The sequence below is a fragment of the Amorphus sp. 3PC139-8 genome (genome assembly GCF_040750475.1).
GTDB lineage: Bacteria > Pseudomonadota > Alphaproteobacteria > Rhizobiales > Amorphaceae > Amorphus.
The window spans coordinates 56,318-113,553 of the sequence record NZ_JABJVY010000014.1 but is presented as its reverse complement, the minus strand read 5'-3'; the positions used below and the strand labels follow the sequence as shown (position 1 = coordinate 113,553).

The 57,236-nt window shown below is 64.6% G+C and carries 52 protein-coding genes (2 of these 52 running past the window's edge); 32 read left to right on the top strand and 20 right to left on the bottom strand.

From position 1 onward, the window contains the following. A protein-coding gene (locus tag HNS03_RS14580; RefSeq protein ID WP_367196232.1) for an O-acetylhomoserine aminocarboxypropyltransferase crosses the window boundary here: on the bottom strand, positions 1-1,242 show its 5' portion. The gene continues 42 nt to the left of window position 1, outside the view; only the first 1,242 of its 1,284 coding nucleotides appear in the window; it begins with the start codon at positions 1,240-1,242; the stop codon falls past the left edge of the window. A 243-nt stretch (positions 1,243-1,485) separates the two neighbouring features. Between HNS03_RS14580 and HNS03_RS14575 the strand changes: the two genes are divergently transcribed. Continuing rightward, positions 1,486-2,661, top strand: a complete 1,176-nt coding sequence (locus HNS03_RS14575) for a glycerophosphodiester phosphodiesterase family protein (protein WP_367196252.1) — start codon at positions 1,486-1,488, stop codon at positions 2,659-2,661. Between the two features lie 86 nt (positions 2,662-2,747). On the opposite strand, the gene HNS03_RS14570 is transcribed toward HNS03_RS14575, so the two are convergent. Both HNS03_RS14570 and HNS03_RS14565 read right to left on the bottom strand, forming a co-directional pair. Continuing rightward, positions 2,748-3,275 carry a CoA-binding protein gene (locus HNS03_RS14570; RefSeq protein ID WP_367196231.1) on the bottom strand — a complete coding sequence of 176 codons (528 nt, stop codon included), beginning with the start codon at positions 3,273-3,275 and terminating at the stop codon, positions 2,748-2,750. A 41-nt stretch (positions 3,276-3,316) separates the two neighbouring features. After that, positions 3,317-4,144: an enoyl-CoA hydratase gene (locus HNS03_RS14565; protein WP_367196230.1), complete on the bottom strand. Its 828-nt coding sequence runs from the start codon at positions 4,142-4,144 to the stop codon at positions 3,317-3,319. Positions 4,145-4,357: 213 nt separating this feature from the next. Here HNS03_RS14565 and HNS03_RS14560 point away from each other — a divergent pair, with 213 nt between their 5' ends. From HNS03_RS14560 to rpsI, 3 genes are all read left to right on the top strand, one after another. Beyond that, positions 4,358-4,798, top strand: coding sequence for a PaaI family thioesterase (locus tag HNS03_RS14560; RefSeq protein WP_367196229.1), 441 nt, complete (start codon positions 4,358-4,360; stop codon positions 4,796-4,798). Positions 4,799-5,070: 272 nt separating this feature from the next. Next, entirely contained in the window at positions 5,071-5,535 is a 465-nt protein-coding gene (gene rplM / locus HNS03_RS14555) for a 50S ribosomal protein L13 (protein ID WP_367196228.1), read from the top strand. Next, entirely contained in the window at positions 5,535-6,026 is a 492-nt protein-coding gene (gene rpsI, locus HNS03_RS14550; RefSeq protein ID WP_367196227.1) for a 30S ribosomal protein S9, read from the top strand. Before rplM ends, rpsI begins: the two co-directional genes overlap by 1 nt. A gap of 336 nt (positions 6,027-6,362) precedes the next feature. On the opposite strand, the gene HNS03_RS14545 is transcribed toward rpsI, so the two are convergent. After that, positions 6,363-7,976 carry an APC family permease gene (locus HNS03_RS14545; protein ID WP_367196226.1) on the bottom strand — a complete coding sequence of 538 codons (1,614 nt, stop codon included), beginning with the start codon at positions 7,974-7,976 and terminating at the stop codon, positions 6,363-6,365. 334 nt (positions 7,977-8,310) lie between these two features. On the opposite strand from HNS03_RS14545, the gene speB reads away from it, so the two are divergent. Continuing rightward, the gene (speB, locus tag HNS03_RS14540; protein ID WP_367196225.1) at positions 8,311-9,282 is read left to right on the top strand and encodes an agmatinase; all 972 of its coding nucleotides are present in this window, start codon (positions 8,311-8,313) and stop codon (positions 9,280-9,282) included. Positions 9,283-9,389: 107 nt separating this feature from the next. After that, positions 9,390-10,442 carry an N-acetyl-gamma-glutamyl-phosphate reductase gene (gene argC, locus HNS03_RS14535; RefSeq protein ID WP_367196224.1) on the top strand — a complete coding sequence of 351 codons (1,053 nt, stop codon included), beginning with the start codon at positions 9,390-9,392 and terminating at the stop codon, positions 10,440-10,442. 96 nt (positions 10,443-10,538) lie between these two features. Here the strand turns inward: argC and HNS03_RS14530 are convergent, their stop codons facing one another. Together HNS03_RS14530 and phaC are read right to left on the bottom strand one after the other, a co-directional pair. Further along, complete coding sequence (locus HNS03_RS14530; protein WP_367196223.1) at positions 10,539-11,048, bottom strand: DUF2165 family protein; 510 nt, start codon at positions 11,046-11,048, stop codon at positions 10,539-10,541. A gap of 35 nt (positions 11,049-11,083) precedes the next feature. Next, entirely contained in the window at positions 11,084-12,892 is a 1,809-nt protein-coding gene (gene phaC / locus HNS03_RS14525; RefSeq protein ID WP_367196222.1) for a class I poly(R)-hydroxyalkanoic acid synthase, read from the bottom strand. A gap of 197 nt (positions 12,893-13,089) precedes the next feature. Here phaC and HNS03_RS14520 point away from each other — a divergent pair, with 197 nt between their 5' ends. From HNS03_RS14520 to HNS03_RS14485, 8 genes are all read left to right on the top strand, one after another. After that, complete coding sequence (locus HNS03_RS14520) at positions 13,090-13,392, top strand: hypothetical protein (protein ID WP_367196221.1); 303 nt, start codon at positions 13,090-13,092, stop codon at positions 13,390-13,392. 144 nt (positions 13,393-13,536) lie between these two features. Beyond that, positions 13,537-14,754, top strand: coding sequence for an LL-diaminopimelate aminotransferase (locus HNS03_RS14515; protein ID WP_367196251.1), 1,218 nt, complete (start codon positions 13,537-13,539; stop codon positions 14,752-14,754). Positions 14,755-14,785: 31 nt separating this feature from the next. Further along, positions 14,786-16,141 carry a homoserine dehydrogenase gene (locus HNS03_RS14510; protein WP_367196220.1) on the top strand — a complete coding sequence of 452 codons (1,356 nt, stop codon included), beginning with the start codon at positions 14,786-14,788 and terminating at the stop codon, positions 16,139-16,141. 2 nt (positions 16,142-16,143) lie between these two features. Beyond that, the gene (gene glpX, locus HNS03_RS14505) at positions 16,144-17,145 is read left to right on the top strand and encodes a class II fructose-bisphosphatase (protein WP_367196219.1); all 1,002 of its coding nucleotides are present in this window, start codon (positions 16,144-16,146) and stop codon (positions 17,143-17,145) included. A 31-nt stretch (positions 17,146-17,176) separates the two neighbouring features. After that, complete coding sequence (recJ, locus tag HNS03_RS14500; RefSeq protein ID WP_367196218.1) at positions 17,177-19,003, top strand: single-stranded-DNA-specific exonuclease RecJ; 1,827 nt, start codon at positions 17,177-17,179, stop codon at positions 19,001-19,003. A gap of 109 nt (positions 19,004-19,112) precedes the next feature. Next, a complete protein-coding gene (locus HNS03_RS14495) occupies positions 19,113-19,331 on the top strand; it encodes a BrnA antitoxin family protein (protein ID WP_367196217.1) in 219 nt (72 codons plus the stop codon). Positions 19,332-19,377: 46 nt separating this feature from the next. After that, positions 19,378-20,136: a YrhK family protein gene (locus tag HNS03_RS14490; RefSeq protein ID WP_367196216.1), complete on the top strand. Its 759-nt coding sequence runs from the start codon at positions 19,378-19,380 to the stop codon at positions 20,134-20,136. Between the two features lie 185 nt (positions 20,137-20,321). Beyond that, the gene (locus HNS03_RS14485) at positions 20,322-21,887 is read left to right on the top strand and encodes a putative bifunctional diguanylate cyclase/phosphodiesterase (RefSeq protein ID WP_367196215.1); all 1,566 of its coding nucleotides are present in this window, start codon (positions 20,322-20,324) and stop codon (positions 21,885-21,887) included. Between the two features lie 54 nt (positions 21,888-21,941). On the opposite strand, the gene HNS03_RS14480 is transcribed toward HNS03_RS14485, so the two are convergent. The 4 genes from HNS03_RS14480 to uvrA all read right to left on the bottom strand — a co-directional run bounded on the left by HNS03_RS14480 (position 21,942) and on the right by uvrA (position 28,605). Beyond that, positions 21,942-23,582, bottom strand: a complete 1,641-nt coding sequence (locus HNS03_RS14480) for a putative bifunctional diguanylate cyclase/phosphodiesterase (protein ID WP_367196214.1) — start codon at positions 23,580-23,582, stop codon at positions 21,942-21,944. Between the two features lie 245 nt (positions 23,583-23,827). After that, positions 23,828-24,925, bottom strand: coding sequence for a serine/threonine protein kinase (locus tag HNS03_RS14475; protein WP_367196213.1), 1,098 nt, complete (start codon positions 24,923-24,925; stop codon positions 23,828-23,830). A gap of 227 nt (positions 24,926-25,152) precedes the next feature. Continuing rightward, the gene (locus tag HNS03_RS14470) at positions 25,153-25,311 is read right to left on the bottom strand and encodes a hypothetical protein (protein WP_367196212.1); all 159 of its coding nucleotides are present in this window, start codon (positions 25,309-25,311) and stop codon (positions 25,153-25,155) included. Between the two features lie 411 nt (positions 25,312-25,722). Next, positions 25,723-28,605, bottom strand: coding sequence for an excinuclease ABC subunit UvrA (gene uvrA / locus HNS03_RS14465; protein ID WP_367196250.1), 2,883 nt, complete (start codon positions 28,603-28,605; stop codon positions 25,723-25,725). 442 nt (positions 28,606-29,047) lie between these two features. Here uvrA and HNS03_RS14460 point away from each other — a divergent pair, with 442 nt between their 5' ends. Continuing rightward, entirely contained in the window at positions 29,048-29,566 is a 519-nt protein-coding gene (locus HNS03_RS14460; protein ID WP_367196211.1) for a single-stranded DNA-binding protein, read from the top strand. Positions 29,567-29,679: 113 nt separating this feature from the next. Further along, positions 29,680-30,552, top strand: a complete 873-nt coding sequence (locus HNS03_RS14455) for a protein phosphatase 2C domain-containing protein (protein WP_367196210.1) — start codon at positions 29,680-29,682, stop codon at positions 30,550-30,552. A gap of 231 nt (positions 30,553-30,783) precedes the next feature. On the opposite strand, the gene HNS03_RS14450 is transcribed toward HNS03_RS14455, so the two are convergent. Then, positions 30,784-31,419, bottom strand: coding sequence for a MarC family protein (locus HNS03_RS14450; RefSeq protein ID WP_367196209.1), 636 nt, complete (start codon positions 31,417-31,419; stop codon positions 30,784-30,786). 272 nt (positions 31,420-31,691) lie between these two features. On the opposite strand from HNS03_RS14450, the gene gyrA reads away from it, so the two are divergent. Continuing rightward, entirely contained in the window at positions 31,692-34,448 is a 2,757-nt protein-coding gene (gyrA, locus tag HNS03_RS14445; protein WP_367196208.1) for a DNA gyrase subunit A, read from the top strand. A 229-nt stretch (positions 34,449-34,677) separates the two neighbouring features. Here gyrA and HNS03_RS14440 read toward each other — a convergent pair whose 3' ends face one another. After that, on the bottom strand, positions 34,678-35,205 hold the full coding sequence (locus tag HNS03_RS14440) for a hypothetical protein (RefSeq protein WP_367196207.1): 528 nt from the start codon (positions 35,203-35,205) through the stop codon (positions 34,678-34,680). A gap of 236 nt (positions 35,206-35,441) precedes the next feature. On the opposite strand from HNS03_RS14440, the gene coaD reads away from it, so the two are divergent. The 5 genes from coaD to tgt all read left to right on the top strand — a co-directional run bounded on the left by coaD (position 35,442) and on the right by tgt (position 39,668). Beyond that, the gene (coaD, locus tag HNS03_RS14435) at positions 35,442-35,951 is read left to right on the top strand and encodes a pantetheine-phosphate adenylyltransferase (RefSeq protein ID WP_367196206.1); all 510 of its coding nucleotides are present in this window, start codon (positions 35,442-35,444) and stop codon (positions 35,949-35,951) included. A gap of 35 nt (positions 35,952-35,986) precedes the next feature. Beyond that, on the top strand, positions 35,987-36,538 hold the full coding sequence (locus tag HNS03_RS14430; RefSeq protein WP_367196205.1) for a peptidylprolyl isomerase: 552 nt from the start codon (positions 35,987-35,989) through the stop codon (positions 36,536-36,538). Positions 36,539-36,592: 54 nt separating this feature from the next. Then, positions 36,593-37,060, top strand: coding sequence for a peptidylprolyl isomerase (locus tag HNS03_RS14425; protein WP_367196204.1), 468 nt, complete (start codon positions 36,593-36,595; stop codon positions 37,058-37,060). A 341-nt stretch (positions 37,061-37,401) separates the two neighbouring features. Then, positions 37,402-38,526 (top strand): tRNA preQ1(34) S-adenosylmethionine ribosyltransferase-isomerase QueA, encoded by a 1,125-nt coding sequence (gene queA / locus HNS03_RS14420; RefSeq protein ID WP_367196203.1) that lies wholly within the window; start codon positions 37,402-37,404, stop codon positions 38,524-38,526. Further along, complete coding sequence (gene tgt / locus HNS03_RS14415; RefSeq protein WP_367196202.1) at positions 38,523-39,668, top strand: tRNA guanosine(34) transglycosylase Tgt; 1,146 nt, start codon at positions 38,523-38,525, stop codon at positions 39,666-39,668. Before queA ends, tgt begins: the two co-directional genes overlap by 4 nt. A gap of 28 nt (positions 39,669-39,696) precedes the next feature. Here the strand turns inward: tgt and HNS03_RS14410 are convergent, their stop codons facing one another. Together HNS03_RS14410 and rsmI are read right to left on the bottom strand one after the other, a co-directional pair. Continuing rightward, positions 39,697-40,065, bottom strand: coding sequence for a YraN family protein (locus tag HNS03_RS14410; protein ID WP_367196201.1), 369 nt, complete (start codon positions 40,063-40,065; stop codon positions 39,697-39,699). Continuing rightward, positions 40,062-40,979, bottom strand: coding sequence for a 16S rRNA (cytidine(1402)-2'-O)-methyltransferase (rsmI, locus tag HNS03_RS14405; protein WP_367196200.1), 918 nt, complete (start codon positions 40,977-40,979; stop codon positions 40,062-40,064). Before rsmI ends, HNS03_RS14410 begins: the two co-directional genes overlap by 4 nt. A gap of 134 nt (positions 40,980-41,113) precedes the next feature. Between rsmI and HNS03_RS14400 the strand changes: the two genes are divergently transcribed. From HNS03_RS14400 to HNS03_RS14355, 10 genes are all read left to right on the top strand, one after another. Next, a complete protein-coding gene (locus HNS03_RS14400; protein ID WP_367196199.1) occupies positions 41,114-42,316 on the top strand; it encodes a penicillin-binding protein activator in 1,203 nt (400 codons plus the stop codon). Positions 42,317-42,337: 21 nt separating this feature from the next. After that, on the top strand, positions 42,338-43,576 hold the full coding sequence (coaBC, locus tag HNS03_RS14395) for a bifunctional phosphopantothenoylcysteine decarboxylase/phosphopantothenate--cysteine ligase CoaBC (RefSeq protein ID WP_367196198.1): 1,239 nt from the start codon (positions 42,338-42,340) through the stop codon (positions 43,574-43,576). Next, the gene (dut, locus tag HNS03_RS14390; RefSeq protein ID WP_367196197.1) at positions 43,573-44,031 is read left to right on the top strand and encodes a dUTP diphosphatase; all 459 of its coding nucleotides are present in this window, start codon (positions 43,573-43,575) and stop codon (positions 44,029-44,031) included. Before coaBC ends, dut begins: the two co-directional genes overlap by 4 nt. 66 nt (positions 44,032-44,097) lie before the next feature. Beyond that, a complete protein-coding gene (locus tag HNS03_RS14385; RefSeq protein ID WP_367196196.1) occupies positions 44,098-44,892 on the top strand; it encodes a ThiF family adenylyltransferase in 795 nt (264 codons plus the stop codon). A 109-nt stretch (positions 44,893-45,001) separates the two neighbouring features. Beyond that, entirely contained in the window at positions 45,002-46,273 is a 1,272-nt protein-coding gene (locus tag HNS03_RS14380; protein WP_367196195.1) for a multidrug effflux MFS transporter, read from the top strand. A 293-nt stretch (positions 46,274-46,566) separates the two neighbouring features. Further along, positions 46,567-48,021, top strand: a complete 1,455-nt coding sequence (ccoG, locus tag HNS03_RS14375) for a cytochrome c oxidase accessory protein CcoG (RefSeq protein WP_367196194.1) — start codon at positions 46,567-46,569, stop codon at positions 48,019-48,021. A 92-nt stretch (positions 48,022-48,113) separates the two neighbouring features. Continuing rightward, a complete protein-coding gene (locus HNS03_RS14370) occupies positions 48,114-48,647 on the top strand; it encodes a FixH family protein (protein ID WP_367196193.1) in 534 nt (177 codons plus the stop codon). Beyond that, a complete protein-coding gene (locus HNS03_RS14365) occupies positions 48,644-50,899 on the top strand; it encodes a heavy metal translocating P-type ATPase (protein WP_367196192.1) in 2,256 nt (751 codons plus the stop codon). Before HNS03_RS14370 ends, HNS03_RS14365 begins: the two co-directional genes overlap by 4 nt. Beyond that, on the top strand, positions 50,896-51,105 hold the full coding sequence (gene ccoS / locus HNS03_RS14360; protein WP_367196191.1) for a cbb3-type cytochrome oxidase assembly protein CcoS: 210 nt from the start codon (positions 50,896-50,898) through the stop codon (positions 51,103-51,105). The genes HNS03_RS14365 and ccoS overlap by 4 nt, the downstream gene beginning before the upstream one ends. A gap of 48 nt (positions 51,106-51,153) precedes the next feature. Further along, complete coding sequence (locus HNS03_RS14355) at positions 51,154-51,528, top strand: DUF427 domain-containing protein (protein WP_367196190.1); 375 nt, start codon at positions 51,154-51,156, stop codon at positions 51,526-51,528. 19 nt (positions 51,529-51,547) lie between these two features. Here the strand turns inward: HNS03_RS14355 and HNS03_RS14350 are convergent, their stop codons facing one another. The 6 genes from HNS03_RS14350 to ileS form a co-directional block, all read right to left on the bottom strand. Further along, a complete protein-coding gene (locus tag HNS03_RS14350) occupies positions 51,548-52,237 on the bottom strand; it encodes an SDR family NAD(P)-dependent oxidoreductase (protein WP_367196189.1) in 690 nt (229 codons plus the stop codon). A gap of 28 nt (positions 52,238-52,265) precedes the next feature. Continuing rightward, entirely contained in the window at positions 52,266-53,600 is a 1,335-nt protein-coding gene (locus HNS03_RS14345) for a M16 family metallopeptidase (RefSeq protein ID WP_367196188.1), read from the bottom strand. Between the two features lie 66 nt (positions 53,601-53,666). Beyond that, a complete protein-coding gene (locus tag HNS03_RS14340) occupies positions 53,667-55,037 on the bottom strand; it encodes a M16 family metallopeptidase (protein WP_367196187.1) in 1,371 nt (456 codons plus the stop codon). A 366-nt stretch (positions 55,038-55,403) separates the two neighbouring features. Next, positions 55,404-56,102, bottom strand: coding sequence for a hypothetical protein (locus HNS03_RS14335; protein WP_367196186.1), 699 nt, complete (start codon positions 56,100-56,102; stop codon positions 55,404-55,406). 145 nt (positions 56,103-56,247) lie between these two features. After that, positions 56,248-56,787, bottom strand: coding sequence for a signal peptidase II (lspA, locus tag HNS03_RS14330; RefSeq protein ID WP_367196185.1), 540 nt, complete (start codon positions 56,785-56,787; stop codon positions 56,248-56,250). A gap of 6 nt (positions 56,788-56,793) precedes the next feature. Continuing rightward, on the bottom strand, positions 56,794-57,236 hold the end of the coding sequence (gene ileS / locus HNS03_RS14325; RefSeq protein WP_367196184.1) for an isoleucine--tRNA ligase. 2,542 nt of this gene lie beyond the right edge of the window; only the last 443 of its 2,985 coding nucleotides appear in the window; the start codon falls outside the window, past its right edge; its stop codon occupies positions 56,794-56,796.

The following is a 57,236-nucleotide window of genomic DNA, read 5'->3' as shown; positions in this document are numbered from 1 at the left end:
GACGTCTTCGATGCCGATGGAGACCCGCACCACGTCCGGCCCGGCGCCTGCGGCCACCTTCTGCTCGTCGGAGAGTTGGCGGTGGGTGGTGGAGGCCGGATGGATGATCAGCGAACGCGTGTCGCCGATATTGGCCAAGTGGGAGAACATCTTCACGTTGGACACCAGCGCAACGCCGGCGTCGTAGCCGCCCTTCAGGCCGAACGTAAAGACCGCGCCGGCGCCTTTCGGGCAATAGCGGTCCGCGAGCGCATGATATTTGTCGCCCGGCAGGCCCGGATAGCTGACCCAGTCGATCGCCGGATGACCGGCCAGGAATTCCGCCACCTTCTGGGCGTTGTCGGAATGGCGCTGCATGCGCAGCGGCAGGGTTTCGATGCCGGTGACGATCAGGAAGGCGTTGAACGGCGACAGCGCCGGACCGATGTCGCGCAGGCCCAGCACCCGACAGGCGATGGCGAAGGCGAAATTGCCGAAGGTCTCGTGCAGCACCATGCCCTGATATTCCGGGCGCGGCTCGGACAGCATCGGATAGCGGTCGTCCTTCGACCAGTTGAAGGTGCCGCCGTCGACGATGACGCCGCCGATGGAGTTGCCGTGGCCGCCGAGGAACTTGGTTGCCGAGTGCACCACGATGTCGGCGCCGTGCTCGAACGGCCGAATGAGGTAGGGGGTCGCCATGGTGTTGTCGACGATCAGCGGCACGCCGGCGCGCTTGGCGATGTCGGCGATCGCCGCGATGTCGACGATGACGCCACCGGGGTTGGCGATCGATTCGATGAAGATCGCCTTGGTCTTCGGCGTAATCGCGGCCTCGAACGAGGAGACGTCATCGGGATCGGCCCAGACCACGTTCCAGCCGAAATTCTTATAGGAATGGGTGAACTGGTTGATCGAGCCGCCATAGAGCTTGCGCGACGCGACGAACTCGTCGCCCGGCTGCATCAGCGTGTGGAACGCCACCACCTGGGCGGCGTGGCCGGAGGCGACCGCCAGGCCCGCCGTGCCGCCTTCCAGCGCGGCGACGCGCTCTTCCAGGACGGCCACGGTCGGGTTGGTGATGCGGCTGTAGATGTTGCCGAACGCCTGGAGCCCGAACAGGGAGGCGGCGTGGTCGACGTCGTCGAACACGAACGAAGTGGTCTGGTAGATCGGGGTTGCCCGAGCCCCGGTGGTGGGGTCGGGTTGGGCGCCCGCGTGGATCGCAAGGGTCGAAAATCCGGGGTGATGGTCCTCGGTCATGGTCGTTCTCCCTGGTAGCGGCCTGTTCTCTCCGATCGTGCTTAGCGGCTGTCGAAACCGACCGCCAGAGGAGATTCGCAGGCGATGAGGGGCGGTGGAACGCGCTGAGATCGAAAATTCATAAAACCTTTGAGCGGGCGTTGTGGTTCGGCCCGATTGGATTGGTCTGTTGCCCCCCTTCGATAGTGGAGACTTGATATGACCAAGTCCGTTCTCGCCGCCGCAACGCTGGCCGCTTTGCTGATGCCGGCCGCCGTGCAGGCCCAGCAGATGCCGGAGCAGCCGCTCAGCTATGGTGCCCGGCCATTCTATCTGATCGACAAACTGCCGGATGGCGAGCTGAAGGAAAAGCTCTCCGCCTGCATGGACCAGACCCCGGCCCGCACCACGTTCTCCATCGGCCACCGTGGCGCGCCGCTGCAGTTTCCGGAGCACACCGTCCAGTCGAACCTCGCCGCCGCGCGCCAGGGCGCGGGCATCCTCGAGTGCGACGTGGCCTTCACCAAGGATAAGGAGCTGGTCTGCCGCCACGCGCAGAACGACCTCCACACCACGACCAACATCGTCGTCACCGACCTTGGCGAAAAGTGCACCACGCCGTTCTCGCCGGCCTCGGACGGTGGCAAAGCGACTGCGGAATGCCGCACCTCTGACCTCACGCTTGCCGAGTTCAAGACGCTGACGCCGAAGATGGACGCTTCCGATCCGTCGGCGACCACGGCCGAGGCGTTCCTCGGCGGCGTGCCGTCCTTCCGCACCACGGAATATGCCGACGGCGCGGAGCTGATGACCCACAAGGAGTCGATCGCGCTGTTCAAGAGCCTCGGCGCCAAATTCACGCCGGAGCTCAAGGATCCGGCGGTGGAGATGCCGTTCGACGGCTTTTCCATGGACGACTACGCCCAGAAGATGATCGACGAGTACAAGGACGCCGGCATTCCTGCCTCGGACGTGTTCGCCCAGTCCTTCAATCTCGACGTCATCAAATATTGGATCGCGAACGAGCCGGAATTCGGCGCGCAAGCGGTGTACCTGGTCGAGCCCGATGACAGCTGGGACGGCGCCGATCCGTCGACCTGGGAGCACAGCCCGGCTGAGATCGCCGAGCTGGGGGTGAACTATCTCGCTCCGTCGCTCAACATGCTGGTTGACCTCGACGACAGCGGCAACATCGTCGCCTCCGACTATGCCAAGGCCGCGAAGGATGCGGGCCTGAAGCTGATTAGCTGGTCGCTGGAGCGCTCCGGCCCGCTGGCCAATGGCGGCGGCTGGTACTTCAACTCCGTGACCGACGCGATCAACTCCGATGCCGACTACTATGTCGTGCTCGACGTGCTGGCGCAGGATGTCGGCGTGGTCGGCGTCTTCTCCGATTGGCCGGCGACCGTGACCTACTACGGCAACTGCTTCGGTCTATAATTCCAAGCGACACGAACCGGCGAGGGCGGGCCAGCGGCGCGCCCCCGCTGCACGTCGCATCGCGCGACGGCCGAGTGCAACGAAGGTCACGTGTCCGGCTTGTCGAGCCCCAGATGCTGCACCCCGGCCTGCCGCTTGGGCCGGCGCGCGGAGATCGTGCGCGAGTTGACGCCGGACCAGGAGATCTCGCCGCACAGCCGCGCATACTCAATCTTCGGGCAGCGGTTCATGATCACAGTCATCCCGGCTTCCTCAGCATCGGCGGCGGCGGCATCGTTGCGCACGCCGAGCTGCATCCAGATCACCTTCGGGCGAGGGGAGAGGGCGATCGCCTCTGCCACGATCTCCGGGACGGCTTCCGATTTGCGGAAGATATCGACCATGTCGATCGGCTCGGGCACGTCGGCAAGCCGGGCATAGGCAGGCTGATCCAGGATCGTACCGCCGGCCTGGCCGGGATTGATCGGGATGACCCGGTAGCCCTTCTGCATCAGATATTTCATGACGAAGAAGGACGGTCGCACCGGGTTTGCGCTCGCCCCCACGACGGCCACCGTGGAAACGGAGCGCAGAACGCCGCGGATGTGGTCGTCGGTGTAGCTGTCGTGGGCCATGGTGTCCTTGCAGGGGCAAATGGGTGGGGAAAGCCTCTGGGTCAGCGGCCCTGCCAGTCTGGGTCCCGCTTGCCGACGAAGGCCGTCAGTCCCTCCTGACCGTCGTGGGTCATGAGGTTCTCCACCATCACGGTGGAACAGTGGGCGTAGGCGTCCTTCAGGCCTTTCTCAATCTGGGCGTAATAGGCTTCCTTGCCCATCTGCAGAACGAGAGGCGATTTGGTCGCAATCTTCTCCGCCAGCGCCATCGTCTCTTCCGTGACCTTGTCGTCGGGCACGACGTGATTGACCAGGCCGATCTTCTCGGCGCGCTCGGCGGAGATCAGGTCGCCGGTCATCAGCATTTCCAGCGCCGCCTTACGGTCGACGACCCGCGACAGCGGCACCATCGGCGTGGAACAGAATAGGCCGAAGGTGACCCCCGTGGTGCCGAACCGGGCGCTTTGCGCCGCCACCGCCATGTCGCAGGCAGCGACGAGCTGGCAACCCGCCGCGGCCGCCACCGTCTGCACCTCAGCGATGATTGGGCGCGGGTTGCGCGCAATACCGTACATCAGCGCGGAGCACTGATCGAAGAGCTGTTCGAAATAGGCACGCCCCCCGTCGGGATCGCCATAGTGCTGGGTCATGGCCTTCAGGTTATGGCCGGCGGAGAAGGCCGGTCCTTCCGCCGCGATCACCACGCAGCGGACGTCGGAGGCCCTGGCAGCCCGTTCCAACGCCTCGTCGAGGGCCGCCATCATCTCCGAGGTGAGAAGATTGCGTCGCTTCACATCCACGAGGGTGAGCCGGCGCACCCGCCCGATGGTCTCCTCGCGGACGAGATCCGCAGCCTCGGGGGTGGTTTCGGACGGTGCGTGCGCGTCCATGACAGTTTCCTCCGAAAAGTGTCGAACCCTGCCGGTTCTTCAACCGAACGGTGCCTCGAAAGTCGAACGGTCGCAACTGGTCGCAACTTCCGCCAAGAGCGCGTTGACTGCCCAGGCGGCTTGTTCGAGGCAAACGAGCTGGTCCAGGATCTGGTTCGCCGACAAGAGGAAATCCGCCAGCGAAATGGCAAGGGGGCGGCAGGGAGGACAGGCATGCAGACCAAGGGCGAGATCGCCGCATTTCTAGCGCGGGAGTTTCCCGCCGTTTTCGGCCCGGAACGGGGCTGCTCGGTCGATCTCGCCGAAAACGGACGCGCGATCTGTCGGCTGGTGCCGACCCGCGACCATCTGCGGCCGGGCGATATTATCTCCGGCCCGACCATGATGATGCTGGCGGATGCGACCGCCTATGCCGCGCTCCTGTCGGTCTATCAGGGCGCAATCCATGCGGTCACGACCAGCCTCACGATCAACTTCCTGCGCGCCGTCACGGCGGAAGCGCCGCTCCTTGCCGAATGCGAGATCATCAAGCCCGGCAAGCGCTTGGCTGTGATCACCTGCGAGGTGCGCGGCGCCGGCGCGGACGCGGTTGCCGCCCATGTCGTGATGACCTATTCCGTGCCGCCCGAGCGGACGGTCGCAACAGACAGGTAACATAATACCTTATTTGCAAGATCCTGTTTTAAAGGCGGTTTTTGCGACGATTGTCGCTTGACTGCGCGAGCCGGGCCGCCTATGTCAGGCGCCATTCGCGAAAGTCGCCGTCGATCCGGACGGCTGGCGCTTTAGCCGGCCGGGTCTGATCGTTTTGGCGTCGACCGAACAGGAATTCGGATCGATCCGCGCGGGCGCTGCTTCGGCGCGGATCGGATCGAGACAAAAGGGACGCTCTCCGGGTAGGGGACGGCTCGAACAAGGGTGAAGCCATGAAGACGCCATCGGTCAAACCGGCCGAAGTCGAAAAGAAGTGGATCGTCATCGACGCCACCGACCTGGTCGTGGGTCGGCTCGCGTCGATCGTCGCCAACCGTCTGCGCGGGAAGCACAAGGCGATCTACACGCCGCACGTCGACTGCGGCGACAACGTGATCGTCGTGAACGCCGACAAGGTCCGCCTGACCGGCCGGAAGTACGAGAACAAGAAGTACTACTGGCACACGGGCTATCCGGGCGGCATCAAGGAGCGCACCGCGCGTGCGCTCTTGGAAGGCCGCTTTCCGGAGCGTGTGGTCGAGGCGGCGGTGCGTCGGATGATCCCGCGCGGCCCGCTCGGTCGCCAGCAGTTCAAGAACCTCCACGTCTATGCCGGTCCGGATCATCCGCACGAGGCTCAGAAGCCGGACACGCTCGACGTCGCCGCGATGAATCGTAAGAATAAGAGGGAAGCCTAATGTCCGACCAGCTTCAGTCCCTCGAAGAGCTCGGCTCGGCACTGGGCGGTGGCGAAGGCGTCGCCGAGACCGCTGCTCCGGTCCATGTCCAGAAGCTCGATGCCCAGGGCCGCGCCTACGCGACCGGCAAGCGCAAGGACGCCGTTGCCCGCGTGTGGGTTCGCCCGGGAACCGGCAAGATCCAGATCAACAAGAAGGACTACACGGACTATTTCGCCCGTCCGGTCCTGCAGATGGTGATCCGCCAGCCCATCCTGGCCGCTGATCGTGACGGCCAGTTCGACATCGTCGCGACGGTGTCGGGTGGTGGTCTTTCCGGCCAGGCCGGTGCCGTCCGCCACGGCATCGCGAAGGCGCTGACCCACTACGAGCCGGAGTTGCGCAGCGTGCTCAAGCGCGGTGGCTTCCTCACCCGCGACTCCCGCGTGGTGGAGCGCAAGAAGTACGGTCGCGCCAAGGCTCGCCGCAGCTTCCAGTTCTCCAAGCGCTAAGCGTTTCCAGGCGCAGTGGGAGCCGGTTCACCGTTCGCAAACACGGGACCGATCTGATTGCGCTGCGAGCCGGTTTGGCCGACTTGCGACCACCGAAAAAGTCAACGCCCGGGCGGCAGACCGCCCGGGCGTTTTTGTTTGGGGGGATTTGAAGCTACCAAGGATAACGATTTTGCCGGAGCGCGGGCTGCAACGTTACCTGCGTGGCTCGACCGCGCTCAGATCTGCTTGGCGCGCGCCGCGCCGATGGTCGGCGACTGACGGCCTTTGCCTCGATAGCCGCTCACTCCCGCGTTTCCAGGAATGAGCGGTGGGCGAGATGCCACACGCCGCCCGTTAGACCTCTTCGTGACCGTATTCGGCGCGTTCGAAAATCCGCTCTTCCTCCATGTAGCGGTCGAATTTTTTCTGGGGGAGTTTGGATTTCAGCGCATAGGTGAACGTGCCGATAGCCAACAGGGCGATCAGGAGCTGGTCCCATCCGAACGGAATGATGCCGAGGCCATCGCCGAAATGGCCGAGCATGGAGATCAGGCCGATTCCGACGAAGTAGGGGATCAGCCAGATCGCCTCGCGCAGATCGAGTTCTTGTGGACCATGGTTGCCACGGAACCACATCCGGCTGATCAGGAACCAGACGAAGCCGACGATGAGCGCGATGCCGAGGCGCCAGATCGTGTCCCAACCGCTCCAGTAAACCACCAGCGTGGCGATGACGAAGGCGACGCCGGCGGTGATGCGGACGGCCGGCACCTTGAAGGCGCGCGGACGGTCCGGCAACAGCGTGCGCAGTGCGACCACGGAGATCGGCCCGACCACGAAGGACAAGACGATCGCCGCGCCGTTGAGCGCCACGACTTCGCTAAACGGCATCGCCACGAAGAACAGCGCCGACACGACGAAGTTCAGGAACAGGGCGTGAAGCGGCACGCCCCGCTCGGAGATTTCCAGGAAGAAGCGGGAAAAGAGGCCGTTCTGGGCAAGCGCGAGCGCGAGACGCCCGTTGGAGCCGGAGGACACCAACCCGGCCGCAAAGGTGGATGCGACGGCGCCGACATTCAGAAGGCTGACCAGCCAGAGGATGCCGAGCGCGCTCGCGATCGCGGCCATCGGCCCCATCTGATGGCCGAGCGAAAGCGACTTCCAACCGTTGGTCATCTCGCCGGGCTCCACCGCGCCGATGAAGGCGATCTGCAACAGCCCGTAGATCACGAAAGCGATCAGGACGGCGAGAATCAACGCGGCCGGAATCGTGAATTTTGGGTTCTTGGTTTCGCCGGCCATGTCGATGGCATGTCGGAAGCCGATGAAGGCGAAGATGATGCCGCCGCTCGAGACGGCCGCGAGGATGCCTTGCAGGCCGTAGGGGGCGAAGCCGCCGGTTTGCTCGTTCGTGAAATTCCCGCCGTTGAAGATCGAGAAGATGATCATCAGCGCGAGCAGGAGCGGAATCCCGATCTTTGCCCACGTCAGCGTGGAGTTGATATAGGCGAAAAACTTAACGCCGACGGCGTTGATGATGGTGAAGACCAGAAGCAGAAGCGTGCAAATCACCACGCCCCAGACCGAGAGGGTGCTGGTGCCGGTTCCGACGTAGAGCCACGGCGTGTGCGGGGCGAGATAGTGCAGCATCGCCTCCACCTCGATCGGGGCGGTGGTGTTGTAGCCGACCCAGGCGGACCAGCCCATCGCCATGGCGACCACGTTGCCGTGGCTGAATTGGGGGACGCGGGCGATGCCGCCGGCGACCGGCAGCATGGCCGAAATTTCGGCGAATGTGATGGCGAGCAACAGCATGGCAATGGCACCGATCGCCCAAGAGATCAACGACGCCGGGCCGGCATACTGGCTGGCCTCCAGCGGGGCGAACAGCCATCCCGAGCCGATCATTCCGCTGATTGCGACGAAGGTCAGCCCGATCAGGCCGATTTCGCGCTTCATATGATGCATCGATAGTCCCCCTCGTGGATCCCGCCTACGCTCGACGGTTCCGGCGTCGGGTCGTGAGACGGGGGTCGTGCTTTTGTTTGTCGAAACGGGATCCGGGCAGATGTCTGCGAGGCCCGCTTGTTTCTTTGTCCGTCTCCGCTCCCGCCGTCCGGCGGTCACAGCATCGCCTCATTTCGCAAACTACGCGACTTTTGACCGAGTTGTCAGCGTCGGCCGATTGGCCGCGTTGGAAAATCCGCTATTTTTCAAGGTCTTTGTCGCCACCGTTGTGGCCCGACTGCAAAGCCGGTATTGGAGGGCGCGTTTCGACAGCCCATCCACCGAGGCTCAAGCCATGGCCGATGCTCCGCTGCCGCGGCCGACGGACAACGCATTTCTCGGTCCGTCCGTCTACGGCGGTTCCCATGAGGCGACTTATGCCGGCGTGACGTCGTTCATGCGCCGGCGGCTTTCGCGTGACCTGACCGGTGTCGACCTGGTTGTCTGGGGCATTCCGTTCGACGCCGCCGTGTCCAACCGGCCCGGCGCGCGCTTCGGTCCCCAGGCGGTCCGCCGCGCTTCGGCTATCTTCGATGGCGATCCGCAATATCCGTTCGGCTTCGACCCGTTCGAGAGCCTTGCTGTCGTCGACTACGGCGATTGCGCGTTCGACTATGGCCGGCATGCGGAAATCCCCGGGGCGATCGGCCAGCAGGCGGGTGCCATTCTGGATGCCGGCTGCCATCTGTTTTCCATCGGCGGGGACCATTTCGTCACCTGGCCGCTCTTGAAGGCGCATGCGGAGCGGCACGGTCCGCTTGCGCTGGTTCAGTTCGATGCGCATCAAGATACCTGGCCGGATCAGGATGGCCGGATCGATCACGGCAGTTTCGTCAGACGCGCCGTGCGCGATGGCGTCGTGGATCCGGAGCGCTCCATCCAGATCGGGATTCGCACGCATGCGCCGGAAACGTGCGGCTTCGAGATCATCGATGGCGACGAGGTTGCGCGGCTGGGCTGCGCCGGCGTGATTTCGCGCATTCTGGCGCGGGTCGGGCCCGCCCCGGCCTATATGACGTTCGACATCGACTGCCTCGATCCGGCGTTCGCGCCGGGAACGGGCACCCCGGTTGCCGGCGGTCTCTCAAGCCGCGAGGCGCTGATGATCCTGCGGGGCCTCGGGGAGGTCGATTTCGTGGGCGGCGATGTGGTGGAGGTTGCACCTCCCTATGACCACGCCGACATCACGGCGATCGCCGGATCGACTGTCGCGATGACCTATGTCGCGATGGTCGCACAGCGACGACGAGGGACCTCACACGCCTAATGCCGCCGGTGCGCCGTTGCCGGTGCCGAGGCAGTGCCGATGCGCTGCCTGCCGATCCCCATTTCCGAAACCGTTATTGAATTGTCTGCCTCAAGGAGGCTTGCCAGATGTCCAAGTCGTTCAAGGTCGCCGTCTTCGGTGCTTCGGGCTACACCGGGTCCGAGCTCGTCAGGCTGCTTCTGCGCCACCCGAATTTCGAGATCGCCGCTTTGTCTGCCGACAGCAAGGCGGGGCGGCCGATGGCAGAAGTGTTTCCGCAGTTCTCCGGCGTCGCGCTGCCCGATCTGCAGAAGATCGAGGATATCGATCTCACCGGCCTCGACGGTGTCTTCACCGCGCTGCCCCACGGCACCACCCAGTCGGTGATCGCCGACACGCTGGCGAAGCGCGCGGATCTGAAGATCGTCGATCTTTCGGCCGATTTCCGGCTCGCCGATCTGGATGCGTACGCCGAATGGTACGGCCATCCCCACAAGGCGCCGGAGCTCCAGTCGGAGGCCGTCTACGGCTTGGTCGAAATCCATCGCGACAAGATCCGTTCGGCCCGGTTGGTGGCCAATCCCGGTTGCTACACCACAACGGCGGAGCTGCCGCTGATTGCGCTTCTGGAGACCGATGCGATCGATGCCGACGAGATCGTGATCGATGCCAAGACCGGCATGACCGGGGCGGGGCGGGCGGCCAAGGAGGGCATGCTGTTCTCCGAAGTATCGGAAGGCATCCACGCCTACGGCGTCGGCCGGCATCGGCATATGGCTGAGCTTGACCAGGAATTCTCCGTAGCGGCCGGTCGCGAGGTGCGGGCGAGCTTTACCCCGCACCTGGCGCCCATGAATCGCGGCATTTACGCGACAATCTATGTGAAGGGCAGGGGCTCGATCGCGGCCGAGCAGATGCATCGTATCCTGATGGAGCGGTTTGCCAGCGAGCCGTTCGTTACCGTGCTGCCATTCGGCCAGGTGCCGCAGTCGCGGCACGTGCGTGGCTCCAACATGGTCCAGCTCGGCGTGGTCGCCGATCGCCGGCCCGGCCGGGCAATCGTGATCTCTACCCTCGACAATCTGGTGAAGGGGGCGTCAGGCCAAGCGGTTCAAAATATGAACCTAGTGCTCGGTTTGCCCGAGACGGCCGGCCTGCAGCAGATCGCTCTGTTCCCATAGAACGAGGTCACGAGACGGGGGAGCCGGTGCCGGCTTCCTCCTTTCTCAGGCTTTGAAGCTAGCGCGGCCGCGCTAGCTTCGCACTTCGGCATTGTGTCACAAATGCTGGGTGCGTTCGCCGTCGTTGTCGAGGAAGATATAGATCCCCGCCGCGAGCATGGTCATGTAGAAGCGGAACGCGCCCTCCTGGCCATTCCAGGTGTCTGACTGCCACATGGCGAACCACTCGCCGCCGACGGCCATGAAGCCGATGAACCAGACCACGAAGCCGAGCGTCACGCCCACGGCGGTAAACGACTTGGCGCGCTGGAACGCCGATTTGGAGGCCGTCACCCGGCGCGCCATCAAAAGCGTGGCGATGGCGAAAGCGAGACAGGTCAGGCCTTCGGCCAGGATGATCAGCGCATAGGCGGTGCGCTGAACCTCCTCGCTACGGATCGCGCGCCATTTCAGCGTGGAGTCGGGAAAGATCGTGTCCATGGCAAGCACATGGTGCACGAACTGCCAGTTCGATCCGTAGTCGGTCAGATTGCCGAACGTCACCAGAAAGCAGAAGAACGTGAGTCCGGCGGTCATGATGATCTTGGAAACGCGGACGGCGATCATCTCAAACGGCCCTCAAGAACGGTCGGTGGTATCGGTCAGTAGCGGACTTTGACGTAGCGCCCCGGTGCATCCTCGATCGGGTTTAGCACGCCGCAGCCGGGCTCGCGCGCCGGCACGTCCTCTTCGCGCGCATGGGCGCGCATCCACGCCTCCCAGTCCGGCCACCAGGATCCGGGGCGTTCTTCGGCCCTTTCCAGCCAGGTCTCGAAATCACCCTCGACCGGCGCACCGACCCAATATTGATATTTGTTTTTCGCCGGCGGATTGACCACGCCTGCGATGTGGCCGGAGCCGGACACGGTGAACCGGACATCGCCGCCGAAATGGCGCGAGCCTTCGAACACCGAGCGCGCCGGGGCGATGTGATCCTCACGGGTGGCCAGATTGTAGACCGGAATCTTCACGTCGGAGAGGCTGAGGCGTTTGCCGCCGAGGTCCAACGTTCCCTTGGTAAAGCGATTCTCCAGATAGAAGTTGCGCAGATAGAAGGAGTGGTTCGCCGCCGGCATGCGCGTGGAATCGGAGTTCCAGTAGAGCAGGTCGAACGGGAACGGCTCCTCGCCCTTGACGTAGTTGTTGACCACGTAGGGCCAGATCAGGTCGTTTGAGCGTAGCATGTTGAAGGCTGACGCCATGCGCTCGCCTTCCAGAAAGCCCTTTTCGCGCATGTGCGCTTCCAGGCTCATGAGCTGCTCGGGATCGACGAACACCTTCAGATCGCCGGCGTGGGTGAAATCCACCTGGGTTGCGAGGAAGGTGACGGTGTCGGCGCGGGTGTCGCCGGTCGCCGCCATGTAGGCGAGTGTGACGCCTGTCAGCGTGCCGCCGACGCAGTAGCCGATCAGGTCGATCTTATCTTCGCCGGTGGCCTTCTGGACCAGATCGAGGCTGTCGAGGATCCCCTCGCGCATATAGTCCTCGAAGCTCTTCTCCGCGAGCCGTGCGTCGGGGTTCACCCAGGAGACGACAAACACGGTGTAGCCCTGGTCCAGCATCCACTTGATGAAGGATTTTTCCGGGTTGAGGTCGAGGATGTAGAACTTGTTGATCCAGGGCGGCACCACCAGGATCGGCTTCTTCTTCACCGTTTCGGTGGTGGGGGAATATTGAATGAGCTGGCGGACATCGTTTTCCGCCACGACCTTGCCGGGGGTGGTGGCAAGCGTTTCGCCGACCTCGAAGCCCTCCAGCGCGGTCTGCCGGATGCGCAGCGTGCCGCCGCCGCGCTCGATGTCCTCCGCCAGCATCTTCATGCCACGCACAAGGTTCTCGCCATTGGAGATGGCGGTGGCGCGTAACAGCTCCGGATTGGTCAGGATGAAGTTCGACGGCGACATCGCGTTGGCGAGTTGGCGCACATAGAACTCCGCCTTGTGGCGGGTGTGATCGTCAATGTCCTCGGCTTCCTCCACCAGGTTCTCCGCCCAGCGCGAAGTGATGAGGTAAACCTGCTTCAGGAAGTCGAAGAACTGATTCTCCGACCATTCCGGATCCTTGAAGCGCTTATCGCCGGGGGCGGGGGCGACGGCGGGATCGGCTTCATCGCCGGCCATCCGTTTCAACGTCGTGTTCCAAACCGACATGTAGCCGGCCCAGAGCCGACTTTGGGCCTCGAGCGCGCGGTTGGGATCGGACATCCAATATTGGCCGACCTGGGATAGGGTTTTGACCCAGTCGTTGATCTCTTCGCCGTAGCGCGGGGCCGCTTCGCCTTTCTCGATCGGTCCGAGATAGGCGGCCAGCGCTTTGCCGCCTTGCTCGATCACCCGGGCGAGGTTCTCGGCGAAGGCTTCCGGGTTATTCACGATATACTGCAGGATCGGGTCAGGTCGCTTCTCGTCCATGGCCGCCTCATCCCCCGGGTTCGTCTGCGCAGGAAACCAACCGATAGAACTCCGGTATGGCCTGTCGGTGACATCTATCCTACGGAGTGCGGTCGATGAAAGCGACCGGGGCGACGAATTCGCGCGGCACAATTGCGCCGTCAGCCCATTCGGGCCATTGATGGCCCCAGTCAACGATGGAGGCGGGAAGCCGGACGATGCCGAGCCGAGTAAAATCGATCCGCGTGCGCGCTGGTGCCGCCGTGTCGGCGACCGTTTTGGCGGCAGCGCTGCTGTCGGCCTGTTCCAGTACGCCCGGCGCTCCACTGCTTGGCCCGAAGTCCGATCCGCCCGTGCCCCAGGCGACGACCGGAAACGCGACCCGGCCCGACGGTTATCCCAATCCCCTGGTCGATCCCGTAGAGGTTCCCGGCACGCCGTTGACTGCCGCCGAACAGGCCGATCTCCAGGCCGATCTGGAGCGTCAGCGCGATGCCACCCAGGCCCAACGGAATTTCTAGGCATCGAAAGCGATTGCCGAACGAACTTAGTGCGGATTTGGCGTGCGCGCCGGCCATTCCCGCTCTATAGTGCGCGCCCCCAAGGGAAACATTAACCAACGCCATTTTAGCGTCGGCGACGACGTGACGGCAGGGCATGCGATGATGGACGATTTTCACAAAATTCGGCGGCTTCCACCTTATGTGTTCGAGCAGGTCAACCGGCTGAAGGCCGCCGCCCGAGCCGAGGGTGCCGACATCATCGATCTCGGCATGGGCAATCCGGACCTGCCGACGCCGCAGCTCGTCATCGACAAGCTGGTGGAAACGGTCAACAAGCCGCGCACGAATCGCTATTCCGCGTCGCGCGGCATCGGCGGCCTGCGCCGGGCCCAGGCAGCTTATTATGACCGCCGCTTCGGTGTGCGGCTCGATCCGGAGACCCAGGTCGTGGCGACACTGGGCTCCAAGGAAGGCTTCGCCAACATGGCCCAGGCGATCACCGCGCCGGGCGACGTGGTACTGACGCCGAACCCGAGCTATCCGATTCACGCCTTCGGCTTCCTGATGGCGGGCGGCGCGATCCGCTCCGTGCCGGCGGAGCCGGGGCCTGAGTTCTTCCATGCGCTCGAGCGGGCGGTGATCCACTCGATCCCGAAGCCGATCGCCGTGGTGCTGTGCTACCCGTCCAACCCGACGGCCTGCACCGCCACGCTCGACTTCTATAAGGACGTGGTCGCGTTCGCGAAGAAGCACGAGATCTTCGTCCTGTCGGATCTCGCCTACGCGGAAATCTATTTCGACAGCCCGCCGCCGCCTTCCGTACTGCAGGTGCCGGGCGCGATGGACGTGACGGTTGAGTTCACCTCCATGTCGAAGACATTTTCCATGCCAGGCTGGCGGATGGGATTTGCCGTCGGCAACGAGCGGCTGATCGCCGCGCTCGCCCGTGTGAAATCCTATCTGGACTATGGTGCGTTTACGCCGATCCAGGTGGCGGCGGCTGCGGCGCTCAACGGCGGCGAAGAGCCAATCGTCGAGATCCGGGAGATTTATCGCAAGCGGCGCGATGCGCTGGTGGACAGCTTCGGACGCGCCGGCTGGGAGGTTCCGCCGCCCCAGGCCTCCATGTTCGCCTGGGCCAAGGTGCCGGAGCCGTTCCGCGATCTCGGCAGCCTTGGCTTCGCGAAACTGCTCCTGGAAAAGGCCGAGGTTGCCGTGGCGCCGGGCGTGGGCTTCGGCGAACACGGCGACGAGTATGTCCGCATCGCGCTGGTGGAGAACGAGCAGCGAATTCGCCAGGCGGCACGGAACGTGCGTCGCTTTCTTGAAACGGCCGAGCAAACGTTGCACAACGTCGTCCCTATCGGCGCGCGCCGATAGGTAGCTGCAACTTCCCAGACTTCGGTCGTTCATGAAATCTTCCCTGAAAGTCGGCCTTGCCGGCCTCGGTACGGTGGGTGCGTCGGTCGTGCGCCTTTTGGAGCGCCGGCGCGACGAGCTCGCGGCCGCGTGCGGCCGGCCGATCGAGGTTGTCGCCGTTTGCGCGCGCGACCGGAACAAGGATCGCGGCATCGATCTCTCGACGATGCGCTGGTACGACGATCCCGCCGAACTCGCCCGAGACGAGGAGATCGACGTTTTCGTCGAGCTGATCGGGGGCGAGGACGATCCGGCCGCGGCGTCGGTCCGCGCCGCTCTCAGCGGCAGGCGCGCAGTGGTGACCGCCAATAAAGCCTTGCTCGCCAAGCACGGCACCGAGCTTGCGCGTCTTGCGGAGGCAAACGCGGTATCGCTGTCGTTCGAGGCGGCGGTGGCCGGTGGCATCCCCGTGGTCAAGACCATGCGGGAGGCTCTGCTCGCCAACCGGATCGGCCGCGTCTATGGCATCCTCAACGGTACCTGCAACTACATCCTCACCCGGATGGAGGCGGAGGGGCTCGACTTTGCGACCTGTCTGCGCGAGGCGCAGCGGCTCGGCTATGCCGAGGCCGATCCGACCTTCGATATCGACGGTTTCGATTCCGCCCACAAGCTGGCCATCCTGACGAGCCTGGCGTTCGGCACCGAGGTCGACGGCGAGGCGGTCTATGTGGAAGGCATCCGCTCGATCGAACCGGCGGACTTGCAGGCGGCCGACGAGCTGGGCTTCCGCATCAAGCTTCTGGGCGTGGCGCTGCAAGCCGGTGACGGCATCGAATGCCGCGTGCATCCGACCATGGTGCCCAAGGCTTCTGCAATCGCCCGCATCGACGGCGTTCTGAATGCGGTCGCGATCGACGGCGACGCGCTCGGTGAGATCATCCTGGTTGGGCCAGGGGCGGGCGGCGATGCCACGGCATCGGCCGTGATCGCGGATCTTGCCGACGTTGCGCGCGGCGATCTGGTTCCGCCCATGGGCCGCGCGGCCCATCGTCTGAAGCCGTTCCCGCGAGCGCGGATGCGCCGGCATGCGGGCAGCTACTATATCCGCCTCTCCGTTGCCGATCGGCCCGGCGCATTTGCCGCGATTGCGGGTCGCATGGCGGAGAAGGGGATTTCCCTGGAGTCCATCGTCCAACGCCGCCGCGCTCCCGGCCAGAGCGATGCGGGGGATGCGTCCGAGGGGTCGGTGAAGCCGGTCTTCCTCGTCACGCACGATACGACCGAGGAAGCTGTGAGGGAAGCGCTTGCGGCGATTGCAGCGGACTCGGTAATTGCTTCCGAGCCGCAGGTCATTCGAATCGAGCGCCTGGACGACACGACACCTTCGGCGCGACGGGAGAATTGAGGATGTCTGAGAAGACGGGTGCCTATACGAGCGAAGCGGTCCTCGACCGGATCCTGACGCTGGAGGTCGTGCGCGTGACGGAGCGCGCGGCCGTGGCGGCTGCGCGGTTGCGCGGGCGCGGAGACGAGAAAGCCGCCGACCAGGCCGCTGTGGACGCCATGCGTCGTGAGCTCAACCGATTGCCGATCGACGGCACGGTGGTGATCGGCGAGGGCGAGCGCGACGAGGCGCCGATGCTTTATATCGGCGAGGAGGTCGGTACCAAGCAGGGGCCGAAGGTAGACATCGCGCTCGATCCGCTCGAAGGCACGACGATCTGTGCCAAGAATCTGCCGAACTCGCTTGCCGTGCTGGCACTGGCCGAAGGTGGCAGCCTTCTGAATGCGCCGGACGTCTATATGGAGAAGATCGCCGTGGGCCCGGGTTATCCGCCCGGCCTGGTCGATCTCGATACGCCGCCGGCTGAGATGATGGCCGCGGTCGCCAAGGCCAAAGGATGCGCGATCCGCGAGGTGACGGCCTGCATTCTCGATCGGCCGCGTCACGCCAAGCTGATCGAGGAAGTGCGTGCCACCGGCGCCGCCATCCGTCTGATTGGTGACGGCGACATCGCAGGCGTTATCCACACCACCAATCCGGAAGAGACCGGGATCGACATCTACATGGGCATCGGCGGTGCGCCGGAAGGTGTGCTGGCGGCGGCCGCGCTGCGCTGCATCGGCGGCCAGATGCAGGGCCGGCTGGTCATCAACAAGGAAGAGCAGCGGGTACGCGCCGAGAAGATGGGCGTGACCGACGTCAACAAGAAGTACGCGATGGAGGAAATGGCCTCCGGAGACGTGTATTTCGCGGCGACCGGCGTGACCGACGGCAACCTTCTGCAGGGCGTGCGCTTCGGGCGCGAGACCATCGGTACCCACACGGTCGTGATGCGCTCCTCCACCAAGACGGTCCGCTGGATCAAGGCGACCCACGCCAACCTTGAAAAGTTCCGGCTCGATTGACCGAATCGCCCCCGTTTGCGATCCAAGCTGGATGGCGAACGCAACGGGTACGGGCAAACGACGGGAAGCCGGCGGCAGCGATGCTGCTCCGCTTCTCGGCGTGCGCGCGTCGGCGACCGGTCGGTCCTGGCGAGCGCGGCTGTGCGCGGCCGAGGAAATCGAAGCACGCACGATCGCCCAGCGCCACGGCCTGCCGGAAATTCTAGGCCGGGTGCTGGCCGGCCGCGGTGTCGACTGCGACGGCACCGAAGCCTTCCTGTCGCCCAGCCTGAAGGCGCTGCTTCCCGATCCCTCCACGCTGACCGACAGCGAGGTCGCCGCGGAGCGACTGGCCGATTCCGTTCAGCGCGGCGAGCGAGTGACCGTCTTTGCCGACTACGATGTGGACGGCGCGACCTCCGCCGCTCTGGTCGTCAGGGCGCTGCGCGCCTACGGGCTCGATCCGGTGATCTATGTTCCCGACCGAGTCACGGAGGGCTACGGTCCGTCGGTGGACGCCGTCAAACGGCTTGCGGCCGCCTGCGACCTGCTGGTCACGGTCGATTGCGGGAGCGCCGCTCACGAGCCGCTGGAGGCGGCGCGCGCAGCGGGTGCAGATGTGGTGGTGATCGACCACCATCCGGTCGGCGAAGCGTTGGCGCCGGCGCGGGCCGTGGTCAATCCGAACCGCCAGGACGATTTGTCGGGGCAGGGCCACCTGGCCGCGGTCGGGGTGACGTTCCTGGTGCTGATCGCGCTCAATCGGGCGGTTCGTCGACGCGGAGGCGCGGCTGCCGCCCGCGCGCCGGATCTTCTCGGCCTTCTCGATCTGGTCGCGCTTGGCACCGTTTGCGACGTGGTGCCGCTTGCCGGCCTCAACCGTGCGTTCGTGACCAAGGGCCTGAAGCTGATGCGCAGCCGGGTCAATCCGGGACTGACGGCGCTCAGCGATCAGGCCCGGCTCTCCGGTCCGCCGGAAGCCTATCACCTGGGATTCCTGTTGGGCCCGCGGATCAATGCTGGTGGGCGAATCGGTGATGCTGGCCTGGGCGCACGACTTTTGACCAGCGACGATCCGGCGACCGTCGCTCAAATCGCGGCGGACCTCGATCGGCTCAATCGCGAACGCCAGACGGTGGAACAGGCCGCGGTGAAAGAGGCCGAAGCGATGCTTCTGCCCTTGGAGACCGCGGACGCGCTGCCGCCGGTGATCGTGGTGTCCTCGCCGGGGTGGCACATCGGTGTGGTTGGCTTGGTGGCCTCCAGGCTCAAGGAGCGCTATCGCCGGCCGGCGGTGGCGATCGCCATCGACGAGACCGGGCGCGGGGTGGGGTCGGCTCGTTCGGTGCCCGGCGTCGATCTGGGTGCGGCTATCCGTGCGGCCTTCGAGAACGGCTTGATCGTAAAGGGCGGCGGGCATGCCATGGCGGCCGGCATGACGGTCGAGAGCGACCGGATCGCGGCGTTGACCACCTGGCTTTCCGACCGGCTGGCCGACGAGGTCGCCATGGCGTCGGCGAGCGACGGCTTGTCGATCGACGGCCTTCTGGTCGCAGGCGCTGCCACCGAGGATCTGATCGCGCTTTTGGAGAAAGCCGGTCCGTTCGGGGCGAAGCATCCCGAGCCGGTGTTCGCGTTCGCCAACCTGCTGGTCGACACAGTGGGCGAAGTGGGTGAGTCCCATCTTCGTATTGGCTTCAAGGCCGACGACGGCGCCCGGCTGGACGCCATGGCGTTCCGCGCCCGTGGCGGCGCGCTCGGCGATGCCATTGCTGCCGCGCGGGGATCGTCGCTGCATGTCGCGGGTTCGTTGATGCTCGATACCTTCCGCGGTGTGCCGAAGGTGCGTCTGCGTCTGCTCGACGTTGCGTCCGGGTGACGTTGCTTCCGGTTCGCTCGCATGCGCGGACCGGCGAAGGTAAATGGTTTGTCACGGCCGGAAGCCGTGCAAGAGTGGACTTTCACACTGCAACCTGGAGGAGGGGCCAATGGCCCGACGTCCAACCGATTACCGCGCGGCCGCTGAAGCGGTGTTTAAGCGGCCTGCGCCCAAGGTCGAGGCCCCGAAGGCCCCGGCAGCCGTGCCTCAGGGCAAGGAAACGGTGACGTTGAAGATCGACCGCGATGTGCTGGCCGCTTTTCAGGAGGATGGACCCGGCTGGCAAGATCGGATCAACGCTGCGCTCCGGCAGTCCGCTGGGCTTTAATGCGGGCTCGTCGAGCTGACGTTCTGCTTCCAGGGAAGGCCGTTTCATGCCCCACCTGTTCGTCAATCGGCCTCGGCTTCACGATCTTGTCGGGGACGACCCGGATCTGAGATCCAATTTCCGATGGGAGACCGTTAACGCGGTCACCTACGAGGTCGGCGGTCTGGTCTTCATCGCCGGAAGCATCTGCTTTTTTCCCGCTTTGTCGGCGTATGCCGATGCCGGTGCTTGGATCTTTTTTGCCGGTTCGTTGCTCTATCTTCTGGTTACCGCCCACGACATGATCGAAGTGGTGCGGCACATCTGGCGCAAGCCCGCAGACGTCGATCTGTGGGAGCGGTTTGAGTTCTGGGCCGCCTTTTCCTATCTTTTCGGAACGCTGCTGTTCGTCGTCGGCAGCGTTTTCTTCCTGTCCTATGTCGGCCTTTTCACCGCCGGCGCGTGGTGCTTCGTCATCGGTAGCCTGCTGTTCGTCCTGGGTGCGGTGATCAACGTCCTCCAGATCGTCCAAGCCGACGATCTGATCACCTTGCAGCTCATGAACCTGACGGCGCTGACCTTCGTGGTCGGCTCGGTGCTCTTCGCCGTGGCCTCGATTCCCTATCTCTGGAAGTTCGGCGATAAGGCGGATGAGCTGATCCTCGATGGCTTCCTTGCCTGGCAATATCTGGTCGGCAGCTTCCTGTTCTTCGCCGGCGGGCTGTTCAACTACCGCCGCGCCGACCGGGTGGTGGCACGCGCCATCGGCGCGACGTCGATTGTCGGTCACGTTGCCGTGCCGCCGCTCCGGCGCCTCTCAGAGTAAAACCCGCCTCGCGCAAGCCTGATCCCGCAAAGCTGTCGGACGAGAGCGGGATCCGATCTTCCAGGCCGTTCCCGATCTGACAATCAGTAGACGATGGTCGCGCTCCTCGCCGGAGGAGCCATGGCGATCGTTTGGGCAGGGCCTCTGCAGCGACCTTCTACGGGCCTTGCGTTCCGACGGGGACTATGACCGTGGAGGTGAAGACCAGCCGAGGTGTTTGGGCGCTCTATCTCGTCATTGTGACGCTGGCGTTGCTCGCCTTCGCGGGGCTGATCCGCAGCGACATTCTGCCGGCGATCTATCGGGCGCAGCACACTCCCGCGATTTGGACCGCGCTTCAGCTTATCCAAGTCTTCGTGGTCGCCATCTCCGCCTTGATTGCCATTCTCGTCGTCTATCTCATCAATCTGCGTCAGGCGATCGCGCGGCGCGAGAAGGCGGAGGAGGCCGCGCGCAAGCTTGCGCTCTATGATCCGCTGACCGGCCTGCCAAACCGTCACAATTTCGAGCAATCGTTCGAGAAAGCACTGACCGAGGCGGGCGAGATGCACCGCTCCGTCGGCCTCGTCTTCATGGATCTGGACCGCTTCCGGGCGGTCAACGACCTGCATGGCCATGGCGGTGGCGATCGGGTGCTTCAGGGCATAGCCCAGCGCATCAAGACGATCGTGGGCTCGTGCTGTCTGGTGGCGCGGCTCGGCGCCGACGAGTTCGCCGTTGCGGTCCTGAGCGAGGGCAACGACGGCCGGATCGTTAGAACCGTGCAGCAGTTGCTGCGGGAAGTGCGCGAGCCCATCGCGCTTGGGGGAAGCGAGGTTACCGTAACCGCGAGCATCGGCATTGCCGTCTGGCCGCAAGACGGCAAGACGCGCGAACTCCTGATGCAGCGTGCCGATTTGTCGATGATGCGCGCCAAGGCCGATGGCCGGAATACCTATGCGACTTTCGATTCCGGCTTCGATGCTTCACTGCGCAAGCGCCTGAGTTTGGAAGGCGATCTCCGGCGGGCGATCGATACCGGGCAGGTCATGCCGCATTTCCAGCCCTTCGTGCGTCTGGACACCGGAGAGTTGGTCGGCTTCGAGGTGCTGGCGCGCTGGACCCATCCCGTGAAAGGACGGATCGGCCCGGATGTCTTCATTCAGATGGCCGTTGATCTGGGCGTGATCGACCGGCTGTTTGAGACGGTGCTGGAGGTGGCCGCGCGAGAGGCGATGACGTGGGAGCGCCCACTGTGCATCGCGGTCAACGCATCGCCCGCGCAGCTTAAAAGCCAGCGCATGCTGCAAACCATATTGGACTGTCTGAAGCGAACGGGCCTGCCGGCGGGTCGTTTGGAAATCGAAATCACCGAAGATGCGATCGTGGAGGATTTCAAGCGCGCGCAGGACACCATCGTCGCGCTGAAATCGAAGGGCGTGGGCATCTCCCTGGACGACTTCGGCACCGGCTATTCCAGCTTGAAGCACCTCTACGAACTGCCCGTCGACAAGATCAAGCTCGACAACACGATCATCGGGCATCGGCGCGACGGTCAGGCGGTCGCAACGATCGTCGACCTGGTGATCCTTTTGGCACATCGGCTGGAGCTCAAGGTCACAGCGGAAGGGATCGAGACGGAGGAGGATGCCGCTTGGCTCAAGACGCACGGCTGCGACTTCGGCCAGGGCTATCTCTATTCGCCGGCGGTGCCGGCCGCCGAAGCTCGGGAGCTCGTCGCTGGGCCGGCCCGTCGGCAGGCGGCCGAATAGCGAAGCTTGGACGTGTGTGCCTTGCACGGACGGAGCGTGTGCAAAAGCGCCGGATTACCGCCGCTGCGGCTCTCCCAAAGCGCGTCCCTGGATCTCCGAAAAGCCCATCTTTTTGAGCACGCAGAGCTGATTGCTGTCATCGACGCCTTCGGCCGTGACCGCGATGTTCATCTCCTGACCGAGGTGAATGATCGCCTGCACGAGCGCCAACGAGCGCGGGTCGGTCCGAAGGTTTGCGATGAAGCTTTCGTCGATTTTCAGGCGATCGAACTGGAATTTGTGCAGGTGGGCGATCGTGGACGACCCTGAGCCGAACTTGTCGAGCGCGAGGTGCACCCCGCGCGCCTTGATGGCGCCGAGGGTCACCGCGACGCGTTCTTCGTCGCCCAGGAGCGCGGTTTCCGGCATTTCCAACTCCAATCGATTGCCAGCAAGGCCGGAGATGTCGAGAGCGCGTTCCACCGTCTCCTGCAGATCGCCATATTCGAGCTGAATCGGAGAAATGTTGACGGAGACCCGCAGCGCCTCGTTCCAGGTCGCCGCCGCCTTGCAGGCTTCCATCAGGACCCAAGTGCTGATCTTGTGAATCAGGCCGGCCTTCTCCGCGGTTGGCAGGAACATCTCACGGGGGATCTCGCCGCGCTCGGGATGCTGCCAGACTGGTAGGGCTTCGTACCCGTGCACCTCACCGTCGGCGCCGGTCAGTGAAGAATAGACCAGCGACAATTGGTTTTTAGCGAGGGCCTGGCGCAGGTCGTCTTCCATCCGCCAAGGCGGGGTATCGACATGGTCGCCGTCCGTCGTCCTGTAGAAGCCGCTGCCGCCGGCCCTTTTGATCTTGTAGAGCGCCTGATCCGCTTCCTTGTAAAGCTCGTCATTGTCCTTGGCATCGTCGGGGAAAAGGGCGATGCCGATGGATGCGGAGACGATAAATTCCTCACCTCCCATCGTGACGGGCTTCTCCAGCGCCGCGACCAGCCGTTCGGCAAGCACAAACGCGCCGCTTGGCTGATGAATGCCGACCTGTACGATGCAGAATTCATCCCCGCCGAGCCGTGCCACCGTGTCCACAACGCGGACGTGGCTTTTCAGACGCTTTGCCACGACCTTTAGGAGTTCGTCGCCTGCAGCATGGCCGTGCTTGTCGTTAACGGCCTTGAAGCCGTCGAGATCGAGCAGGAGGAAGCCGACCTTCGATTCCGATCGGCGGGCAAGCTCGATTGCATCGGCCAGACGTTCGTTGAGCTCGGCGCGGTTGGCAAGGCCCGTCAATTCGTCATGGGAGGCAAGATAGCGGGCGCGCGCCTCGGCCTCCCGGATCCGCGTCACGTCGGAAATGGAAGCCAGGATGAAAGGCGTCTCGCCGTCCACCGTGGGAAGGTGGACAAGCCGCTTGCGGGTCACGACGATGTGCGGGGTGCCGTCCGCGTCGTCGGCGACTTCTTCATTCTCGATCATGCTTCCGGTGCGGAAGACTTCTTCGTCAATGCGCCAAAACACGTCCCGTTGCTCGTCGGGATTGCTTCCGGTCGTATTGAGGATGTCGTCCCGTTCGACGCGGGCGAAGTCGCAGAACGCATCGTTGACCATGACGAGACGATGGTCCTGGTCCAGCAGGAAAACCGGACTTGGAATGGAATTGAGGATCGTTTGCAGCGATTCAATCGTCGGAATGATCGGCGATTTCGAAAGCATCTGGCCTCCGTCAGCGACACAGGTCGTGCCGTTAGATGAGGAAGCGCTAATAAATGTGAATATTTGATGTCCTGCAACTCTAAATATTTTCTCTAGTAAATTGTATTTCTAAGTATAGTGGGGGTCGCGGCCAGCCACGAGGCGTGCGCCAGCGTTTTAAGTCCTGACCCAGGCCGTGATGGCAGACGTAACGAAAGGCAGATCGGCACGAAGGAAGACTGGCGAAAGCCCTTCCTGGATTGGCGTCAGCTCGCGTCCGGGCTTCCGGCCGAGAAGGTCCGGTCGGAGAGGTTGAGGCGGTGAGCGGCGATCCGCCGCGCCGTTTCCCGCGTGGTCTCGTCGGCTTCTGCCGCTTCCAGATCGTCCAACAGGTTGCGGGCGATCAAGGTTAGGAGATCGCGGCGCGGTGCCCCGTCTGCGGCGAGCGGCAGCGCGTCGACCGGTTGGATGAGGTCGGGTGTTCCGGCGGTGCCCAGCGTCTCGCGGCACCAGGCCTGAAGGGCGGGAGGATCCGCCGGCTGGGGGCCGACCACGAAGGCATAGAGCCCGGCACCATGACGGGGGTAGGGATAGCTGACCACCACAGCGGCCTGAACCGTCGGATGTTCGGCGAGCCGTGTTTCGGTCTTGGCGCCGAATTCGCGCAGGCGGTCGTGGCCGCCTTCGCCATCGGACCAGGAGAAGAGGCCCCGCGTCACGGCGTTGTAAACGCGCTTGCCAGTCGCCATCCAGATCCGGGTCGGCAGGCTCTTGCGCGACAGGATCGTGCGTTCGCGTGCCGTCAGGGCGTCCGGGCAGTAGCGCTTCTTGTGTTTCAGAAGGTGGCGAAGATCCTCGTAGGCGAGCACGCGAAACAGCTTACCGCGCCGGGGATGGACGCTGGCGAGCTGGAAATCGATCAGCCCCGGCTCGCCGTCGGCGAGGCGCAGCCAATTTTGCTGTTTGGCCAGATCGTTGTGGGCGATGCCGCGCCGGTGCAGGGAATGAAGCCGCCGCTTCGCTTCGCGGAAGAAGGCGACGTCGCCGTGCGGCTCGGCAATGTGGAGCGGAACGCCGGCCATCCAGCCGCGGTAAAGCCGGCCGCGCTCGGCGGCGACGAGTTGCGGGACGCCCTTAAGCCCGTCGAGGCGGCGCAGCGCGCGGCGCTCGCGCCAGAACAGGAGATGAGCAAGCGGTTTCGACCAGATCGGCGTCGGCGCCACATCGCGTTCCACCACGACGACATCGCCGAGGCGGCCGAGGGTCACGCGGCTGAACACGTCGCTTTTGAGGACGGTGTCGGCCTCGAAACGGGGCGCGGGGACGGGGGTTTTGGCATCCAAGGCGGCATTCTCTCCGATCACTTGGGGCCTTCCCTAATCCATTTCGCCTTTCGGTGCAGCCGGAAGCATCGATCGTCAACAAGGCAACCGCGAGAATTGAGGGCCTTATTGGCTGTCGAAACGGAAAACGCCCGCCGGTGGGAGGGAACCGGCGGGCGTTCCTTATCGCCGCGACCCGAGGGGAGGGGACGGTCGCGGCTTAAACGAACCGAGAGACGCAAAAACTACGTCTCGGTCCGAATTCTGAGTCACGGACGCAGCACATCCCTGGAGCGACCGACCAGCTTTTCGATGTCCAGCGGGCTCAGCCCGAGGTCCATCTGCTGGTGGGGGGTGAGCTTGCGGATTTCGGCGATGTTGCGGGTGTCCTTCCAGGACTGAAACGTCCGAACGAAAATGTCGAACATGGCGGCGCTCCAAAAAGCCGCCGAGCCTCGTGGCCGGCAGCGGTAACAGACCTCATTGTGGATGACTGGCATCGAAATGGTCCCGGCTGCTTGGTCCGTGACCATCGACTGACGCTTATATGGGCTAGTTTGCTTCTTCTGTAATCAGATAAAAAAGCATGTCAGTTCTGCGATGCATGCATTTCGCGCAGACCTTACGACGCAAGGTTCGACACGATTTCGTCGCAATTTGACAAGTAAAGCCGGGCCGGGCGTTGGCCGCCGAAACCTTCCGCCGTGGCGGGGCTCCTCTCTGCGCTGGCGGCGCGGACTGCATCGCGGCCGCCCGTCGTGAGCACCGAATAGGATCTAAGTTTCTGTTTTGAAATATTTTCTTGCGGAGGCTGTGCCTCCGCATGTCGTCAAATCTCTCTATTCGGCGGCGCTCGCCGTCTTCGCTTTTGGCCGGCGGGCGAGCAATTCCGCCAAGAACTGGCCGGTGTGACTCTCCTCGTTGGCGGCAATGTCCTCCGGCCGGCCCATCGCCACAATTCGGCCACCACCGTCGCCGCCTTCGGGTCCCAGATCGATCACCCAATCAGCGGTCTTGATGACCTCCAGATTGTGTTCGATCACGACCACCGTATTGCCGGTCTCCACCAGCCGGTGCAGCACCTCCAGAAGCTTGGCGACGTCGTGGAAGTGCAGTCCGGTGGTGGGCTCGTCCAAGATGTAGAGCGTGCGCCCGGTGGCGCGTTTGGAAAGCTCTTTGGCCAGCTTGACGCGCTGGGCCTCGCCACCCGAAAGCGTGGTCGCCTGCTGGCCGATCTTGATGTAGCCGAGGCCGACCTGCTTCAGCGTCTCCAGCTTGTCGCGCACCTGGGGCACGGCCTCGAAGAAGCCGCAGCCTTCTTCCACCGTCATCTCCAGGATGTCGGAGATCGACTTCTCCTTGAAGGTGACCTCCAGCGTCTCGCGGTTGTAGCGCTTGCCCTCGCAGACATCGCAGGTGACGTAGACGTCGGGCAGGAAGTGCATCTCGATCTTGATGACGCCGTCGCCCTGGCAGGCCTCGCAGCGCCCGCCTTTGACGTTGAAGGAGAAGCGACCCGGACCATAGCCGCGCGCCTTCGCCTCCGGCAGGCCGGCGAACCACTCCCGGATCGGGGTGAAGGCACCGGTGTAGGTCGCCGGATTGGAGCGTGGGGTGCGGCCGATCGGAGACTGGTCAATGTCGATAATCTTGTCGATCAGCTCCAGCCCCTCGATCGAATCGTAGGGGGCGGGCACGTCGCGGGCGCCATTCAGCCGCCGCGCCACGGCCTTGTAGAAGGTATCGAGCAGAAGCGTCGACTTGCCGCCGCCAGAGACGCCGGTGACGGCGGTGAAGGTGCCGAGCGGCAGCTCGATCGAGACGTTCTTCAGGTTGTTGCCGCGCGCACCGGTGAGCTTGATGCGCCGGCCCTTGGTCGCCTTGCGCCGCTCCGCCGGGACCGCGACCTCGCGCACGCCGGAGAGATACTGTCCGGTGAGCGAGGCCGGGTCGGCGATGATCTCCTCCGGCGTACCCTGGGAGACTACGCGGCCGCCATGGACGCCGGCGCCCGGCCCCACGTCCACCACATGGTCGGCGGCGAGGATCGCGTCCTCGTCGTGCTCGACCACGATCACCGTGTTGCCGAGATCGCGCAGCCGCTTCAGCGTTTCCAGAAGCCGGGCGTTGTCGCGCTGATGCAGCCCGATGGAGGGCTCGTCCAGCACGTAGAGCACGCCGGTGAGACCCGAGCCGATCTGCGAGGCGAGCCGGATGCGCTGGCTTTCGCCGCCGGACAGCGTGCCGGAATTGCGCGAAAGCTGCAGATAGTCGAGCCCGACGTCCACCAGGAAACGCAGTCGCTCGCGGATCTCTTTCAGGATCCGGCTGGCGATCTCGTTCTGCTTGTCGGTCAGGTGCTGGTCCAGCTCGCCGAACCAGGCGTGGGCGTCGCGGATCGACTGGGCCGAGCCTTCGCCGATATGGCGCCCGGCGATCTTCACGGCCAGCGCTTCCGGCTTCAGCCGGTAACCGCCGCAGGCGTCGCACGGCTTGTCGGATTGGTAGCGCGACAGCTCCTCGCGCACCCAGTCGGAATCGGTCTCGCGCCAGCGCCGCTCGATGTTGTTGACCACGCCTTCGAAGCTCTTCTTGGTCTGGTAGCTCCGAAGCCCGTCGTCGTAGACGAAGGTCACTTTCTCGTTGGTGCCGTAGAGGATGGCGTCGCGCAGGGCCTCGGGAAGGTCACGCCAGGGCTCGGTCATCGAGCCATCGAAATGTTTCGCCAGCGCCTCCAGCGTCTGGGTGTAGTAGGGCGAGGTGTTGCCGGTGCGCGCCCACGGCAGGACCGCGCCGGCGCGTAGCGACAGCGTCTCGTCCGGCACCACCAGGTCGGCTTCGAAGCTCAGCATCGTGCCGAGCCCGTCGCAGCTCGGACAGGCGCCAGCGGGATTGTTGAAGGAAAACAGGCGCGGCTCGATCTCGGGAATCGTAAAGCCCGACACGGGGCAGGCGAACTTCTCCGAAAACACGACCCGGCGCGGGCTGCCGTCGGCCTCGGTCTCGTCGGCGAATTCCGCTACCGCGATGCCGTCGGCAAGCCGCAGCGCGGTCTCCAGCGAGTCGGCGAGCCGGGTCGCTATATCCTCGCGCACCACCACCCGGTCGACCACCACGTCGATGTCGTGCTTCAGCTTCTTGTCCAGCGCCGGCGCCTCGCCGATCTCGTGGAAGGCGCCGTCGATCTTGACGCGTTGGAAGCCCTTCTTCTGCAGTTCGGCAAGCTCCTTGCGGTACTCGCCTTTGCGGCCACGCACGATCGGCGCGAGCAAATAGAGCCGGGTCTTCTCCGGCAGCTCCAGCACCCGATCGACCATCTGGCTGACGGTCTGGCTCTCGATCGGCAGTCCGGTCGCAGGCGAATAAGGAATGCCTACGCGCGCCCACAAGAGCCGCATATAGTCGTAGATCTCGGTGACGGTGCCGACGGTCGAACGCGGGTTCTTGGAGGTGGTTTTCTGCTCGATCGAAATCGCCGGAGACAGTCCGTCGATCTGGTCGACATCCGGCTTCTGCATCATCTCCAAGAATTGTCGGGCATAGGCCGACAGGCTTTCGACATAGCGCCGCTGGCCTTCCGCGTAGATCGTGTCGAAGGCGAGCGACGACTTGCCGGACCCGGACAGGCCGGTGAAGACCACCAGCGCATCCCGCGGGATCTCCAGATCCACGTTCTTCAGATTGTGCTCGCGGGCGCCCTTGATGGCGATCGTCTTGTGCATGAGGCGGTCTGGTCCGGTCTTGCGAAGGACGGCAATGTCGGTCGTCACTCCGTGTAGCGCCGAAGAGGGCGGGCCTGCAAACGCCGCGCCGGCTTGCGCACGGTTCGATCCGACTCGTGTATGTTCTATCTATGTTCCGGAGGTTGCGGATTGGCAAGCCCACGGCGGAGCGAGGTGCCGCGAGCGACCATGCTCACAGATAGGTCGTCTCTCAGAGGTTGCCAGGGGCACGCGTCAATGTAATATGTTCCTGGAATGTTCCAGATTTCCGGCCGAAGAGACCATCGGGGTTGGGGCACGGGCCGGAAAAAACATCGCGAAAAGACGTGGAACGTCGGGCTCGGCGATTGGTCCGCGCGCGCCGGGCCGTTATCGTCGCCGCGACTTTGATGGCGCGCCGGAGGGCTGCGCCGACAGCAACGGCGAATTTTAGGAGGCGAATATGGCCGGCAGCGTCAACAAGGTGATCCTGGTCGGCAATCTCGGGGCCGATCCGGAGATCCGCCGCACCCAGGACGGTCGGCCGGTCGCGAACCTTCGGGTCGCGACCTCGGAGAGCTGGCGCGACAAGAACTCCGGTGAGCGGCGTGAGCGCACCGAGTGGCACCGGGTGGTGATCTTCAACGAGGGCCTCTGCCGGATTGCCGAGCAGTATCTGCGCAAAGGTTCGAAGGTCTATCTGGAAGGCCAGCTCCAGACCCGGGAGTGGGAGGACCAGTCGGGCCAGAAGCGCTACACCACCGAGGTGGTGCTGCAGGGCTTCAATTCCTCGCTCACCATGCTCGACGGCCGCAACGAAGGCGGCGGTGGCGGCGGCTCCTACGGCGGGGGTGGGGGCGGTGGCTCCTATGGCGGCGGTTCCGGCGGATCGGGCGGCTTCGGCCAATCCGGCCCGATGGACACCGGCGGCGGCGGGGGTGGTGGCTATGGCCGCGACCTCGACGACGAGATCCCGTTCTGATCTCTGCCCGGTCTCAACGTCGAACGCCCTTTGCCTGACGGTGTAAGCGCGTTCGGCAACGAGTTCAGGTCGTCGGCCCATTTTGTGGGCCGGGACGCGAAGGCGGGCCGGCAATGGTCTCACTGACGCTCTTGGATCACTGCTCGCTGCCGGGCAATCCGGCGCGGGCGAACGAGGACGCGTTCGGTACCGCCGGCAACTTCGCCTGGGTGATCGACGGTGCGACCGGGGTCGGCGCGTTCGAATGCCTGGAGGGGCCGAGCGACGCGGCCTGGCTGTCGGCAACCGCCAGTGAGATCCTGGCGGAGCGCATTGGAGCGGGGACCGACGACCTTCGATCCCTTCTGGCGGAGACGATCGATCTGCTGGCGCAACGCTTCGACGAGGCCGTCGTGCGCCCGCCCGAGGCACGACATCAGCGCCCCACCGCGGCAATCCTGATCGCGCGGTTCGATCCGGACGGGATCGAGGCAATCGAGCTCGGTGACTGCCTTCTCATCGCCCGCGGAGGCGAGGGGCGGTTCGGATCGGTCGGGCTCGGCCGGCCGGGCCGGGAGGTGGAGCAGGCGGCGGCAAAGCAGATGCACGATCACGGTGCGACTCTCGACCATCCTGAGGTGCGCCGGCGCATGCGTGAGGGGCGCGACCGGCACAACACGCCCGAGGGCTACTGGATCTTCGGCCTTGACCCCGAGGTGGTCGACCACGCCCGGACGCATCGGCTCGATCTGGCCGCTTCCCAGACCGCACTTCTGGCCACCGACGGCTTCGCGGCGCTGTTTGAGGACTACGGCCGTTATTCGCCGGAGGCCGCGCTGGAAGCCGCAACGTCACGCGGACTGGCCGCGCTGGGTGAGGAGCTGCGGATGGTAGAGCACGGCGAAGACCCTTCGTGCCGGCGCTATCCGCGCTTCAAGGTGTCCGACGACGCCACCGCACTGCTGGTGCGAGGGAGATTTGAGGGCAACGGCCGCCGGCGGGGGTGAAATCGACCCTTGTCCTTCGAGACGAGTACCTCGTCTCGCAGGTCGGGGGAAGATGAGGCATAACGGTTGCCGTTATCGGCGCTGAAGAGTCCGGTGTTCGAAATGTCGTCGTAGTGAAGAACGTCCCCGCGCATGTGCCCATCTGGTCACGATGCAGTCGCCGGGGAAGTAATACGTCTTCATTATTTGTTCGAAATCGAAGATTCGACTTTCAGCCGGTGTGGCCATGCCCTATGCCGTCTTGGCGAGCGCGATCACGCCGTCGGCGACGAATTGGACGGCCAGCGCGGCAAGGATGACGCCGAGCAGGCGGGTCAGCACCGCGCGTCCGGTGTCGCCTAGAACGTGATCGACCCTTTGCGCGCCCAGAAAGATCAAAAGCGTCCCGCCAAGCACCAGCGCGAACGAGGCGATCATTCCGCCGAACGCGATCGTCGACGGTGCTTGGTCGGACAACAGGATCACGGCGGAGATCGCGCCAGGGCCGGCGATTAGCGGGATCGCAAGCGGGAAGATCGCGATGTCGTGGTCTTCGTCCGGGGCGCCTTCGTGGGCGGCGCTCTGGGCGATGTTCGCTTTCCGCTCGGTTCGCTTGGCGAACACCATTTCCGCGGCGATCCAGAATAGAAGCAGGCCGCCGGCGACGCGGAAGGCGGCCAGCGAGATACCCAGGAAGGAGAGCAGCGGATTGCCCACCAGCGACAGCACCAGAAGGATCGCGAATGCGACCAGGCAGCTCCGGAAGGCGACCGCGCGCCTGGCTGCCCGCGACCATCCCGGCGTCAAACCCAGAAATATTGGGGCGAGACCGATCGGATCGATGGTGACGAACAGCGTCGTCAGGGCATGGGTGAGATAGTCGATCATGCGCTGGATGGCCTCTCTATTCGGTCAATCGGGGAGCGCAATTCAAACTGTCTCGGCGGCTGAAACGCACCATTGGAACGGCCGCGTGCGACACCCATTTGACAGGAAAGCGGCCGCCTTTCCCCTGCCGAATTTGCGGTCCAGAGAACCTTGCATCTATCCGGTTGATTTCATTGACCGTTTTCCCAACGCCTCGGCACGCCGAAATTGGCTCGACTGGTGGGAATCGTCTATAGACATCGGAATCGACCAACCATGAGAGCGTATTTTCCGTGAGCGACGAGCAAGTTCCGCCGCCGGGCGACGAGCCGAAGGGCATTCGCGGCGTCTCGATCACCGACGAGATGGAGCGGTCCTATCTCGACTACGCCATGAGCGTGATCGTGAGCCGCGCCCTGCCGGACGTCCGCGACGGGCTGAAGCCGGTGCATCGGCGTATTCTCTACACGATGCACGAGAACGGCTACGACTGGAACAAGCCCTATAAGAAGTCCTCGCGCGTCGTCGGCGACGTCATGGGTAAATATCACCCCCATGGCGACCAGGCGATCTACGACGCGTTAGTGCGCATGGCGCAGGATTTCTCCATGCGGCTGCCGCTGGTCGATGGCCAGGGTAACTTCGGCTCCGTCGATGGCGATCCGCCCGCCGCGATGCGTTACACCGAGGTCCGCCAGGAGAAAGTCGCGACGGCGCTTCTGGATGACATCGACAAGCAGACCGTTGACTTCCAGGACAACTACGACAATTCCGAGCGCGAACCGGTGGTGCTGCCGGCGCGCTTCCCAAACCTGTTGGTCAATGGCGCCGGTGGCATCGCCGTCGGCATGGCGACCAACGTGCCGCCGCACAATCTGGGCGAGGTGATCGACGCGGTCATCGCGCTGATCGACGATCCGACGCTCACGGCTGAGGCGCTGTGGGAGATCGTGCCGGGGCCGGACTTCCCGACCGGCGGCAGCATTCTCGGCCGCTCCGGCATTCGCTCGGCCTATCAGACCGGGCGCGGTTCGATCGTGATGCGCGGCAAGGTCGAGATCGAGACGGCCGGCAAGGACCGCGAGGCGCTGGTGATCAAGGAGATCCCCTATCAGGTCAACAAGGCCTCGATGGTGGAGAAGATCGCCGAGCTGGTGCGCGAAAAGCGCGTCGAGGGCATTTCGGATCTGCGCGACGAATCCGATCGCGACGGCCTGCGAGTGGTGGTCGAACTGAAGCGCGACGCCGTCGCCGACGTCGTGCTGAACCAGCTCTATCGCTTCTCGCCGCTGCAGACGACGTTCGGCGCCAACATGGTGGCGCTCAACTACGGCCGGCCGGAGTTGATGCAGCTTCGCGACCTGCTTACGGCCTTCATCGGCTTCCGCGAGGAGGTCGTCACCCGGCGCACCAAGTTCCTGCTCAACAAGGCGCGCGACCGTGCACACGTGCTGGTCGGTCTGGCGATCGCCGTTGCCAATATCGACGAGGTGATCCATTTGATCCGCACCTCGCCGGATCCCGCGACCGCCCGCAGAGAGCTGATGAACCGCGACTGGCCGGCGCGCGACATGATCCCGTTGGTGCGGCTGATCGACGATCCGCGCCATGCGGTTGCCGAGGACGGCACCTGCCGGCTGTCGGAAGAGCAGGCGCGGGCGATCCTGGACCTCCGCCTGCAGCGGCTGACGGCGCTGGGACGCGACGAGATCGGCGAGGAGCTCAACAAGCTCGCCGAGGAGATCAAGGATTATCTTGAGATCCTGCGCTCGCGCATCCGCGTCCTGGAAATCATCAAGGACGAGCTGACCGCGGTGAAGGAAGAGTTCGCCACACCGCGGCGCACCGAGATCCTGGAAGGCGGGGCGGACCTCGAAGACGAGGACCTGATCCAGCGTGAGGACATGGTCGTCACCGTCAGCCACGCCGGCTACGTCAAGCGCGTGCCGCTCGCCACCTACCGCGCGCAGCGTCGCGGCGGCAAGGGCAGGTCCGGCATGTCGACCCGCGAGGCGGATTTCGTCGCCCGGCTGTTCGTGGCCAACACCCACACGCCGGTGCTGTTCTTCTCCTCGCGCGGCATCGTCTACAAGCAGAAGGTCTGGCGGCTGCCGCTCGCCGCGCCGCAGGCGCGCGGCAAGGCGCTGATCAACATCCTGCCGCTTGAGCAGGGTGAGGGCATCTCGTCGATCCTGCCGCTCACGGAGGACGAGGAGAGCTGGGGCGAACTCGACGTGATGTTCGCCACCTCCAAGGGCACGGTCCGCCGCAACAAGTTGTCCGACTTCGTGCAGGTGAACCGGGCCGGCAAGATCGCCATGAAGCTCGACGAGGGCGACAGCATCGTCGGCGTCCAGATCTGTTCGCCGGACGACGACGTGCTGCTGACCACGGCGCACGGCCAGGCGATTCGCTTCCCGGTGACGGACGTTCGCGTTTTCGCCGGCCGTTCCTCAACCGGTGTGCGCGGCATCTCGCTCGGAAACAGCGACCAGGTCATCTCCATGTCGATCCTGCGTCACGTGGAGGCCTCGCCGGCCGAACGCTCCGCCTATCTCAAGATGCGCCGCGCGGTGGCGGGCGAGGGCGAGACGAACGGCGACGTCGAGATGGAAGAGACCGGCGACGTCGAGCTGGGCGCGGAGCGCTATGCCGAGCTCGGCGCAGCCGAGCAGGTGATCCTGGCAATTTCGGAGAACGGCTTCGGCAAGCGCACTTCCGCCTACGAGTATCGGGTGACGGGCCGTGGCGGCAAAGGCATCGTCGCCATGACCGTCAACGAGCGCAACGGCGAGCTGGTCGCGACCTTCCCGGTGGAGGATTCCGATCAGATCATGCTGGTGACCAACGGCGGCCAGCTCATCCGCTGCCCGGTCGACGGCATTCGGCTGGCCGGGCGCAACACCCAGGGCGTGATCGTCTTCTCGACCGCCGAAGGCGAGAAGGTGGTCTCCGTGGAGCGGGTCAGCGAGGAAGAGGCCGAAGACTACGAGGATGGTGAGAGCGATGGGACCGAAGATGGTCCCGCCGAGGGGCCGTCCGAGGAGTAAGACCGTCCGGGTTCTCGTTGTTCGCCGGCATCGACGGTCACAGCGAAAAACCGATAATCGCGTTTTTCGCCCAGCATTAAAAAAGAAATGCCCCGCAGCGTAGGTCGCTGCGGGGCGTTTCGCCTGACGGTGGGGGGGGCGAACCGTCGCGACGAAAGTCGAGCTTGGAGGGTGGTGCCCTTTCGGGCGAAATCGTCTTGCGGCCTATGCGTCCGGCCGCGAAGGTCTACTACTGCGCGCTCGCGACCTGCTGTGCCGCTGGAACCCGGTTCAGAGTCGTCGTCGCGTTGGCCCGATCGTTCGACACTTCAGTTACGAACCGGACCTTGCGCGTGGCTGGCGTTCCCGATTTCCAGCTCACGCAGGCCGGCGAAATGTTCGGCCAGGATTGGCCGGCGCACAGCTCCTGCGAAACCGATTGGAAGCGGTCTTCCTTGGCGGTGGACTGAAACCCACCCGACGTCACGCCTGCAGAAACAGCGATCGCCGTGAACAGCATGGCGCCGGAGGCTGCCAGAAAACGTGTGGTGATACGATGCTTGGTCATCTTCGCTGGCCCCTTGGTCCCGTCTCCGAGAGCTCCGTTGCCTCGATGAACTGAAGATGGGATCGATGCGGCTTCGCGCGAGTGACCGGCATCACACAATGACGGATTGCGGAATTTCGAGGTCTGGCGCGCAAGAATTTCGCGCAGGCCGGAACCATCGAAGATCGGGGTACGAAAGACCGGATTCGAAAGCGTCCGATGATGCATCATGGCTATTCTCCTCTGACCAGGAAAACGCTCCCGAGGCGAAGCGGTTCCCGGAAGAGGCCGGTATCGCGGGGAGAGAAGGGTTGCGATCCCTTGGTGCGGCAGCTAGAGCCATGTCGGCCAACGCACCGAAAGGCTCCCAAATACGGAAGGGTGTTCGGATCGCCTTTCTCCTTTTGTCCGATCCTTTCCCAACGCAGCTTCTGTTCCGAGTCCATAACAGCCTCTAGGAATTTTGAATGGCGGACGCCACGCGCATCGCGCTCTATCCGGGGTCGTTCGACCCGGTGACCAACGGCCACCTGGACGTTCTTTCCCACGCACTCGGCATTGCCGACCGCGTCGTGGTCGCGATCGGAGTGCATCCCGGCAAGGCGCCAATGTTCTCGTTCGAGGAGCGGGTGGACATGCTGCGCGACGTGGCGCGCACTCTGCTGCCGGCCGATGAACAGCACCGTCTCGAGGTCGTTTCGTTCGACAATCTGGTGATCGACGCGGCCGCCGATCACGGTGCGAGCCTTTTGATCCGCGGGCTGCGGGACGGCACCGATCTTGATTACGAGATGCAGATGGCTGGCATGAACCGGACCCTTCGCCCGGAGGTGCAGACCGTGTTCCTGCCCGCCTCGCCCGAAGTTCGTCACATCACGGCCACGCTTGTGCGCCAGATCGCGAAAATGGGTGGTCGGACGGCCGATTTCGTTCCCGCCGACGTTGCCCGGCGCCTTGCCGAAAAGACACGGCCTTAACCTTCTCTCTCACGGCTCCTATCGAGAGGTCTTTCATGCTTCGCCGCCTTCTCGCCGTCGCCGCCATGGCGCTCGTGTTCGCCTTGCCGGCCGCTGCCCAGTCGAACACCAATCCGGAAAACATCCTGGTTCTGGAAACCAACAAGGGTACGGTCGAGATCGCCCTTCGGCCCGATCTTGCGCCGGCCCACGTGGAGCGCATCAAGACGCTGGCCCGTGAGGGCTTCTACGACGACGTGGTGTTCCACCGCGTGATCGAGGGTTTCATGGCTCAGACCGGCGATCCGACGGGCACCGGCGCCGGCGGCTCCGACTATCCGGACTTGAAAGCGGAGTTCACCGACACGCCCTACGAGCGCGGCACAGTCGGCATGGCGCGGGCCCAGAGCCCGGACAGCGCCAACTCGCAGTTCTTCATCATGTTCAATCGGGTGCCGAGCCTCGACGGCCAGTACACCGTGTTCGGCGAGGTCATCGACGGCATGGACGTCGTCGACTCGATCAAGAAGGGCTCCAAGAGCGCCAATGGACGGGTGTCCAATCCGGACCGCATCGTTGACGCCTACATCGCCGCCGACAAGAACTGATCCAACCGTCGCGTTCGGCGCGGCGTGCTGACACACAAAAAAGGAGAGTCCGACGTGGCCACTGATCCTGAGAACACCCTGGTGCTCGACACCTCCCGCGGCCGCGTAACGATCGAGCTGAAGCCCGATCTGGCGCCGAACCACGTCGCGCGCATCAAGGAGCTGGTGCGCGACGGCTTCTATGACGGCATTGTCTTCCACCGCGTGATCGAGGGCTTCATGGCCCAAACCGGCTGCCCCCGCGGTACCGGTACTGGCGGGTCCGGCAAGAAGCTGGCGCAGGAGTTCAACGAGGCACCGCACGAGCGCGGCACCGTCTCCATGGCCCGCACCCAGGATCCGAACTCCGGCGACAGCCAGTTCTTCATCTGTTTTGACCGCCATCCCTTCCTCGACCGCCAGTACACGGTCTGGGGCCAGGTGACCGAGGGTATGGATGCCGTCGACCAGATCAAGCGGGGCGAACCCGTCGTCGATCCGGACCGCATCGAGAAGGCTTGGATCGCCGCCGACGCGGCGTAAGGGCTTGGGGCTCTAGCCCTTTGTTTTGACGCGTTTCCGGACGGAAACCGGTTTCCACTTGGCCTGGAAATGCTCTAGCCCGATTGATCTGCAGGTTCGGGAAATGTGATCTCCCGGACCTGCTCCAATCTCCGCTCATTCCCGCGAAAGCGGAAATCCATGGTGAGCATGCGGAGGCGCGCAGAGAATGCGTCTGGGATGACACGTTCCGTAGCCGGGCCCGTTTGCGTTGAACCGGACCTTCTGGTCCGCACTCCATCGAACCGCCCTATGGATTCCCGCTTTCGCGGGAATGAGCGGAGTGTGTCGTTAAGACCGCTAAGGCACGGATTCTCTGGGACATGTGCAAAGGTGCCGAAGCCGGTAAGAACGACCAGGATCGGCTCACGCTTTCCGATTTCGATTTCGATCTGCCGCAGGAGCGGATCGCGCTTCGTCCGGCGCGTCCGCGCGATGCGGCGCGAATGCTCGTCGTTCGCCCGGGCGGCAATCCGGTGCTTGAGGACCGCATCGCCCGGGACTTGCCGGAGCTGCTGGCACCGGGCGACATTCTCGTCTTCAACGACACCAAGGTGATTCCGGCGCAGCTTTTCGGCATGCGCACGCGCGGTGACGCCGAGGCTCAAATCTCCGCGACGCTGCATAAGGATCTCGGCGGAGCGCGTTGGCGCGCGTTCGTGCGCCCGGCCAAACGCCTTCGCGAGGGTGAGGTGGTCCGGTTTTCCGCCGATCCGGTCGCGTCGAGCGAAGGCGCTTTGACGGCGACTGTTAGCGAGCTTGAAGGGGGCGAGGCGACGCTCTCATTTGAGGCACCTGAAGCTGACCTTGTCGAGCGTCTGGGTACGGTGGGCCATGTGCCGCTGCCGCCCTATATCGCGCGCCGGCGATCGGACGACGTCTCCGACAAGGACGACTATCAGACCGTCTATGCTCGCGAGCCGGGGTCGGTGGCAGCCCCCACCGCCGGGCTCCACTTCACCCCGAACCTGATGGATCGTTTGCGCGATCGCGGCATCGGCACCGCATATGTGACCCTTCATGTCGGGCCGGGCACTTTCCTGCCGGTGAAGCACGAGGATCTCGACGCCCACCCGATGCACGCGGAATTCGGTGTGGTGAGCGCCGAGACGGCTGCACGTCTGAATGTCGCTCGGGCGGCTGGCGGGCGGATCGTTTCGGTGGGCACGACCAGCCTGCGTCTTCTGGAATCGGCGGCAGACGAAAGCGGCCAATTGCATCCTTTCGCCGATGAGACCGCGATCTTCATCCGGCCCGGCTATCGCTTCCGCGCCGTCGATCTCCTGATGACCAACTTTCACCTGCCGAAATCGACCTTGTTCATGCTGGTCTCTGCCTTTTCCGGTCTCGCCACCATGCGCGCCGCCTATCAACATGCGATCGAAAGCGGCTATCGGTTCTACTCCTACGGCGATGCGAGTCTGCTTTTCCCGGAGACCGCCCCGTGACCCAGCGCTTCTCGTTCGAGCTTCTTGCCGGCGACGGGACGGCACGGCGCGGGCGGATCCAAACCCCGCACGGGCTGGTGGAGACCCCGGCCTTCATGCCCGTGGGCACCCAGGCGACGGTCAAGACCATGCTGCCGGAGCATGTGCGCGAAACCGGCGCCGACGTGGTGCTGGGCAATGTCTACCATCTGATGCTGCGGCCCGGCGCAGAGCGGATCGACCGGCTCGGCGGCTTGCATCGGTTCATGAACTGGCCGCACACGATCTTGACGGATTCCGGCGGCTTTCAGGTCATGTCGCTAGCTGCGTTGCGCAAGCTCGACAACGACGGCGTGACCTTCAAAAGCCATATCGATGGCTCCATGCACCGGCTGACGCCGGAGCGCTCGGTGGAGATCCAGGGGCTTCTGGGCTCCGACATCCAGATGCAGCTCGATGAGTGCGTGCGGCTGCCGGCTTCGCGCGAGGAGATCGCTCGCGGTATGCGGTTGAGCCTCGACTGGGCCGAGCGCTCGCGCTCCGAGTTCGAACGGCGCGGCGGCCCGGAAAAGGGGCAGGGCCTGTTTGGCATCGTCCAGGGCGGCGACGACCATGCACTGCGCGCCGAATCGGCCAATGCTTTGGCTGCGATGCCATTCGAAGGCTATTCGATCGGCGGGCTTGCCGTAGGCGAGCCGCAGGAGGTCATGTTCGAGATGACGGCGGCGGTGACCGCCTGTCTGCCGACCCATAAGCCGCGCTATCTGATGGGGGTTGGAACGCCGGACGACCTGATCGGATCGGTGGAGCGCGGGGTCGACATGTTCGACTGCGTGATGCCCACCCGCGCCGGCCGTCACGGCGTTGCCTACACCCGCTTCGGAAAGCTGAACCTCAAGAATGCCCGCCATGCCGAAGAGATCGCGCCGCTCGATCCGGAAGGGCCGACGGAGGTCTCGCGCAGCTACAGCCGCGCCTACCTCCATCATCTGATCCGTGCCGGCGAAACGCTGGGCGCGATCCTGCTGACCTGGAACAACATCGCCTACTATCAAGCGCTGATGCGGCGCTTGCGCGCGGCGATCGAGGCCGGTGGCTTTGCCGAGGAGGCTGCGGCGATCCGGGCGGAGTGGGAGCGCGGCGACCCGGTCGGTGCCGCCTGACGATCTCGCCCTTTGTCCATCCGGGGTTTTAAGCCTCGAATGCGTTGACGACGTGCACCGGCCAGCGGCCGGGCATCACGGCGATGATATCGAACCGGATGGTATGGTCGCCGTAGCGCGGGTTCTGTGCGAGCCAGACGGCGGCGGCTCGAACGATCCGGGTCTGAGACCGCGATCCGACGGCTTCCAAAGCCGCGGCCTCGGTCGCCCGCGCTTTGACCTCCACGATCGCAATCGTCCTGCCACGCTTTGCGACCAGATCGATCTCGCCGGCGCCTGTCCGCACGCGTCGCCCAAGGATGCGGTAGGCCTTTAGGGAGAGGGCGGCCGCTGCGCGCGATTCCGCGCCAAGCCCCCAGCGATAGGCGCGCCGCCGCGCCGGTGCCGGCGCGCTCACGACGCATCGTCCTCCGCTGGGGCATCGGCTTTCAGCGTCAGCGCCATCTGAAACAATTCGCGCCGATCGCGCCCGGTGATGCGGGCCACCTCGGCCGCGGCCTTGCCGGCGGGCAACCGCTCAAGGGCAGCGGACAGCAATGCCTCGGCGTCGTCGGCGCTCGCCGCCTCGTCCGCCGGAGGGCCGACCACGATCGCGATCTCGCCCTTCACGGCGCCCTTCACCGGAAAGGCCTGGCTAAGGGCGCCGAGCGTGCCGCGGGTGACGGTCTCGAATTTCTTGGTGAGCTCGCGACAGACCGACGCAGGGCGATCCGTGCCGCAGATCTCGGTGAGATCGGCGAGCGTCTGGCCAAGCCGATTCGGCGATTCGTAAAGCACGAGACTGGCCGGAAGCCGCGCGAAGGTCTCGATTCGTCGCCGGCGCGGGCCGCCCTTTTGCGGTAGGAAACCGAGAAATACGACCGTGTCGGTGGGCAATCCGGCCGCCGTCAGCGAGGCCGTCAACGCCGAGGCGCCGGGAATGGGAAACACCGCGTGTCCGGCCGCGGCAGCTTCCTCCACGAGCCGAAAGCCGGGGTCGGAGACCAGCGGGGTGCCGGCATCCGAGACCAGCGCGATCGCCTCGCCGGCTGCCAGTCGCTCCAGGATCTTAGGGCGCTGCTTGGTCGCGTTGTGCTCGTGATAGGCGGAAAGCGGAACGCGGATCTGGTAGCGGTCGAGCAGCACGCGGGTGACGCGGGTGTCCTCGCAGCACACGAGATCGGCGGCGGCGAGCGTTTTCAGGGCCCGCAGGGTGATGTCGTCGAGATGGCCGATCGGGGTGGCGACCACATAGAGGCCGGGCGCGAGCGCCGGTGCGGCGAAGCGGTTGGTTTCGATCCAAAAGGCCGGGTCTCGTTGCGCGTCGCTCATAAGGTGATGCCAAACCGTTGCAGGGTTGCACTTGCGGAACGCAAATCGCCAGTGTTTGTTGAGAAAAAGCGCTGGTACGAACCCTGCGCCGGGTTTGGGGCCCGCGCAAGGTTCGGAAGAGGGATCCATCCGCCATGTCCACGTTCCGGTCCCGCATCGTCAACAAGATCTCGCGCGCCGTCGCCGTCTTCGGTTTGACGGGCGTGCTTGCGGCCTGCGTCTCGGGACCCTCCGGTCCTTATACGCCGACGGGGCCGGAGCCTGAGCCGACGCCGACATCGAACAGCGAGGTCCTGGGATCGGGATCGGTTCCGGTCGCGCTGCTGCTGCCGTTGTCGGCGGGCGGAGAAGCGGCGGGGCTCGCCACAGCTTTCCGCAATGCCGCATCGCTGGCCATGGACGATTTCCCCAATGCCGATGTGCGCATTCTGGTGCGCGACACCGGCGGCACGGAGACCGGCGCGCGCGATGCTGCCCAGGCCGCGCTCGGCGAAGGCGCAAAGCTGATCCTCGGGCCGGTGTTCTCGCCGGCGGTCGCGGGCGCCTCCACGCCGGCGCGCCAGGCGGGCGTGCCGATCATCGCCTTCTCCACCGACGCGTCGGTCGCGCGGCGCGGCGTTTACCTCTTGAGCTTCCTGCCGCGTCAGGATGCCGACCGCATCATCTCCTATTCGGTCGGCCAGGGCCGTAAGGCGCTTGCCGCGCTCGTTCCCGACAATGGTTATGGTCTCGTCATGGAAGCGGCATTCCGCGAAGCGGTGTCGCGTGAACGCGGTCAGGTCGTTGCGGTCGAGCGCTACACCACCAACAACGCCGACGATATGGCGGCCAAGGCGCAGGCGGTTGCGGCCAAGGGAGCGCAGGTCAACGCGATCTTCGTCCCGAACGGCGGTCAGGATCCGGGCATCCTTGCCACGGCATTGTCCAATAACGGGCTCGGCAGCGCCAAGCTGCTCGGCAGCGGCCAATGGGACAATGCCAATGTGCTGCAGTCGAGCGCGCTGGCGGGAAGCTGGTATCCGTCGCCGCCGCGCCGCGGGTTCGAGACCTTCTCCACCAAATATCGCCGCAAGTTTGGATCGGCCCCGCCGCGCACGTCGTCTCTTGCCTACGACGCTGCCAGCCTTGCGGCCGGTCTGGTGCGGGCGCGCGGTGCTGGCGCCTTCACCAACGAGGTGCTGACCAACTCCGATGGCTTCCTGGGCGTCGACGGCATCTTCCGCTTCCTCCCGGATGGGCGCAGCCAGCGTGGCCTGGCGGTCTACGAGGTGAGGGATGGCGGCGAGAACCGCGTTATCGCGCCGGCGCCGAAAAGCTTCTCGTCGAGCGGCTTTTAGGCGCGCATCGGAGTGAGAGCCATGCTCGACGGCAAGCGGATCCTGCTGGTCGTTGCCGGCGGGATCGCGGCCTACAAGTCGCTGGAGCTGATCCGGCGGCTGAAAGACCGCGGCGCGAGCGTGCCGGTTATCCTGACACCCGCTGCCGAGGCGTTCGTGACGCCGCTCGCTGCAGGCGCGCTTGCCAATGAGCCGGTGCATCGCGACCTGTTCGACCTGACCCGGGAAAGCGAGATCGGCCATATTCGTCTCTCGCGGGAAGCCGATCTCCTGGTGGTGGCTCCGGCGACCGCCGATCTGATCGCCAAGATGGTGAATGGGTTCGCCGACGATCTTGCCTCCACCGCGCTGCTTGCGACCGACAAGCTGGTCCTGATCGCGCCGGCCATGAATCCGCGCATGTGGGCGCATCCGGCGACTCGCCGCAATGTGGCGCAGCTCCTTGCCGACGGCATCCACATGGTGGGGCCGAACGCGGGAGAGATGGCGGAGCGCGGCGAGGCGGGTGTTGGCCGGATGGCGGAGCCGGACGAGATCATTTCCGCAATCGAGACTGCCCTTTCGACGGAACCGGCTTTGATCGCCGGACCGAAAGCGCTTGCCGGGCGTCGGGTGATCGTGACTTCCGGTCCGACCCACGAGCCAATCGACCCCGTGCGCTACCTGGCGAACCGGTCGTCCGGGCGCCAGGGCCATGCGATCGCCGCCGCCTGTGCCGCGGCGGGCGCCACGGTGACGCTGGTTTCCGGCCCTGTGACGATCCCGCCGCCGCCGGGCGTGACGACGGTATCGGTGGAAACGGCGGGCGAAATGCTGGAAGCCGTCGAGGCGGCGCTTCCGGCAGATGTGGCGGTGATGGCGGCCGCCGTTGCGGATTGGCGGGTCGCTCGCGCGGCCGAGCGCAAGTTGAAGAAGCCGGCCGACGGGGCGTCCCCGATGCTCGAACTGGTGGAAAATCCCGACATTCTGGCCACCGTCGGGCGCCATCACACCTTGCGGCCACGCCTGGTGGTTGGCTTTGCCGCCGAAACCAACGATCTTGTCGAGAACGCCATGTCCAAGCTGGCGCGCAAGGGCGCCGACTGGATCGTCGCCAATGACGTGAGCCCCGAAACGGGGGTTATGGGCGGCGATGCCAACACGGTTCGCATTCTTTCGGCGGAGGGGGTCGAGGAGTGGCCGAAGATGGCGAAAGAAGAGGTTGCCGAGCGGCTGGTCGCCAAGATCGCCGCAACCCTCGATCAGGCGGGCACGACGTGACGGCACCGATCCTGAAAGTGCAGCGGCTCGCCCATGGCGCCGACTTGCCGCTGCCGGCCTACCAGAGTGCGGCGGCTGCCGGCATGGACTTGGTCGCTGCCATTCCAGTGGAGGCCCCGCTGACCGTGGCCCCTGGGGCGCGCGTCAAGGTCCCGACCGGGCTGAAGATTGCGCTTCCCTTCGGCACGGAGGGCCAGGTCCGGCCGCGCTCCGGGCTTGCCGCGCGCCATGGCCTGACGGTGTTGAACGCGCCGGGCACCATCGATGCCGACTATCGCGGCGAGGTCGCGGTGCTTCTGGTCAATCTCGGCCAGGAGGCCGTTACGATCGCTCGCGGTGACCGGATCGCTCAGCTCGTGGTCGCGCCGGTTCTGCAGGCCGAGGTGAAGGAAGCCGGCGAGCTCGACGAGACCTCTCGCGGCGCAGGTGGATTCGGTTCGACCGGGTTCGGTTGATCGGATGTCTGTGCGCCTGTCGAACCACGCTTGACCGCGCGTCCGGCGGCGCGCCAAATCGGCCCCATGAGCTTTTCCCGTGACGAGATCGAACGCTATGCCCGCCATCTGGTGCTACCGGAGGTGGGCGGTCCCGGCCAGCAGAAGCTGAAGGCGGCCCGCGTTCTGGTGATCGGGGCGGGCGGGCTCGGCTCTCCGGTGATCCAATATCTCGCGGCCGCCGGCGTGGGCACCATTGGGATCGTCGACGACGATACGGTTGCGCTCTCCAACCTGCAGCGCCAGGTGCTGCACGGCACGACAGACGTGGGCCGGCCGAAGGTTGCCTCCGCGGCCGATGCGGTGGCAGACCTCAATCCGCATGTCGCGGTCATCGGACACGAAATCCGGCTGGATCCGGACAATGCCCGCGCCTTGGTAGCGGACTACGACATCGTCGCGGACGGGTCCGACAATTTCGCCACCCGCTACGCCGTGTCGGACGCCTGTTTCTACGCGCGCAGGCCGCTGGTGACGGCGGCGGTGGGGCGCTTCGATGGCTCGCTGACCATGCTGAAGCCGTACGAAGCCGGTCCGGACGGTACGCCGAACCCGACCTATCGCTGCCTGTTTCCGGCCCCGCCGCCGGCCGGCGTCATCCCGAGCTGTGCGGAAGCCGGCATTCTCGGCGTTCTGACGGGGCTCATCGGCACACTTCAGGCGCTGGAAGTTCTCAAAGAGTTGCTCGGCATCGGGGAGGGGCTTCTGGGGCGCCTGCTGCTCGTGGATGCCTTGTCGTTGCGGTTCGAGACCCTAAGCTATGGATTCGACCCACAGAACCCTCTGACCGGGTCCGGCGTTGCCACGGCGGGCACCGGATAGACCGGGCGCTTCCTTCCTATCGTTTCGATTGCTTGCTATGCATCTGGCACGCAGGAGCAACCCGCCGGCGGCATGGCGAGCCTTTGCGAGAACGGGTATCACGATCCGTATGCGACAACCCGACACATCCTCTCCCGCGCTGGCCGCTGCCCGTAAGCAGGCCCGCGAAGCCCTGGGCATGCCTTTTGCCGAGTTCATTGGCATCAACGCCTTGATGATGGCGCTGACCGCGTTCTCGGTCGATATCATGCTGCCGGCGCTGCCGGAGATCGGCAACGCCTACAATCTGGTTGACGAGAACCAGCCCCAGCTTCTCGTCGGCGTCTACATGATCGGCTTTTCGCTCGGACAGCTCATCTATGGGCCACTGTCCGATCGGTTCGGCCGGAAGCCGGTACTCTATGTCAGCCTGTTGGTCTATCTCACCGGCACGGTCATCTCGATGCTTGCCCCGGAGTTTGGGCATCTGCTTGCAGGCCGGCTCATACAGGGCATCGGGTGTGGCGGGCCGCGGGTGATCGCGATCGCCATGGTTCGCGACCGGTTCGAAGGCCGATCGATGGGCAAGGTGATGTCCTTCATCATGATGGTGTTCATCATCGTTCCCGTCATTGCGCCGTCGGTCGGCGGCGGCATCGCTGCGTTCGGGCCGTGGACCTGGATCTTCGCCTTCTTGCTTCTGGTCGGATTGACCTTGCTGGTCTGGGGAGGCTTCCGCCTGCCGGAGACGTGCCCGCCGGAGAACCGGTCAAGCCTGTCGCCGACGTCTTTGCTGCGCGCCTTCAAGACCGTTCTGACCACCCGCCAGACCGTCGGCTATGCGATCTCTCTCGGCTTCATGTTCGGCGTCATGATCGGATACGTCAGCTCCGCCCAGCAGGTCTATCAGGAGGTATTCGGGCTGGGGGCGTCGTTCCCGATCTTCTTCGGAGCAGTGGCGATTTTCATGTCCGGCTCCTCGCTCGCAAACTCCCAGCTCGTCGAGCGGCTCGGCATGCGTCGCCTGTCGCACAGCGCGCTTTCGGTGATGACGCTGCTTCTGGTCTCCGCGATGATCGTGGATGAGATCGCGCCGCTAACCCTAGTGGAATTCACCTGCTTCTTCGGCGCGGTGTTCTTCTGTGTCGGATTGATCCTGCCGAACTTCAACGCCATCGCCATGGAGCCGCTCGGTCGGGTGGCCGGCATGGGCTCCTCGCTGATCGGTGCCTACATGACCGGTGTAGGCGCGGTGTTCGGCACGATCATCGGACAGAGCTTCGACGGGACGATCCAGCCAATGATTCGCGGATTTGCGGTCTATGCGGTGTTCTCGCTGCTTGCGCTATTGATCACTGAACGCGGCCGCCTGTTCGGCGTCGGCGAGAACCGCCAATCCTGATTGCGTTTTAGCGGGGCCACACGTCCCGCGCGGCAATTTGCCGTCTGACGAGCGACATTTGATGCGCCCATGTCCGTGGACATACGGACATGGGCGCTGTCGTTTCCGGCCGCTATTTCGCTCGCAAGAGCGGCAAGCTGTCGCGAAGCTTGCCGTTTTGCTGCAGTGCGGCATCGCGTCTCGCGTTTGACGACAATCAAAGCGCTAAATCAGTGACCGGGCATTTTGGGCTTCGATGGGAGAGCTCATTTTCGCTCGTGGATAAGAATTTGGCGAATTCAAAGGACACAACAATGCGCGTCGACACGACGAGCGGCGGGACCGCCGGCGACGGACCGCTCTACGTCGCGGCAAAGAAGATCTATCCCCAGGCCGTTCATGGCCGGTTCCGCAAGATCAAATGGGGTCTTCTGGCCGTAACCTTGTCGATCTACTACTTCCTGCCGTTCGTGCGGTGGGATCGCGGCGCCAATGCGCCCGACCAGGCGTTGTTGATCGATCTCGACGGCCGACGCGCCTATTTCTTTTCCATCGAGATCTGGCCGCAGGAAATCTACTACCTGACGGGCCTGTTGATCCTGGCCGCGCTGATACTGTTCCTGATGAACGCGGTCGCCGGCCGGATCTGGTGCGGCTACCTTTGCCCGCAGACCGTGTGGACCGACCTGTTCATGCTGATCGAGCGCTGGATCGAGGGCGATCGGCGCGAGCGCATGAAGCTCGATGCACAGCCGATGAACGCGCAAAAGATGGCCAAGAAGGGCATCAAGCACGTTCTCTGGCTTGCGATCGCCATGTGGACCGGCGGTGCGTGGATTCTCTATTTTGGCGACGCGCCGACGATCGTGGGCGACTTGTTCACGCTGCAGGCGGCGCCGGTCACCTACGTGTTCGTGGCGATCCTGACGTTCACGACCTATTCGCTCGCCGGCATGATGCGCGAGCAGGTCTGCACCTATATGTGCCCGTGGCCGCGCATCCAGGCGGCATTGACGGACGAATGGGCCCTGAACGTCACCTACCGCGCCGACCGCGGCGAGCCCCGGGGCTCGCTGAAGGAGATGAAGAAGCGGGCGGAAGAGGGGCTGCCGGCGGGTGATTGCATCGACTGCTATCAGTGCCTGCACGCCTGCCCGACGGGCGTCGATATCCGCAACGGAATGCAGCTTGAGTGCATCCAGTGCGGACTTTGCATCGACGCCTGCGATTCGGTGATGAAGAAGATCGGCCGACCGACCGGCCTGATCGGCTACGACACCGACATGAATCTTGCACGCCGGGAAGAAGGCAAGCCGCCGATCTACAACCTGGTTCGCGTCCGCACGGTGATCTACGCCGCGATCATCGCGATTGTTGGGTCCATCATGATCTATACGCTCACCTCGCGCTCTTTTGCCGACGTGAACGTGCTGCACGATCGCAACCCGGTGTTCGTGCGGCTGTCGGAAGGCGGCGTGCGCAACGGTTACACAGTGCGCATCCTGAACAAGCGCCCCTATGAGCGGACATTCCTGTTGCGGGTGGCCGGTCTGCCGGAAGATGCGCGGCTGGAGGCGGTCGGTATCAGTCAGTCGGTCGACGGCAATCCGATCATTACGGTTGGGCCGGACCGGACTCGCGAGCTGCGTGTGCTCGTGTTTACGTCGGGGACCGACGAGCTTGCGGCCTCCACGGAGGTGGTCTTCCAAATTGTCGACGTGAAGGACGGCGAGCGGGCGACCGCCGGCGACATGTTCAAGACCCAATAGGGGCCCGGAGAGGGCCGGGTGGGTGCGGTCCACGCCGCTCCCGCCGTGTTGGCGCCCGCAAAGGGTGAATGACTTGCGGAAAGGCAAGTGAGATGGCGACCTTATCTGCCAACCAGGATCGAACGGGCTTTCGCATCACCGGCCGTAAGGTGCTGTTCGGTCTGATTGCCTTTTTCGGCCTGATCACGGTTGCGAACGTGATCATGATCTGGCTTGCGATCGGCACATTCCCGGGCGTGGTGACCGATAGCGCCTACCAGGCCGGCCGGGAATATCCGGCCATGCTGGAGGCTGCCGAGGCGCAGCAGGCGCTCGGCTGGCAGGTGCAGGAGCACATCTCGGCCGCCGGTGCCGGCGAGCCGCTGGCGGTGCGTGTCGATGCCAACGACCGTGACGGTGCGCCGCTCTCCGGCCTGTCCGTGACCGTGGCGCTGGCGAGTCCGACCCATGAGGGTCTGGACCGACGTCTCGTCCTCTCCGAAGGTGAGATCGGCCTTTATCGTGGCGTGACGGAGGGGCTGCCGGCCGGTCAGTACAATCTGACGATCGAGGCGGAAAGCGGCGACGGCACGCAGTTCCGCTCCGTCAACCGCATCGTGATCGCCGACAACGGCAAGGTGAGATGACCACGGCCGAACGCGACTGGGCTTCCTTTGCAGAGCCGGATGGCGATGGCCGGCTTGCCATGGAGCTTGCAGTCGACGGCATTCACTGCGCGGCCTGCATGACCCGGATCGAGCATAGCCTGGCAGCCGTGCCGGGTGTCGAGCGGGCACGAGTGAATCTCTCCAATCGGCGGGTTTCTGTGAGCTGGCGGCCGGACGAGACCGACGGCTCGGCGATCGTGTCCACGCTTGCCGATATCGGCTACGATGCGCGACCGTTCGTTCGCGGGCAGATCGACGACAGCTTTCGCCGGGAACGCAACGCGCTTTTGCGAGCCTTGGCCGTCGCCGGCTTTGCGGCGATGAACGTGATGCTGTTCTCCGTCTCGATCTGGTCCGGCAATGCAACCGACATCACGCCGGAAACGCGACTTCTGTTCCATTGGATATCGGCGTTGATCGCGTTGCCGGCGGCGGCCTATGCTGGGCAGACCTTCTATCGAAGCGCCTTCGGTGCGCTCCGCCATGGCCGCGTGAACATGGACGTGCCGATTGCACTCGGCGTGATCCTGGCGCTTGGCCTGTCACTCTACGGCACGATAACGGCGAGCGCCGACACCTATTTCGAATCCGCGCTCATGCTCCTGTTTTTCCTTTTGCTTGGCCGGGTGCTGGACCATGCCATGCGCAGGCGCACGCGGACCTTCGCGGAAAATCTCGCGGCCCTGCGCGCCGATACGGCCGTGGTCATCGATTCAGACGGCACACTGAAGGAGCGGCCGGTCAACGAGGTGCCGAGCGGTGCGCTGGTGCGTGTCGCGCCTGGCGATCGGGTGCCCGTCGACGGCGTCGTCGTGGAAGGGCGCTCGGAGATCGACCAATCGCTGGTGACCGGCGAGACCATACTGCAATCGATCAGCGTGGGTGCGCCGGTCTATGCCGGCACGTTGAACGGCGAGGGAGCGCTGACGGTGCGCGTCGAGGCGGCCGGTGCGGGCACGCTGCTCGACGAGGTTAACCGGCTGCTGGACCGGGCGATGACGGCACGCTCGCGCTCGGTCGCACTGGCCGATCGGGTGGCGCGCTACTACGCTCCGTTCGTCCATGCGGCTGCGTTTCTCACCTTTCTCGGCTGGCTTGCGCTCGGCGCCGGTGTCGAGCGTTCGCTGGTCGTGGCGATCACGGTTTTGATCATCACGTGCCCTTGCGCTTTGGCGCTCGCTGTTCCGGCGGTGCAAGTCACAGCGGCAGGTGCGTTCTTCCGCAATCGGTTGCTGCTTCATTCCGGCGACGCGCTGGAGCGGCTGGCGGGTGTCGATACCGTCGTGTTCGATAAGACCGGCACGCTGACCACGCCATCGGCACAGATCGCCAATCTCTCAGAGCTGCCCGAAACCCTGGTGGCGGCGGCACGCGCGCTGGCGGCCGGGTCACGCCATCCGGTGTCCGTCGCGATCTCCGCGGGACCAAAGCCGTCTTCGGTTGCGAGTGATCTCCGCGAGACCACAGGATTTGGGGTCGAGGGATTGATCGATGGCTGTCCCTCCCGGCTCGGGGCGCCGGCTTTCGTGGGGGTGGAGGCCGAAGCGGCGGCGCTTGCCGCGCGCTATCCCGATGCCACGCTCGTCGGAGTACGCGTCGAAGGGCAGGCCCCGGCGGTCCTCGCCGTCCAGCAGGTCTTGCGGTCGGACGCGGCTCAGACCGTCGCCGCATTGAAAGGACGGGGTTTTGCCATCACGATCCTGTCGGGAGACCGGGTGCCGGCAGTTGGTCGCGTGGCCGAAGCGCTCGGCGTGATCGACTGGCGAGCTGGGTTGAAGCCCGCCGATAAGATTGCCGCGCTGGAGGCGATGCAAGGGGAGGGGCGGCGCGTCCTGATGGTCGGCGATGGCCTCAACGATGCGCCCGCGCTCGCGGCGGCGCACGTCTCGATCTCACCGGTCACGGCCGTCGACGTGAGCCAGGCAGCGGCCGATGTGGTTTTCCTGGGGGACCGGCTTGCGCCGGTCCCCATGGCACTTGCCATTGGGCGGCGCGCTCGGCGGTTAATGGGCGAAAATCTCGGTTTCGCGCTGGTCTACAATGTGTTTGCGGTTCCGATAGCGGTTACCGGTCATGTGACGCCTTTGATCGCAGCCCTCGCGATGTCGGCGTCTTCCATTCTGGTCACCGCGAATTCGCTTCGGGCGCAAAAGGTACCGCGGGAGATGCAGGTCGCGTCGCCTCAGTCGTCATCGTCGGCTTCGATCGGTGAAACGGTAGTGGCGACATGAACATTCTTCTGATCCTTGTGCCCGCCGCGCTCCTTTTGGGTCTGATCGGCTTGGCAGCCTTTCTCTGGTCGCTCAAGTCCGGTCAGTACGACGATCTGGAAGGGGCCAAATGGCGGATCCTCAATGACGACGATCTGCCTGAAGATGAGCGGCCGGAACATCGCGATGGGGGTTCCGAGCACGAAACGCGCTCCCATATGGGGTGAGGGCGGTCGCGAGCGGGCGATCTGCATCCCAACGTGAGGGAGTGAGACATGAGCGAAGCGAGCGAGGATCATCCCATCGATATCGCGCCGTTCGAAGGACGCGTCGTCGTCACTCACGGCAACACGGTTATCGCTGACACGGCCCGTGCGCTTGCCATGCACGAGGCAGACTATCCGGTCGTCTTCTACGTGCCGAAGGCCGACGTCGCGATGAATTTCCTCGATCCGACCGACCATTCCACTCACTGCCCCTACAAGGGTGACGCAAGCTACTGGTCGGTGGAAAGCGGCGGCGAGCGGGCTGAGAATGCCGTTTGGGCCTATGTCGAGCCGCTGCCGGGCGTGGCCGAAATCAAGGACCACGTCGCCTTCTATCCGAAGAAGGTGTCGATCAAGGCGACTCCGACGACCCCGGCCTTGTAAGCGTTTGACGGCGGCGGCGTCAAAACGTCTCCACCCAGGGCCGCACCTCGACTTCCCACGTCCATGCGCTGCGCGGCTGGGCGAGCAAGCTGAGGCACGTCGTGGCGATCGCGTCGGGGTCAAGCATGGAATCGGGGGCATCCGCCGGCTCGGTGCGCCCTGGATTTCGGATGGCGCCGTCGATCACGACGTGCAGCACGTGAACGCCCTTGGGATGAAGCTCGCGGGCTAGAGATTGCGCCATGCCCCGCAGCGCGAACTTGCCCATGGCGAACGGAGCGGATCCGGCAAAGCCTTTCACGCTGGCCGATGCGCCGGTCAATAAAATCGCGCCATGGCCTTCAGGAACCATTCGCCGGGCGGCCTCCTGAGCCACCAGGAAGCCGCCATAGGCGGTAACTAGGAGCCCGTTGCGCACATCCGCCTCGTCGAGCTCCAGGAACGATCCGCGCGCCCGCGCCGACGGGTTGAACATCACGAACGATGGCGGGGAGAGATCGCGGTCAACCTGCTCGAACAGGCTGGTCACGGCGGACGGGTCCTGCACGTCGCAGGCATAGCGTCGCGCACCGATTTCCTCGGCGAGCGCTGCGGTTTTGCCAGGCGTGCGGGAGGCGAGCGCGACCTGGTAGCCGTCGGCGGCGAGCTTACGGGCGACGGAGGCGGAGAAGCCGGGTCCGGCGCCGGCGATCAAAGCGGTGGGGGCCATTGGTTCGCCCTCCTGACTTGTCTCAGAGTTAGGCTCCCGAAGGGCCGACCGTGACGATGGTCGGCGCCGGGCCGCCGAGCACACGCTTGGCGACACGGCGGACATCGTCGAGCGTAACAGCCTCGATCAGGTCGTTGCGATTGTCGACATAGTCAATGCCGAGCTCCTCAAGCTGGATGCCGAGAAGCTGGCCCGCAATGTCGGACGAGGAATCGAAGCGCAGCGGATAGGCGCCGGTCAGGTAAGCTTTCGCCTCTTCAAGCTCGGCTTCCGTTGGCCCATCAACGGCCATGCGCTGGATTTCTTCGCGGAGCAGCCGCACCGTCTCGTCGACTCGGTCTGCGCGCGTCGCGGTGCCGCCGCCGAAGACGGCGGAATGGTCGAGCGGAAGAAGATAGGAATAGACGCTATAGGCCAGGCCCCGCTTCTCTCGGATCTCTGTAAAAAGACGGGAGGAGAAGTCCCCGCCGCCGAGGATATAGTTCATCACGAAGCCGGCGATGAAATCCGGATCGTCGCGCTTCAGTCCCGGACCACCGAAGCGGACGGCGGTCTGCGGAACCGACATGGTCTCGGTCAGGGTTTCGCCGGTCTTCGGCGTGATATCTGCCACCGGCTTGAGCGACGCTTGGGCGGGAAGATCTCCGAACGCCTTGTCCAGCAGCGGCTCCAAGGTTTCCGCGTCGATCGCGCCGACCACGACCACATTCAGATTGTCACGCGCGAAGGTGGCGTCCTTGAAGGCCTGAAGGTCCGCCTTCGTAATCGCTCCCACGCTCTCCTCGGTGCCTTCGCGCGGCCGGCCATAGGGATGGTCGGGGAACGCGGCCTCGGCCCAGAGATCGCCGGCGACGGAGGAGGGATCGCGCTGGTCGCGACGGATACCCGAGATGATCTGGTCGCGCATGCGATCGATCGGCTCCTGGTCGAAGTGCGGATCCGTCAGCGCAAGCTGAAGCAGATCGATGCCGTCGGTGGGATTGTCGGCGAGCATGGCCAGGTCGCCGTAGAAGCTGTCCCGGCTTGCCTGGAACGACATCTTCACAGACTGGTCCTCAAGCGCCGTCTGGAAGGCCTGGGAATCGTAAGTCCCCGCGCCTTCGTCCAGAAGCGTAGAGAGAAGGTAGGCCACGCCCGGCTTGTCGGTAGGATCCTGGGCAGCACCGGCGCCTTTGAAGGCGAATTTCATCATCACCACGGGAACGGTGTGGTCTTCCACGAGCCAGGCCTCAATACCGCCGGGGCTGGTGACCTGTTCGATGTCGATGGCGGCCGCCGGTGGCGCGCTCGCAATTGCGAGCGGGGCGACGAAGCCGAGGGCGAGCAGCGGCGAACGGACATGATCGAAGAGGGCGCTAAACATGAGCGGTCTCCAAGAGAAATACGGAAGGGTCGGGAGCGATTTGGCGGCGGGTGAGGGCCGCCGTGCTCACGAGTCCTTTGATGCCGGGGCCTTTTCCAGATAGCCGATCACGCCGGCGTCGAGCGGCAGGTAGGTCTTGGCCGCCTTCTGCACATCCGCGGCTGTCACATCGCCGATCCGAGCCGGCCAGGTCTGCACGTCCTCGATGGTTTGGCCGGTGGAAAGGGCGAGACCGAAGATGCGCGCAAGGCTCTGCTGGCTATCCTGGGCGTAGAGGGCGTCGGCAACCAGCGAGCGCTTGGCACGGGCAAGCTCCTCCTCGCTGACGCCGTTTTCCGCAATATCGGCAATCGATGCCTCGATGGCGTCTTCCAGCGTGTCGAACGCCACATCGTCGCGGGGGACGGCGTAGACCATGAAGCTGTTGGGATCGATCGCATTGGACTGATACCAGGCGGCAACCGAGGACGCCGGGCCGCCGTCGCGCACCAGTGCGTCATAGAGCCGGCTGGTGGATCCGCCGCCGAGAATCTGGGCGAGCACATCGAGCGCTTCGGCGTCGCCGGGCTCGGCGGTCGCGTAGCTCGGCACCACCCAGCCATGGCGGAGCGAGGGCTGGCCGACCCGCGCATCGGCGTAGCGCACCGTACGCAGCGATTCCAGCGTCGGGCTCTGGGACCGTTTCCGTGGCTTGAGATCGACCCGGCTCTCCAGCTTTCCGTAGCTCGCCTCGGCAAGCTTGTGGACATCGTCCGGCGTGACGTCGCCCGCGACCACCAGGATGGCGTTTTCTGGTGTGTAGAAGCGATCATAGAAGGACATTGCCGCGTCACGGTTCAGGGCCGAGAGCTCCTGCGGCCATCCGATCACCGGATCGGCATAGGGGCTGTTCACGTGCAGAGTGGCCTCGAAGGCTTCGCCCAGGATTGCGGACGGGTTGTTGTCGATCCGCATCCGTCGCTCTTCCTGCACCACGTCGAGCTCGCGGGCGACCTCGTCGGGCTCGAGCGCGAGATTGGCCATGCGGTCGGCCTCCAGCGTCATCATGCGGCCAAGATGGTCCTTGGCGATTTGCTGGAAGTAGGCGGTGTAGTCCTGGGAGGTGAAGGCGTTTTCCTGCCCGCCGAGCGCGGTGACCTCATCGGAAAAGCCGTCTGGATTCGCCTCGGTTCCCTTGAACATCAAGTGTTCGAGAAAATGGGCGGCGCCAGTTTCGCCGGCAGCCTCGTCGGCGGCGCCAGCCTTGTACCAGACCATATGGGTGACTACGGGGGCCCGGTGATCCGGGATCACCACCACCTGCAGGCCGTTGTCGAGCGTGAAGCTTTCGGCATCCGGCGCGATCTTGAGATCGGCGAGCGACGATTGAGCGATGGCCGGCGGCGCTGCCAGGACGGCCAGTGCGAAAGCGGCGCTAACGGCGAGGGGGGATTTCATCCGCGACGGTCCTCCGTGACGCGAGATCACCGCCGGCCTTAGATCGCTCGGATCGGGGCAGTGACGGGTGATCGCTACTCAATCCAATCCGCGGGAGAGGGGATGTCCGGTTCGACCGGCCTCGACCCGCAGCTTTGCCCGAAAGGTATAGGACACCGGCGGCCGGCGGCCACTGAACGATCGGTAATGTTTCGGTGTGCGTTGCGAGCCTCCTTTCAACCGCGCACGCACGTCGCCAGTCCCGCGCGCTCGCGCGGGTCAGAATCGACGATCGATCTTAGAAGCGAAGTCCGGTGGACGGTCCGTTGCCCTCGGAAACGGCGGAGCGAAACGGGAATCGTCTCACTCCGCCGTCTGGATCCGGGATCAGTTCACGTTGTCGTAAACCGGGTTCTTGTCCAGCGACTTGTCACCATAAAGCTGCTTGGTGGCCCAATCGCTGTTCTTGATATCGTCTTCACTCGGCAGCGGGGCGGTATCGGCGGGCTTACGATACTCGTCCGGCGGCTGAATGAGATATTGGCGCGGCTGAGCCTGGCCTTCCGCGGTCAGCACCTTGCCGGCCCGTCCCTTGTCGGGGCTCTCGAAGCCCTGTTTCATTTCCGCCGGCGTCAGGCGCTTGCTGCCCGTATCGCGGTCCAGGAAGGACGGATCCTTCAGCTGCGAACCGCCGGACGGAGGCAAGCCGCCTGCGATTCGGCCGGCCTGGATCTGCTCGGGCGTGAGCCGCTCCTGATCGACGCCACCGCTATAGATCGCGCTTGCGGCCGCACTGTTCTTCCCGTTCTTGTCCGGATCGTCCGGCCAATCGACGGCTGCGATCGCCGACCCACCTTCGGGTTCGGGATCCGGCAGCTCGGTGGTCGGCGGGATCGCGATCGGCGAGCGCGCCTTATACTCGATCGGCTGCTGTTCGCGCTGCACGACGCCGGTGCCTTCCAGGAAGGCGCCGAGAATTCCGACGCTTTCTTGCTCCTGCGGGTTGTCCGGCTTTTCCTCATAAAAATAGTTGTTGGAGGTGTTGCAGCCGGCCACCGCCGCCGTGGCGAACACGACGGCGCACACTCTCACCGCCGCGGATACCGAAAATGTCCGGTTTCCCACCACTTATGATCACCCTTGCTTGTCGCCCCGCTCGGGCTCCGGTTCCAGAGCCAAGCGGTGAACGGCCAGCCGGTCCTCGCACACGAGGCCGGCCCGCCAATGGTTGCTAATCTCGTGTCCCACCGGACGTGTTCAATGCGGCATTATTGCGACGCCGCAGGACGGCATCGAGCAATAGGCCGGCTACGCCGACCGCGATGGCCGCGTCGGCAACGTTGAACACGTACCAGGAAAACGATCCCACGAATATATGGACGAAGTCCACCACCGCACCGTAGGCGATTCGGTCGATGGTATTGCCGACCGCTCCGCCGACGATCAGGCCGACGCTGATGGCGACCAGCCGGTCACGGGCGGTGGCCAGCCAGTAGCCCAGAACGCAGATGATGACCAGCGTGCCCGCTACCAGTAGCCAGCGCCCGAGCTCGGTTTCCTGCTGGAACAGGCCGTAGCTGATGCCTTCGTTCCAGACCAGGACGAGGTCGAAGAACGAGGTGACCGGGATCGGGCCAGTGCGGCCGAGATCGACACCATAGAGCAGCCACAGCTTGACCGCCTGGTCCAGGATCAGAACCAGGCCGGCCACGCTGTAGCCGATGCGCCGAAGCGGGCGCGCACTCGGCGCTGCGATCTCATCGTCCGCCATGGAGGTTTACCCGGCCTTTGCCTCGAATTCGCGCATGGCCTCGGCGTCCCTGAGCGACAGATCGGGATAGTCCGGTGCGCTGCCGACTTCGGGAAGCACCTTCCAGGAGCGCGCGCAGCGCGTACCCTCCGCGTGGGAAACCACGACGGCGACGCCCGGCGTATCGTCGAGCCGGAATGCCGCGTCCGGGCCGTTTTCGTGGCTGAGCGTCGCCTGGCTGGTGATGGAAACATCCGCCAGCTCGACATCGGCGACCGCGGCATAAAGCACCGGGTTCGTGACGTAGACGGTCACGTGCGCCTCCAGCGAGCCACGGATGCGCTTCTCGCGCCGCTCCGTTTCGATCGCGCCCAGGATCACGCGGCGGACCTCACGCACTTGAGTCCATTTCTCCGCAAGGGCCGGATTCTCCCAGGTCGGATCGACCTCGGGGAAGAGCTCCAGATGGA

Coding starts and splice junctions, on each gene's coding strand:
- HNS03_RS14575 (WP_367196252.1), top strand. CDS start 1,486: ATGCCGGCCGCCGTGCAGGCCCAGCAGATGCCGGAGCAGCCGCTCAGC.
- HNS03_RS14570 (WP_367196231.1), bottom strand. CDS start 3,275: ATGGCCCACGACAGCTACACCGACGACCACATCCGCGGCGTTCTGCGC.
- HNS03_RS14565 (WP_367196230.1), bottom strand. CDS start 4,144: ATGGACGCGCACGCACCGTCCGAAACCACCCCCGAGGCTGCGGATCTC.
- HNS03_RS14560 (WP_367196229.1), top strand. CDS start 4,358: ATGCAGACCAAGGGCGAGATCGCCGCATTTCTAGCGCGGGAGTTTCCC.
- rplM (WP_367196228.1), top strand. CDS start 5,071: ATGAAGACGCCATCGGTCAAACCGGCCGAAGTCGAAAAGAAGTGGATC.
- rpsI (WP_367196227.1), top strand. CDS start 5,535: ATGTCCGACCAGCTTCAGTCCCTCGAAGAGCTCGGCTCGGCACTGGGC.
- HNS03_RS14545 (WP_367196226.1), bottom strand. CDS start 7,976: ATGCATCATATGAAGCGCGAAATCGGCCTGATCGGGCTGACCTTCGTC.
- speB (WP_367196225.1), top strand. CDS start 8,311: ATGGCCGATGCTCCGCTGCCGCGGCCGACGGACAACGCATTTCTCGGT.
- argC (WP_367196224.1), top strand. CDS start 9,390: ATGTCCAAGTCGTTCAAGGTCGCCGTCTTCGGTGCTTCGGGCTACACC.
- HNS03_RS14530 (WP_367196223.1), bottom strand. CDS start 11,048: ATGATCGCCGTCCGCGTTTCCAAGATCATCATGACCGCCGGACTCACG.
- phaC (WP_367196222.1), bottom strand. CDS start 12,892: ATGGACGAGAAGCGACCTGACCCGATCCTGCAGTATATCGTGAATAAC.
- HNS03_RS14520 (WP_367196221.1), top strand. CDS start 13,090: ATGCCGAGCCGAGTAAAATCGATCCGCGTGCGCGCTGGTGCCGCCGTG.
- HNS03_RS14515 (WP_367196251.1), top strand. CDS start 13,537: ATGGACGATTTTCACAAAATTCGGCGGCTTCCACCTTATGTGTTCGAG.
- HNS03_RS14510 (WP_367196220.1), top strand. CDS start 14,786: ATGAAATCTTCCCTGAAAGTCGGCCTTGCCGGCCTCGGTACGGTGGGT.
- glpX (WP_367196219.1), top strand. CDS start 16,144: ATGTCTGAGAAGACGGGTGCCTATACGAGCGAAGCGGTCCTCGACCGG.
- recJ (WP_367196218.1), top strand. CDS start 17,177: ATGGCGAACGCAACGGGTACGGGCAAACGACGGGAAGCCGGCGGCAGC.
- HNS03_RS14495 (WP_367196217.1), top strand. CDS start 19,113: ATGGCCCGACGTCCAACCGATTACCGCGCGGCCGCTGAAGCGGTGTTT.
- HNS03_RS14490 (WP_367196216.1), top strand. CDS start 19,378: ATGCCCCACCTGTTCGTCAATCGGCCTCGGCTTCACGATCTTGTCGGG.
- HNS03_RS14485 (WP_367196215.1), top strand. CDS start 20,322: ATGACCGTGGAGGTGAAGACCAGCCGAGGTGTTTGGGCGCTCTATCTC.
- HNS03_RS14480 (WP_367196214.1), bottom strand. CDS start 23,582: ATGCTTTCGAAATCGCCGATCATTCCGACGATTGAATCGCTGCAAACG.
- HNS03_RS14470 (WP_367196212.1), bottom strand. CDS start 25,311: ATGTTCGACATTTTCGTTCGGACGTTTCAGTCCTGGAAGGACACCCGC.
- uvrA (WP_367196250.1), bottom strand. CDS start 28,605: ATGCACAAGACGATCGCCATCAAGGGCGCCCGCGAGCACAATCTGAAG.
- HNS03_RS14460 (WP_367196211.1), top strand. CDS start 29,048: ATGGCCGGCAGCGTCAACAAGGTGATCCTGGTCGGCAATCTCGGGGCC.
- HNS03_RS14455 (WP_367196210.1), top strand. CDS start 29,680: ATGGTCTCACTGACGCTCTTGGATCACTGCTCGCTGCCGGGCAATCCG.
- HNS03_RS14450 (WP_367196209.1), bottom strand. CDS start 31,419: ATGATCGACTATCTCACCCATGCCCTGACGACGCTGTTCGTCACCATC.
- HNS03_RS14440 (WP_367196207.1), bottom strand. CDS start 35,205: ATGATGCATCATCGGACGCTTTCGAATCCGGTCTTTCGTACCCCGATC.
- coaD (WP_367196206.1), top strand. CDS start 35,442: ATGGCGGACGCCACGCGCATCGCGCTCTATCCGGGGTCGTTCGACCCG.
- HNS03_RS14430 (WP_367196205.1), top strand. CDS start 35,987: ATGCTTCGCCGCCTTCTCGCCGTCGCCGCCATGGCGCTCGTGTTCGCC.
- queA (WP_367196203.1), top strand. CDS start 37,402: ATGTGCAAAGGTGCCGAAGCCGGTAAGAACGACCAGGATCGGCTCACG.
- rsmI (WP_367196200.1), bottom strand. CDS start 40,979: ATGAGCGACGCGCAACGAGACCCGGCCTTTTGGATCGAAACCAACCGC.
- HNS03_RS14400 (WP_367196199.1), top strand. CDS start 41,114: ATGTCCACGTTCCGGTCCCGCATCGTCAACAAGATCTCGCGCGCCGTC.
- coaBC (WP_367196198.1), top strand. CDS start 42,338: ATGCTCGACGGCAAGCGGATCCTGCTGGTCGTTGCCGGCGGGATCGCG.
- HNS03_RS14385 (WP_367196196.1), top strand. CDS start 44,098: ATGAGCTTTTCCCGTGACGAGATCGAACGCTATGCCCGCCATCTGGTG.
- HNS03_RS14380 (WP_367196195.1), top strand. CDS start 45,002: ATGCGACAACCCGACACATCCTCTCCCGCGCTGGCCGCTGCCCGTAAG.
- ccoG (WP_367196194.1), top strand. CDS start 46,567: ATGCGCGTCGACACGACGAGCGGCGGGACCGCCGGCGACGGACCGCTC.
- HNS03_RS14370 (WP_367196193.1), top strand. CDS start 48,114: ATGGCGACCTTATCTGCCAACCAGGATCGAACGGGCTTTCGCATCACC.
- HNS03_RS14365 (WP_367196192.1), top strand. CDS start 48,644: ATGACCACGGCCGAACGCGACTGGGCTTCCTTTGCAGAGCCGGATGGC.
- ccoS (WP_367196191.1), top strand. CDS start 50,896: ATGAACATTCTTCTGATCCTTGTGCCCGCCGCGCTCCTTTTGGGTCTG.
- HNS03_RS14355 (WP_367196190.1), top strand. CDS start 51,154: ATGAGCGAAGCGAGCGAGGATCATCCCATCGATATCGCGCCGTTCGAA.
- HNS03_RS14350 (WP_367196189.1), bottom strand. CDS start 52,237: ATGGCCCCCACCGCTTTGATCGCCGGCGCCGGACCCGGCTTCTCCGCC.
- HNS03_RS14345 (WP_367196188.1), bottom strand. CDS start 53,600: ATGTTTAGCGCCCTCTTCGATCATGTCCGTTCGCCGCTGCTCGCCCTC.
- HNS03_RS14340 (WP_367196187.1), bottom strand. CDS start 55,037: ATGAAATCCCCCCTCGCCGTTAGCGCCGCTTTCGCACTGGCCGTCCTG.
- lspA (WP_367196185.1), bottom strand. CDS start 56,787: ATGGCGGACGATGAGATCGCAGCGCCGAGTGCGCGCCCGCTTCGGCGC.